At 50.9% G+C, this 57,671-nt stretch carries 47 protein-coding genes and 1 tRNA gene; 35 read left to right on the forward strand and 13 right to left on the reverse strand.

What is annotated here, in order from left to right; all coding sequences use genetic code 11:
* The first annotated feature begins 129 nt into the window (after nt 1-129).
* The 5 genes from AWR27_RS18910 to AWR27_RS18930 all read left to right on the forward strand — a co-directional run bounded on the left by AWR27_RS18910 (nt 130) and on the right by AWR27_RS18930 (nt 8,755).
* On the forward strand, nt 130-567 hold the full coding sequence (locus AWR27_RS18910; protein ID WP_077132634.1) for a nuclear transport factor 2 family protein: 438 nt from the start codon (nt 130-132) through the stop codon (nt 565-567).
* 119 nt (nt 568-686) lie between these two features.
* Entirely contained in the window at nt 687-6,170 is a 5,484-nt protein-coding gene (locus tag AWR27_RS18915) for an alpha-2-macroglobulin family protein (RefSeq protein WP_077132635.1), read from the forward strand.
* Nucleotides 6,171-6,297: 127 nt separating this feature from the next.
* Nucleotides 6,298-7,497: a sll1863 family stress response protein gene (locus AWR27_RS18920; protein ID WP_077132636.1), complete on the forward strand. Its 1,200-nt coding sequence runs from the start codon at nt 6,298-6,300 to the stop codon at nt 7,495-7,497.
* 143 nt (nt 7,498-7,640) lie between these two features.
* Nucleotides 7,641-8,153 (forward strand): gamma carbonic anhydrase family protein, encoded by a 513-nt coding sequence (locus AWR27_RS18925; RefSeq protein ID WP_077134082.1) that lies wholly within the window; start codon nt 7,641-7,643, stop codon nt 8,151-8,153.
* Complete coding sequence (locus AWR27_RS18930; RefSeq protein ID WP_077132637.1) at nt 8,150-8,755, forward strand: HupE/UreJ family protein; 606 nt, start codon at nt 8,150-8,152, stop codon at nt 8,753-8,755. The genes AWR27_RS18925 and AWR27_RS18930 overlap by 4 nt, the downstream gene beginning before the upstream one ends.
* Here the strand turns inward: AWR27_RS18930 and AWR27_RS18935 are convergent.
* Complete coding sequence (locus AWR27_RS18935; protein WP_077132638.1) at nt 8,752-9,603, reverse strand: hypothetical protein; 852 nt, start codon at nt 9,601-9,603, stop codon at nt 8,752-8,754. The two genes, AWR27_RS18930 and AWR27_RS18935, sit on opposite strands and share 4 nt — an antisense overlap.
* A complete protein-coding gene (locus tag AWR27_RS18940) occupies nt 9,603-10,928 on the reverse strand; it encodes an MBOAT family O-acyltransferase (protein ID WP_232325873.1) in 1,326 nt (441 codons plus the stop codon). The genes AWR27_RS18935 and AWR27_RS18940 overlap by 1 nt, the downstream gene beginning before the upstream one ends.
* Nucleotides 10,929-11,260: 332 nt before the next feature.
* On the opposite strand from AWR27_RS18940, the gene AWR27_RS18945 reads away from it, so the two are divergent.
* The 29 genes from AWR27_RS18945 (at nt 11,261) to AWR27_RS19085 (ending at nt 44,462) form a co-directional block, all read left to right on the forward strand.
* Entirely contained in the window at nt 11,261-13,666 is a 2,406-nt protein-coding gene (locus tag AWR27_RS18945; protein ID WP_077132640.1) for a M1 family metallopeptidase, read from the forward strand.
* A gap of 22 nt (nt 13,667-13,688) precedes the next feature.
* Nucleotides 13,689-16,106, forward strand: a complete 2,418-nt coding sequence (locus AWR27_RS18950; RefSeq protein WP_077132641.1) for a M1 family metallopeptidase — start codon at nt 13,689-13,691, stop codon at nt 16,104-16,106.
* 92 nt (nt 16,107-16,198) lie between these two features.
* A tRNA-Pro gene (locus AWR27_RS18955) sits at nt 16,199-16,272 on the forward strand.
* A 524-nt stretch (nt 16,273-16,796) separates the two neighbouring features.
* Nucleotides 16,797-17,630, forward strand: a complete 834-nt coding sequence (locus AWR27_RS18960) for a MotA/TolQ/ExbB proton channel family protein (RefSeq protein ID WP_077132642.1) — start codon at nt 16,797-16,799, stop codon at nt 17,628-17,630.
* A 79-nt stretch (nt 17,631-17,709) separates the two neighbouring features.
* Nucleotides 17,710-18,336, forward strand: a complete 627-nt coding sequence (locus tag AWR27_RS18965) for an ExbD/TolR family protein (protein ID WP_077132643.1) — start codon at nt 17,710-17,712, stop codon at nt 18,334-18,336.
* 20 nt (nt 18,337-18,356) lie between these two features.
* On the forward strand, nt 18,357-18,893 hold the full coding sequence (locus AWR27_RS18970) for an ExbD/TolR family protein (RefSeq protein WP_077132644.1): 537 nt from the start codon (nt 18,357-18,359) through the stop codon (nt 18,891-18,893).
* 4 nt (nt 18,894-18,897) lie between these two features.
* Nucleotides 18,898-19,722, forward strand: a complete 825-nt coding sequence (locus AWR27_RS18975; protein WP_077132645.1) for an energy transducer TonB — start codon at nt 18,898-18,900, stop codon at nt 19,720-19,722.
* Between the two features lie 6 nt (nt 19,723-19,728).
* Entirely contained in the window at nt 19,729-19,950 is a 222-nt protein-coding gene (locus AWR27_RS18980) for a hypothetical protein (RefSeq protein WP_077132646.1), read from the forward strand.
* On the forward strand, nt 19,943-20,872 hold the full coding sequence (locus tag AWR27_RS18985; RefSeq protein WP_077132647.1) for a PstS family phosphate ABC transporter substrate-binding protein: 930 nt from the start codon (nt 19,943-19,945) through the stop codon (nt 20,870-20,872). The genes AWR27_RS18980 and AWR27_RS18985 overlap by 8 nt, the downstream gene beginning before the upstream one ends.
* An 87-nt stretch (nt 20,873-20,959) precedes the next feature.
* Nucleotides 20,960-22,747 carry a tetratricopeptide repeat protein gene (locus AWR27_RS18990; protein WP_077132648.1) on the forward strand — a complete coding sequence of 596 codons (1,788 nt, stop codon included), beginning with the start codon at nt 20,960-20,962 and terminating at the stop codon, nt 22,745-22,747.
* Between the two features lie 176 nt (nt 22,748-22,923).
* A complete protein-coding gene (locus AWR27_RS18995) occupies nt 22,924-23,517 on the forward strand; it encodes an adenylate kinase (protein WP_077132649.1) in 594 nt (197 codons plus the stop codon).
* Between the two features lie 38 nt (nt 23,518-23,555).
* Complete coding sequence (gene obgE / locus AWR27_RS19000) at nt 23,556-24,563, forward strand: GTPase ObgE (RefSeq protein WP_077132650.1); 1,008 nt, start codon at nt 23,556-23,558, stop codon at nt 24,561-24,563.
* Between the two features lie 61 nt (nt 24,564-24,624).
* The gene (locus AWR27_RS19005; RefSeq protein ID WP_077132651.1) at nt 24,625-27,606 is read left to right on the forward strand and encodes a T9SS type A sorting domain-containing protein; all 2,982 of its coding nucleotides are present in this window, start codon (nt 24,625-24,627) and stop codon (nt 27,604-27,606) included.
* Between the two features lie 177 nt (nt 27,607-27,783).
* Nucleotides 27,784-29,955, forward strand: coding sequence for a T9SS type A sorting domain-containing protein (locus tag AWR27_RS19010; RefSeq protein WP_077134083.1), 2,172 nt, complete (start codon nt 27,784-27,786; stop codon nt 29,953-29,955).
* A gap of 142 nt (nt 29,956-30,097) precedes the next feature.
* Nucleotides 30,098-30,469, forward strand: coding sequence for an NADH-quinone oxidoreductase subunit A (locus AWR27_RS19015; RefSeq protein ID WP_077132652.1), 372 nt, complete (start codon nt 30,098-30,100; stop codon nt 30,467-30,469).
* A gap of 64 nt (nt 30,470-30,533) precedes the next feature.
* Nucleotides 30,534-31,097 (forward strand): NADH-quinone oxidoreductase subunit B, encoded by a 564-nt coding sequence (locus AWR27_RS19020; RefSeq protein ID WP_077132653.1) that lies wholly within the window; start codon nt 30,534-30,536, stop codon nt 31,095-31,097.
* Nucleotides 31,098-31,111: 14 nt separating this feature from the next.
* Entirely contained in the window at nt 31,112-31,534 is a 423-nt protein-coding gene (locus tag AWR27_RS19025; protein WP_077132654.1) for a DUF29 family protein, read from the forward strand.
* A gap of 9 nt (nt 31,535-31,543) precedes the next feature.
* Nucleotides 31,544-32,044, forward strand: coding sequence for an NADH-quinone oxidoreductase subunit C (locus tag AWR27_RS19030; protein WP_077132655.1), 501 nt, complete (start codon nt 31,544-31,546; stop codon nt 32,042-32,044).
* 79 nt (nt 32,045-32,123) lie between these two features.
* Complete coding sequence (gene nuoD / locus AWR27_RS19035) at nt 32,124-33,356, forward strand: NADH dehydrogenase (quinone) subunit D (RefSeq protein ID WP_077132656.1); 1,233 nt, start codon at nt 32,124-32,126, stop codon at nt 33,354-33,356.
* Between the two features lie 15 nt (nt 33,357-33,371).
* Nucleotides 33,372-33,872 carry an NADH-quinone oxidoreductase subunit NuoE family protein gene (locus AWR27_RS19040; protein ID WP_077132657.1) on the forward strand — a complete coding sequence of 167 codons (501 nt, stop codon included), beginning with the start codon at nt 33,372-33,374 and terminating at the stop codon, nt 33,870-33,872.
* Nucleotides 33,873-33,879: 7 nt separating this feature from the next.
* A complete protein-coding gene (gene nuoF, locus AWR27_RS19045; RefSeq protein WP_077132658.1) occupies nt 33,880-35,220 on the forward strand; it encodes an NADH-quinone oxidoreductase subunit NuoF in 1,341 nt (446 codons plus the stop codon).
* Nucleotides 35,221-35,342: 122 nt separating this feature from the next.
* Complete coding sequence (locus AWR27_RS19050) at nt 35,343-36,887, forward strand: glycosyltransferase family 39 protein (RefSeq protein ID WP_077132659.1); 1,545 nt, start codon at nt 35,343-35,345, stop codon at nt 36,885-36,887.
* A 26-nt stretch (nt 36,888-36,913) separates the two neighbouring features.
* On the forward strand, nt 36,914-37,990 hold the full coding sequence (locus tag AWR27_RS19055; protein WP_077132660.1) for an NADH-quinone oxidoreductase subunit G: 1,077 nt from the start codon (nt 36,914-36,916) through the stop codon (nt 37,988-37,990).
* 97 nt (nt 37,991-38,087) lie between these two features.
* A complete protein-coding gene (nuoH, locus tag AWR27_RS19060; protein WP_077132661.1) occupies nt 38,088-39,257 on the forward strand; it encodes an NADH-quinone oxidoreductase subunit NuoH in 1,170 nt (389 codons plus the stop codon).
* Between the two features lie 14 nt (nt 39,258-39,271).
* A complete protein-coding gene (locus AWR27_RS19065; protein ID WP_077132662.1) occupies nt 39,272-39,838 on the forward strand; it encodes a NuoI/complex I 23 kDa subunit family protein in 567 nt (188 codons plus the stop codon).
* Nucleotides 39,839-39,874: 36 nt separating this feature from the next.
* On the forward strand, nt 39,875-40,429 hold the full coding sequence (locus AWR27_RS19070; protein ID WP_077132663.1) for an NADH-quinone oxidoreductase subunit J family protein: 555 nt from the start codon (nt 39,875-39,877) through the stop codon (nt 40,427-40,429).
* A 193-nt stretch (nt 40,430-40,622) separates the two neighbouring features.
* Nucleotides 40,623-41,801, forward strand: coding sequence for an acetyl-CoA C-acyltransferase (locus AWR27_RS19075; protein ID WP_077132664.1), 1,179 nt, complete (start codon nt 40,623-40,625; stop codon nt 41,799-41,801).
* A gap of 222 nt (nt 41,802-42,023) precedes the next feature.
* Entirely contained in the window at nt 42,024-43,838 is a 1,815-nt protein-coding gene (locus tag AWR27_RS19080; RefSeq protein WP_077132665.1) for an acyl-CoA dehydrogenase family protein, read from the forward strand.
* A gap of 132 nt (nt 43,839-43,970) precedes the next feature.
* Nucleotides 43,971-44,462: a GyrI-like domain-containing protein gene (locus tag AWR27_RS19085; protein WP_077132666.1), complete on the forward strand. Its 492-nt coding sequence runs from the start codon at nt 43,971-43,973 to the stop codon at nt 44,460-44,462.
* A gap of 188 nt (nt 44,463-44,650) precedes the next feature.
* Here AWR27_RS19085 and AWR27_RS25565 read toward each other — a convergent pair whose 3' ends face one another.
* The 7 genes from AWR27_RS25565 to AWR27_RS19120 all read right to left on the reverse strand — a co-directional run bounded on the left by AWR27_RS25565 (nt 44,651) and on the right by AWR27_RS19120 (nt 51,995).
* Nucleotides 44,651-44,890 carry a hypothetical protein gene (locus tag AWR27_RS25565; protein WP_077132667.1) on the reverse strand — a complete coding sequence of 80 codons (240 nt, stop codon included), beginning with the start codon at nt 44,888-44,890 and terminating at the stop codon, nt 44,651-44,653.
* A 55-nt stretch (nt 44,891-44,945) separates the two neighbouring features.
* Nucleotides 44,946-45,623, reverse strand: coding sequence for a retron system putative HNH endonuclease (locus tag AWR27_RS19095; RefSeq protein WP_077132668.1), 678 nt, complete (start codon nt 45,621-45,623; stop codon nt 44,946-44,948).
* Nucleotides 45,601-47,118, reverse strand: coding sequence for an AAA family ATPase (locus tag AWR27_RS19100; protein ID WP_077132669.1), 1,518 nt, complete (start codon nt 47,116-47,118; stop codon nt 45,601-45,603). Before AWR27_RS19100 ends, AWR27_RS19095 begins: the two co-directional genes overlap by 23 nt.
* Nucleotides 47,115-48,479, reverse strand: a complete 1,365-nt coding sequence (locus AWR27_RS19105; protein ID WP_077132670.1) for a restriction endonuclease subunit S — start codon at nt 48,477-48,479, stop codon at nt 47,115-47,117. Before AWR27_RS19105 ends, AWR27_RS19100 begins: the two co-directional genes overlap by 4 nt.
* Nucleotides 48,479-50,680, reverse strand: a complete 2,202-nt coding sequence (locus AWR27_RS19110; protein ID WP_198045033.1) for an N-6 DNA methylase — start codon at nt 50,678-50,680, stop codon at nt 48,479-48,481. The genes AWR27_RS19105 and AWR27_RS19110 overlap by 1 nt, the downstream gene beginning before the upstream one ends.
* Nucleotides 50,681-50,966: 286 nt before the next feature.
* Complete coding sequence (locus AWR27_RS19115) at nt 50,967-51,437, reverse strand: RES family NAD+ phosphorylase (RefSeq protein ID WP_077132672.1); 471 nt, start codon at nt 51,435-51,437, stop codon at nt 50,967-50,969.
* A gap of 6 nt (nt 51,438-51,443) precedes the next feature.
* Entirely contained in the window at nt 51,444-51,995 is a 552-nt protein-coding gene (locus tag AWR27_RS19120; RefSeq protein WP_077132673.1) for an antitoxin Xre-like helix-turn-helix domain-containing protein, read from the reverse strand.
* 150 nt (nt 51,996-52,145) lie between these two features.
* Here AWR27_RS19120 and AWR27_RS19125 point away from each other — a divergent pair, with 150 nt between their 5' ends.
* Nucleotides 52,146-53,318 carry a Gfo/Idh/MocA family protein gene (locus AWR27_RS19125; protein WP_077132674.1) on the forward strand — a complete coding sequence of 391 codons (1,173 nt, stop codon included), beginning with the start codon at nt 52,146-52,148 and terminating at the stop codon, nt 53,316-53,318.
* A 6-nt stretch (nt 53,319-53,324) separates the two neighbouring features.
* On the opposite strand, the gene AWR27_RS25385 is transcribed toward AWR27_RS19125, so the two are convergent.
* Genes AWR27_RS25385 through AWR27_RS19140 form a run of 4 tightly spaced genes read right to left on the reverse strand, consistent with a single transcriptional unit; the run spans nt 53,325 to nt 57,666 of the window.
* On the reverse strand, nt 53,325-53,678 hold the full coding sequence (locus tag AWR27_RS25385) for a PIN domain-containing protein (protein ID WP_157579268.1): 354 nt from the start codon (nt 53,676-53,678) through the stop codon (nt 53,325-53,327).
* Nucleotides 53,675-53,881: a hypothetical protein gene (locus AWR27_RS19130; RefSeq protein WP_077132675.1), complete on the reverse strand. Its 207-nt coding sequence runs from the start codon at nt 53,879-53,881 to the stop codon at nt 53,675-53,677. Before AWR27_RS19130 ends, AWR27_RS25385 begins: the two co-directional genes overlap by 4 nt.
* Before the next feature lie 52 nt (nt 53,882-53,933).
* A complete protein-coding gene (locus AWR27_RS19135) occupies nt 53,934-54,653 on the reverse strand; it encodes an ABC transporter ATP-binding protein (RefSeq protein WP_077132676.1) in 720 nt (239 codons plus the stop codon).
* A 16-nt stretch (nt 54,654-54,669) separates the two neighbouring features.
* A complete protein-coding gene (locus tag AWR27_RS19140) occupies nt 54,670-57,666 on the reverse strand; it encodes a tetratricopeptide repeat protein (RefSeq protein WP_077132677.1) in 2,997 nt (998 codons plus the stop codon).
* Between the last annotated feature and the right edge of the window lie 5 nt (nt 57,667-57,671).

Below are 57,671 nucleotides of genomic sequence, written 5' to 3' on the forward strand. Positions count from 1 at the left end.
ATACCTTTTCTTCCGGTTATCCTACTTACAGAAATCGGACGAACACAGAAAACTAATGACGAACAGCTTACGATTTGTCATTTTCGCAATTTATCCACATTTTTCCGTTCTAAAAGTAAAAACCAATCTATGAAATCCATTTTATTACTTGTTGCCGGTTTAGTGTTCGCCACCGCTACGTTTGCACAAACCGCGCCCACCGACCCCATGCAGGACCCTACGGCCCTAACCAATGCTTTCTTCAAAGCTATGCTCGATGAAGATGGCACCCTTAACAAATACCTGACGTCAGATTTTAGCATTACCAGTTTCGACGGGCAAACCGTTGATGGCGATTTGCTGGCGCAGGGCGTTGGCGGAGGCTTTGTAATCGTTGAAACGGCTACGATTTCGGACGCACGGACAAGGCAGTACAACAACGATGCCGCCGTAACCACGGGCAACTGGAAAGCCAAAGGCAGCATTCAGGGGCAGGGCTTCGACAGCAACGTGGCCTTCTCGGTAACGAGCGTGAAACAGGGAACTGGCTGGAAAATCGCCAACATTCAGTTTACGGCAGCCAAATGACGGCGCACAACCGTTGACCGTTCCGTAATAACCCTGACAATCAGTAAAAAATAATTGACCCACTCAGCATCTTTGAGTGGGTTTTTTCGTTAGCATTCGGCCCTAATTTCCTACCTATCATGACACGGCGCAGGCTCCTTCACTCCCTCCTTTTCATACCGCTTGTTTTTTTGCTCGCCCATTGCTCCCGGCTGTCGTTCAACGAAGTAAACGTTGTTGGCCGCAACTTCGGTGATGAGGTGCAACAGACGCAGAATCTGACCTTTACATTTAACAAAAACGTTGGACCCGACGAAAAAAACGGCGCACTCGGTGAGTGGGATTCGACTCAGTACGTGCGCTTTAAGCCGGCTGTGCGCGGCAAATTCCGGTGGACGGCCCCCAACGAACTGGTATTCTCGCCCACCGTGGCCTTCGACCCTGCCACCGACTACCGCGCCGAACTGACCGCCGATTTACTGAAACGCGCTCCAGACAAAGATCTGAAAGTATCGGGCGAGGAAATCGACTTTCACACGCCTTATCTCCAACTGACCGGTACTGAAACGTGGTGGGCCAAATCGCGCGAGACGGGGCAACCGGTTGCGAAAGCAAAGCTGAACTTCAACTACCCCGTCAGCGCGGGCGAGGTATCGGGCAAGCTGACAGTAGCAACGGACGAAAAGCCGATTACGGTGCAGTTAGCCCCCGCCGATGGCCCCACGAGCGTGGCCCTGACGCTACTGAATGCGCCCGCTGAAAAGAACGAGCAGCCGCTGACCATGAAGCTCGGCAAGGGGTTGACCGTACCGAAAACGGCTTACGTCAGCAAAGAGGCTATTGAAGAAACCTCCACGCTGCCATCGCGGACGTCGGTAGAGGTGGTGGACGTGCAGACGCGCTTTGAGAACAACACAGGCGTGGTGCGGGTCATCACAACGCAGGAATTGCAGGCAGGGAAGCTGAGCCAGTATTACACCATTCAACCGGAGGTCGAGACGTCGGCGGAACTGACCGAAAATGGCTTCGTCATTCGTGGTAATTTTAATGAAACCGACACCTACGTACTGACCCTGACCGATCAAATTCGCGGTACGCTCGGCACCAAACTGAGCGAGTCGATTACGCGCGATTTATTTTTTGGAAAGATGCCCGCAAGCATCCAGTTTGCGAACAAAAAGGCACTGTATTTATCGTCGAAAGGTGCGCGAAATGTGGGACTGAGCATTGTCAATGTGCCGAAAGTACAGGTTAGAATCGCCAAACTGTATGAAAATAACCTGCTCAATTACTTCCGCTCGAACCGCTACGAACAATATTCAGAAGGTCAGGATGGTATATGGGCACCCAACGGCACGTTCAACTACAACGACGACGAGTCGGGCGACCTGAGCGACGTACTGGTAAACAAGACCGTTGAAACCATTGATTTGCCAAAAGTACGGGGCGTTTCGGCCCTGAACGTATCGTTGCCCGATCAGGACAATAACTTCCGGGGCGTGTATCTGGTATCGGTTGGCTCAAAAGATGAAGCCTATCTGTCGGCCACGCAGTTGGTATCGGTGTCGGACATTGGTCTGGTAGCCCGGCAAACCAACGACGAGGTACTGGTATGGGCCAACTCTATCCGCACTGCCGAACCGCTGCAAAATGTTGAACTGACGCTTGTTAGCTCAAACAACCAATCGGTGTATACGCTCAAAACCGATGGCAGCGGCTTTGCCCGGTTTGAGAAAGTAGGCGAGAAAGCACCCGGTTTTAAAATCGCGCTTATTACGGCCCGCACCGACGGCCCCACGCAAAATGCTGATTTCAATTTTCTGTTTTTACCCGATACGCAGGTCGAAACGTCGCGGTTTGCCGTTGAAGGCAAGCGCGATAACACGTCGGGTTTCGATGCGTTCGTATATGGCGACCGTGATATTTACCGGCCCGGCGAAACCATTCATTTCAACACCGTTATTCGGTCGCAAAGCTGGCAAAGCGTGGGCGAGGTGCCGGTGCTGATTCGGCTCCTGGCCCCCAACGGGCGTGAGGTGCGAGCCTTCCGCAAAACCACCAACAGTCAGGGCGCGATTTCGACCGACGTACCGCTCGACCCGGCAGCCGTAACGGGCACGTACACCATCGAAGTACTGAATGCCAACAACATACAGCTCACAACGGAGTCGGTCAGCGTTGAAGAGTTTATTCCCGACCGCATCAAAGTCGACGTACTAACCGACCGAACAACGTATAAAGCAGGCCAAACCATTACGCTCTCGACCACGGCCACCAATCTCTTCGGTCCGCCTGCTGCCGACCGTTCGTATGAAATGGAGCTGCAACTCAAACGCAAAACCTTCGCCCCGAAAGACTTTGCCGAATACAACTTCGCCATGTCGGAAATGGGCGCATCGGCAGTGGCGTTTCCCAAAGAGGTTCGGCAGGGACGCACCAACGCCAACGGGCAGGCCACCGAGCGGTTCGTTATCCCGGCCACCTATCAGGATATTGGCATTCTGGAAGGCAAGCTATTTGTGTCGGTCTTCGACGAAAACGGACGACCCGTTAACCGGCTCCGGCGATTCGACGTGCAAACGCAGGATGTATTTTTTGGCGTTCGCCTACCCGATTATTACGTAACAACCAACGCGCCCGTAGCCGCTGAAGTGGTTGCGGTCGATGCGTCGGGAACGCTGCGCCCGTCGGCTACTGCAACGGTGGAAGTTGTTCGCTATGATTATCAGACGGTTATCGAAAAAAAGGAGAACGATCAAATCAAGTACACAACCAAACAGCGCGAGAAAGTAGTCTATACCAATACGCTGACGTTCAAAGGTGGCAAAGCGTCGTTCCGGTATGTACCGACGGTATCGGGTGAGTACGAAATCAGAATTCGTCGGGCTGGCGAATCGGCCACAGGCTACGCCACTACCGGTTTTTACGCTTACGGCTGGGGCAGCACGTCGGCTTCATCGTTTGAGGTAAGCCAGGAAGGGCAGGTATTGATGACGCTCGATAAAGAGACGTATGAGACCGGCGACCGGGCCAGAATTCTGTTTAAAGCACCCTTCGATGGCAAGTTGCTCGTAACCATCGAGCGCAACCGTGTTTTAGAGCATAAATGGCTCACAACCAGCAATAAATCGGCAGAGTTTAGTTTTTCGGTCGGGTCTGACCATTTGCCAAATGTGTATGTCACCGCTACACTCATCCGGGCGATGGATGCAACCAACTTACCGCTGACGGTGGCGCATGGATTTGCTCCGGTGCCGGTGCAGGACAAGGACTCAAAGTTGGCCGTAGCCATTACGGCGGCTACGCAGTCACGGTCGAAAACGAAGCAAACGATTCGGGTGAAAACTGCCCGAAACGCGCAAGTCACGGTGGCAGTGGTCGATGAGGGTATTCTGCAACTCAAGAATTTCAAAACGCCCGATCCGCACGGCTTTTTTTACCAGAAACGGGCGTTGGAAGTGAACAGCCACGACCTCTACGCGCTGTTGTACCCTGAATTGTCGCTCCAGTCGCAGTCGAGCGTAGGGGGCGATGGTTACGACCTCGAACGGCGCGTAAATCCACTCAGCAACGGGCGGGTGCGGCTCGTGGCTCTCTGGAGCGGCATTCTCGACACCGGCTTGGATGGTGAAGCTGAATTCACGGTCGACGTGCCGCAGTTTTCGGGCGATTTGCGCGTGATGGCTGTCGCATATAAAGACAACGCTTTCGGATCGGCCAACAGCAACATGAAAGTGGCCGACCCAATTGTGATCAGCGCGGGCGTACCACGTTTTCTCTCGCCCGGCGACCAACTCGATTTACCTGTCAACCTGAGTAACACAACCAAAAAAGCGGCTACCGTTACGGCCCGGCTGAGCCTCACGGGGCCGCTGGCAATCGACAGCCTGAGTTCGCAGCAGTTAAACATTCCGGCAGGACGCGAAGCGCGGGCTACGTTCCGGCTATCGGCCAAACAGGCAATTGGGCCGGGGGGTATCACGTTCACAGTGAATGGGTTAGGCGAAACGTTCACCGAAAAAATCGACGTAACGGTACGTCCGGCGGCTTCATTGCAAAAAACGACGCTTTCGGGCGCGGTGGCGGGCGGCAAAACGCAAACGCTGAACGTAACGGGCGGCTTCCTGCCCGGCACTGCACGGGCCAGCATGACGCTGAGTCGTTCGCCGGTGGCGCAGTATGGCCGGGAGTTATCGTTTCTGCTTGGTTATCCGCACGGTTGTATCGAACAGACCATTTCACGAGCGTTTCCACAACTATATTTTGCTGATTTAACGAAACAGATAGGCGCGTCGAACACCTATTTTGTGCGGAACGGCGACAGCGACCTGAACCCGGCCACCAACGTGCGGCAGGCCATTCAGACTGTCGAAGGGCTGCAAACGGCCAGGGGGGGCTTCTCGATGTGGCCGGGCATGGTGGGTTTGGCGGTTGATCCGTGGGCATCGGCCTACGCGCTCCATTTCCTGACCGAGGCCCAGGAAGCGGGCTACGAAGTACGGGGGTCGGTGCTGAGTTCGGCTATTGACTACCTGACAACGTATACCAACAACCCGGCCACCGAATCCGTAGCGCAGTTTGACGAAGCGGGTGGGCGAACGGTGCGGAACGTAGCCAGCCGCACCAGCATTTATGCCCTCTACGCGCTGGCGACTGCGGGCAAACCCAACCGCCCGATCATGAACTATTACAAACAAAACGCTCAGACACTGACCACCGACAGCCGGTATTTGCTGGCCGCTGCGTTTTTCCGGCTGGGCGATACCCGCAGCTACACGGCCCTGCTACCCAAACGCTATACCGACAACACCACAGCCCGCGAAACGGGTGGCAGCTATGCCTCTCCGCTGCGTAATCTTGCGCTTACCCTCGATGCGCTCGTAGAAACCGACCGTAGCAACCTTCAAATTCCGACGCTGGCACGCCAACTGTCGGGAGCGTTGCGGCAAAATACGTACCTGAACACGCAGGAAGCAGCCTTTGCCTTTCTGGCTCTCGGTAAATTAGCCCGTCAAAACGCCGGAACTACGACTACGGCCACGCTTTCGGCAGGCGGCAAATCGCTCGGCAGTATGACCGATGCCTTTCTCAATGTGAAACGGCTTCTAACAAACCAGCCACTTCTGTTGAGTGCAAAAGGATCGGGCAACGTGTATTATTTCGTACAAAGTGAAGGTGTGCCACAAGCAGGGCAAATTGCCGAAGAAGACAACGGTTTACGCGTCCGGCGGCAATACCTCGACCGCAACGGCCAACCCATCAGCGAGGTTCGTCAGAATGATTTAGTAGTGGTGAAGGTTACGGTAGCCAGCACCAACGGCCTGAATATCGATAACGTAGTAGTAACAGATTTGCTGCCCGCCGGACTCGAAGTCGAAAACCCGCGCCTGACAGAACAGCGCGATATGGACTGGCTAAAAGGCGCAGCTACCCCCGACCATTTCGACCTGCGCGACGACCGAATCAATTTCTACACGTCGGCCACGGGTGCGGAGAAGGTGTTTTATTATCAGGCGCGGGCCGTATCAAAAGGTCGTTTTGTACTTGGCCCGGTATCTGCCGATGCCATGTACAACGGCGAGTACCGCAGTTATCACGGAGCTGGGGTGGTAGTAGTGAGGTGAATAAACTCCACAATATACGTAGAGTAAATGCCCAACATTCCAGGCGTTTTGCTGGTTAATAAGCTGTAAGACGAGGTGGTACGCTTTTTGAACCATATTGTTTATTCTTACTCAACTACAAAACGTTATGAAACGCAGAACTTGGACCGTAGCCGCCCTGTTGGCCGCCACGATGGGGCTTTCTTCCTGTGCCACTGTTGAAGGCTGGCTCTATGGTGATAACCAGGCCAGTCGGCGCGAGATAGTCGCCACGAATAGCCGCGATTCGCGCAGCCGCACTACCGACAATGAGTATGACCGGCGCGATAGTCGCAATAACGACCGTTCTGACCGCAGCGACGAACCCGGTCTGTTCAGTAGTAATCGGGAGCGGAATAACGACCGCGACAACGAAAGAGGCCAGGCTGGTCGTCGTAGCAGCGATGACCGGATGAGTCAGAGCAGAAATTCGGCGTACAATAACCGATACAATACCGGCAACGATTACGATAGTGACCGCCCAAGCCGGATGTCGGGCAGCAGTTCGTATAACAATCGCTACAGAGATGATCGCGATACGCGTATGAACGACGACCGGGAGCGGTATGCGTCTAACGACCGTTTCGACAGCCGTAGCCGTAATTCATCTGATGAGCGTCCATCAAATCGCTATGACGACCGGGACTCATATAACGATAGTCGCAATAACGACCGGGACCGGAATAATGACCGTAACAACCGCGATGACGACCGCGACCGGATGGACAGCCGCGACCGCAATCGCGATGACCGGAACAATGACCGCTACGACGACCGTCGCAGTTCGTATGATGACCGCGACCGCAACCGCGATGACCGTAGGGGCTTGAGTGATCTCGTCAATCGAGATGATAACCGCGATGATCGGAACCGCATGGACGACCGGGATAACGACGACCGCGACAAGCGTGATAACCGCAGTCAACTGCGCGACGACCGCGACAGCCGGGATGATCGCTCAGACCGAATGGATAACCGCAGCGACCGTCGGAACAACCGCGACGCCGACGAGTTTGACAACGACCGCCGTGATTTGGCCGACCGTGTTTCGGAGCAAATAGACAAGGTTGACGAGCGGCTGGACGAAGCGAAGGCTGACGTGAAAGACGAAAGCCGCAAAGCCAAAAAAGAACGCGAAGACCGCATCAGAGATCTTGAAGACAAACGCCGTCAATTAATAGACTCGTACTACAGAGTACAACGCTCTACCGGCAATGACTTCAAAAAAGTAAAGCGCGACACCAACCGCATGGTTGACGACGTGGAAGACGCACTGGAAAAATTAGTCGACAAGGTCGATAAGAAGTGATAAGCAGTACATGGCGCGAGCGTTTGATCGTGCCTTTTATGTAGCCAGCATTCGCTGGCATGACCGGGTAAATACTCGATACATAAAAGGCACAAGCAAACGCTCGCGCCAGTTTGAGCCGTTCGGGCTGTTATCTTTGCGGCATGGCATTGATAAAACCGGTTCGGGGCATTGCACCCCAGTTTGGCGAAAATTGCTGGTTCGCCGAAAACGCGACCATTGTGGGCGAAGTAACGTTTGGACGAGACTGCACCGTCTGGTTCAACGCTGTAGTGCGGGGCGATGTCAACAGCATTACGATTGGCGACCGCACCAACATTCAGGATGGGGCCGTAATTCATTGCACCTACCAGCGGTATAAAACTACTATTGGCAGCTTCGTATCTATTGCACACAATGCTGTAGTTCACGGCTGTACGCTTGCCGATAACGTATTGATTGGTATGGGAGCCATTGTGATGGACGGGGCAGTGGTAGGTGCAGGGAGCATTATTGCCGCCGGAGCCATTGTTACACAAAACACCATTGTGCCACCCGGTTCTATCTATGCAGGTAATCCGGCCCGGTTTCTGAAGGCAGTGTCGCCAGAACAGGCTGAAATCTTCGCCCGCACGGCCAATAACTACGTCATGTACGCCGACTGGTTCAAAGAATGAACGATTTTCTAATTTATCTCCGCTTAGGTTTCGACCACATCACCGACCCCAGTGGCTACGACCATATCCTGTTCGTAGTAGCACTTTGCACGGTTTATACGCTCCGCCAATGGCGCCAGGTGCTTATTCTGGTTACGGCCTTTACGGTTGGGCACTCCATTACGCTGGCGTTGGCAACACTTCAGCTTGTTCGTTATGACACAGCCGTTATCGAACTGCTGATACCGATCACTATCCTGATTACGGCCATTACCAATTTCTTTTTTAAAGAACAGAAATCGCGCTCACTGAGCAAGCCGAAGCCATTTAATCAGGCATGGCGATATGGGCTGGCTTTGGTATTCGGGCTAATTCACGGCTTGGGTTTTTCTAACTATCTGCGCAGTTTACTGGGTCGTGAAGCCAGCATTTTGCAGCCGCTACTGGCATTCAACATCGGCCTTGAACTGGGTCAGTTACTTATTGTTGGGCTTGTACTGGGTATTGCCTACGTAACAATTGAGGTATTACGTCGCAGCCGGCTCCGCTGGACGCTCATTGTGTCGGGCATTGTGGCAGGCATGGCTTTGTCGCTCATTATTAACAACGAATTGTTGAATTAAAGCTTCTGGCAAAGCTGTTGGTACAAATACCGGGAATACCGAATACCTTCGGTTTGGGGTAGATGTACGCCGTCGGTAGTTTGATAAACAGTTACTGGATAGCGAATATACCGGTAGGCGGCTGGAGGAAACGTTTCTTCGATCACGTGTCGGATTCGGCAGGACAATGCTGCATTTCTGACGCGCGGGTCGGTTGGCATCTCAAAAAATACAACCTGCGTTCCTGCTTTCTGAAAATGGCGAATGTGTTCAGCCACCTTCGCTATTTTTTCCCGCAACTCGCCTTCCGATGGAATACGCATCATATCGTGCAGCCGCTCAGCAATCAGTTTCGAGGCAAAAGCCGTATCAATCGATTCTGCGCCCATAGCCTGTGCAGGGGGTGAATACCAGTCGCGAAACAGAGCTTTTGCCACGCCAAGCGGTTGATATTTCAGTCGCGTTAATGGCACGTATTCCCGAACTAAGGCCCAGCCCGGTTCGGTCAGATGCAGAGCGAGCGTGGTATCGGGAAGCCGATCCAGCGAGTTCATCTCTACCAGCAATAGCCGGGGGTGCTGTCTCATGTGAGCAATCAGCCCTAAGCCATCTATCGAGGCCATACCTTCCATCGACAGATTACAATAGCTGCTCTGCATCCCATCAAACAATAGCCGGTTGCTCATAGACGACCCCACAATAATAGTATCGGCCTGATGGTCAGTTTCATACGCAAACTCTTCGGCCTTAATTGTGTTGGTCTGCTGTGTGGTAAGGCCCGTTCGCCGAATGTGACTTTGGCATACATGGATAAACGTGCTGTATAACAGCAATAGCAGCACCGTTGTCAGAATGGCTTTTCGGATCATCAGAATTGAAAATAAATGAACGTTCCGGCAGAGCCACTATTGGTAATTATAAAGAACAGCAGGATGCCGCAGCCCACAAACTCCCAGGTCGATGGTTCGTAGTGGCTTTCGGACGAGCGCATCAAATAATGAACATGGTAGCCGACCACGCCCAGCGAGTAGAGCAGAATCAGGCTTAGTACCCGACTATCGTGAGGTTTGCCAACATTATTAACTATGGCCCGGCAGTAGGCGACAACGTGGTTAAAATCAGGCAGTTTGAACAGGAGCCACAACAGTGTTACATAACTAAACACGACGCTGCTGCGAATAACCTGCGTGATGCGGGTTGACTTTAACGGTATGTGCTGATCAACGAATCGTTCTAACGCCAGAGCCAGACCGTGTCCAAATCCCCATACCGCGTAACTCCAGGCCGCGCCGTGCCAGAGTCCACCCAATACCATGGTTAGCATCAGATTCAGGTATGTGCGCCAGACACCGTGCCGATTGCCTCCAAGCGGAATGTATAGGTATTCGCGCAGAAAACTCGATAATGAGATGTGCCAGCGTCGCCAGAAATCGGCAAAAGAGACAGCTACGTAAGGGAAATTGAAATTTGCAGGAAACGTATATCCAAATAAACCCGCCAGCCCTAACGCAATGAGCGAGTAACCAGCAAAATCGGCGAAAATCTGCATGGAATAGCCAAACAACAGGCCCAGCAGAGTTAGCGACGAATAGCCCTCAAAATAGGGGTACGTAATAAGCATAGTGTGGTCCTTCAGATTGTCGGCCACTACCATCTTCAGAAAATACCCTACTACCAAGGTACGAAAGCAGTTTTCCCATTGAATGTCGGCCCAGTATTTCCGGCTGATTTGGGGCAGAAAAAAATGCGCTTTCACGATAGGGCCGGAAATCAATTGCGGGAAGAATGCTTTGAAAAAAAACACCGTCTGCGCGTGTTGTGCCAGATTACGCGCTATAAGCGACCGAAACCGGGGAACGTCCCGGTTGCGGTAGGTGTCAACTACCAGACTAATCCCCTGAAACGTAAAAAACGAGATACCAACTGGCAAAGGCAGGGCTGAAAGAGTTTCACCGAGCGTGCTGTTGGCTGGCAAAAACGTTTGGCTTAGTAATGGGCCATATTTGAAAAAGCACAAAATACCCAGATTAACCACCACACCCCAGGTTGCGTGAAACAGGCGCAGGTCGGTACGCCCATACACCACAAGGTAGCTGGCAACTATATTAACCGATATAGACAGTAGTAGCAACCAGAGCAAATCGGCCTGGTTAACCATGTAAAACACCAGACTGGCAGCAATCAAGATCGGCACCTGCCAACGGTGGAGCGGAGGCAGGTAGTAAAAACAAAACGTGACGGCAACCAAAACAACAAAGCTAAAACTGGTAAAGAGCATTAGAAAACGGCGGGAGATTGGGTGTGAACAGATTATATCAGAATCAATACACGTTTGATGAACTTGTGGCGGCCAATATAGAAAAAATAAGGTAACACATAAGTAAGTTGTTCGTTAGCGGATAGTTGTAAACTGCCAACATCCTTAGCCAGTATTTACCGCTTAATTAGGTTGTCGCACAGAACGCTCCGCTCAGCTATTACTTTTTTCTTAATTTTACCCCTCTTATCAATGACTAAAAACTACGAATGCAAAAGATAATTCTGCTGATTGTGGCCCTGACTACATTAGCACAAACAGCCTCGGCGCAGTCAGGTCAGGTCCCTACCCAGAACGCCAACTCGCGCTTCGAGCAGCTCGGCTCCCTCTTGCCCACGCCCAACACCTTCCGTACTGCGTCGGGCGCACCCGGCAAAGACTATTTCCAGAACCGGGCCGACTACGACATCAAGGTTGAACTCGATGACCAGAAACAGCGCATTATTGCCTCAGAAACTATTACTTACCTCAATAACTCGACCGACGCGCTTCGGTATATCTGGCTACAGCTCGATCAGAACCTGTTCCGACCCGACGCCGATGGTAACACCGCCCGCACCAATAGCATCAATGCCGAACGGGGAGCATCGCCCGCACAACTCGACCCAGGTGCCAACCTGCGCGGCAAAAATTATGGGCATAGCATTACCTCCATACGCGATGCTGCTGGCAAGTCGCTGCCCTATCGTATCAATCAGACCATGATGCGTATCGACTTGCCCACGCCTGTTCAGCCCGGCAAGTCGGTTACGTTTTCTATTGACTGGAATTTTACTATTGTTGATGCCGATGCAACCAACGCCCGGTCGGGTTATGAGTATTTTCCGAAAGATGGTAATTACGTGTATGAGATGGCTCAGTGGTTTCCACGCTTGTGTGCCTACAATGATGTAACGGGCTGGCAGAACAAGCAATTTCTGGGACAGGGTGAGTTCACGCTCATCTTTGGCAACTACAAAGTAGCCATTACTGCCCCGAACGACCATGTTGTGGGAGCCACCGGCGAATTACAAAACCCGGCGCAGGTGCTGACGGCCACGCAGATTGCCCGCTGGAACAGTGCCAAAGGCCGGGGCAACAAACCGGGCGAAAACCCGATAGCCATTGTTACGCAGGCCGAGGCTGAAGCCGCCGAAAAAGGTAAGCCTACTGGCAAAAAAACCTGGATTTACAAGGCCAGCAACGTGCGCGACTTTGCTTTTGCCAGCAGCCGCAAATTTATCTGGGACGCCCTACAGCCAACCGTTGAAGGTAAACCCGTTTGGGCGATGTCGCTCTACCCAAAAGAAGCCAACCCGCTCTGGGGGCAATATTCGACCCGGCTCGTGGCCCACACGCTACGGTCCTACTCGCGCCGGACGTTTGCCTATCCATACCCCGTAGCCTACTCCGTACATGGCCCGGTGGGCGGCATGGAATACCCGATGATGAGTTTCAACGGTGCCCGCCCCGAACCCGATGGCACCTATTCTGTAAACACCAAAAACTTTTTGATTCAGGTAGTCATCCACGAAGTAGGCCACAATTTCTTCCCCATGATCGTTAACTCCGACGAACGACAGTGGTCGTGGATGGACGAGGGGCTGAACAGCTTTCTGGAAGGTTTGGCGTGTTTAGAATGGGACCCCAACTTTCCGGCGCGGGGTATCGAACCGCAATACATTGTGCCATATATGCAGCTCGATGCGGCTTCGCAAGTTCCCATCATGAGCAGTTCAGACAATATTCTGCCCAATACGTTTGGACCAAACGCCTACAGCAAACCGGCCACGGCGTTGAACATTCTGCGCGAGACCGTCATGGGCCGCGACCTCTTCGACTACGCCTTCAAAGAATACGCCCGCCGGTGGGCCTTCAAAAGCCCCGAACCCGCCGACTTCTTCCGCACCCTCGAAGACGCGTCGGGCGTCGATCTGGACTGGTTCTGGAAAGGCTGGTTCTACGGCACCGAAGCCGTCGATCAGGAACTGCTCGACGTCGACTGGTTTCAGCCCAGCAGCCAGAACCCCGAAGTCGCCAAAGCCGAGGCCCGCACCGCAGCCCAGCGCAGGCTCAACACCATCAGCCGCCAGCGCGATGCGGCCACCAAAGACCAGACCGTCGTCGCCCAGGACAGCACCATGACCGACTTCTACAACCGCTACGACCCCTACGCCGTGACCGAGGCCGACAAAAAACGCTATCAGGACTATCTGGCAACGCTGAGCGAGGAGGAGCGCAAGACGCTGGCGAGCAGCAGCCAGACCCACTACTACACGCTCTCGGTGAAGAACAAGGGGGGTCTGCCCATGCCGGTCATTATTCGGATGCAGTTTGAAGATGGCACGGATTCGGTGGCGCGGTTTCCGGCGGAGATCTGGCGGTTCAACGATGTGTCGGTCAAGAAGGTGATCGCCACCAGCAAGAAAGTCACCCAGTGGACGCTCGACCCCTATCGCGAAATTGCTGATATTCACCCGGAGAACAACAATTTCCCCGTCATTGCCGAACCCACACGTTTCCAGTTGTTCAAGCAGCGCGGTAATGCCGGTACGCAGACGCCTAACCCGATGCAACAGCAACGACAGAACCAACCCGCCAACCGACCCGCCGTGCAGGGCAGTGGCCGAAATTAACCAATACAACCCACAACGACGTATGAAGAATCGTTTGCTAATTGCCTGTGCTGTTTTTCTGACAGGCACCGCTGCCCTGGCACAGCCGGGTCAGGCTCCCACCCAAAACGCCAACTCGCGCTTCGAGCAGCTTGGCTCCGTCTTGCCCACGCCCAACACCTTCCGTACTGCGTCGGGCGCACCCGGCAAAGACTATTTCCAGAACCGGGCCGACTACGACATCAAGGTTGAACTCGACGATGCCCAGCAGAAAATCATTGGTTCTGAAACCGTTACGTATTATAACAACTCGACCGATGTTTTGCCGTACATCTGGCTGCAACTCGATCAGAATCTATTCGCCAAGGGTTCAACGGGCAGCGTAACGCGCACGGGTGGCGTCAATGAAAACGGTATGAGTTTTTCGCAGTTGCAGAATCTTACCTCCGTGCGGGAGCGTAGTCAGCAACAGGCGTCTGACAAGTACGGATACACCATTACTGCCGTCACGGATGGCAAAACACGCAGTCCGCTCAAGTATACAATCAACCAAACCATGATGCGGATTGACCTGCCAGCACCCCTGCGGCCCGGAGGCAGTTACTCGTTTAACATTGACTGGAACTACTTTGTGACAGAGTATTATGGTCGTTCGGGTATGGAGTTCTTCCCGACAGATGGCAACTATAATTATTTCATCGCCCACTGGTTTCCGCGCTTATGCGCCTACAACGACGTAACGGGCTGGCAGAATAAGCAATTTCTGGGACAGGGCGAATTCACGCTTATCTTCGGTAATTACAAAGCGGCCATCACTGTTCCTGCCGACTTTGTGGTTGGGGCAACCGGCGAGTGTCAGAACTACAAACAGGTCTTGAATGCTACGCAGCAAAAGCGTCTGGCGCAGGCGGCCAACTCGAAAACACCGGTTGTAATTGTTACGCAGGACGAGGCTGTTGCTGCCGAAAAAACAAAAGCGGGCGGCACTACTGCAAAAAAGACCTGGGTTTATAAAGCCGACAATGTGCGCGATTTTGCCTTTACAGCCAGCCGCAGATTTATCTGGGACGCCATGCAGACCGATGTATATGGCGATGGGCGAAAAATCTGGAGCATGTCTTTTTATTCGAAAGAAGGAAATCCGCTCTGGGGGCAATATTCGACCCGCGTTGTTGAACATACGTTGAAATCGTACGGCAATCGGACGATCAAATACCCCTACCCTGTTGCTATCTCATGCCACGCCACACCGGGTGGTGGTATGGAGTATCCGATGATTTCTTTCAACGGTGGTCGGCCCGAACCCGATGGCACCTACTCGGAGCAGGTTAAGTACGGCATGATCGGCGTAATCATCCACGAAGTGGGCCACAATTTCTTCCCCATGATCGTTAACTCCGACGAACGGCAGTGGACCTGGATGGACGAGGGGCTGAACACGTTCTGTCAGTATCTGGCCGAAAAAGAGTGGGATTACAACTATCCTACCCGACGCGGTGAGCCGCAACAGATTGTCGATTACATGAAATCTGACAAGGCGGTGCTTTCACCGATAATGACTTCGTCTGACAATGTCATCAGTCTTGGCCCGAATGCCTACGCCAAACCGGCCACGGCGTTGAACATTCTGCGCGAGACCGTCATGGGCCGCGACCTCTTCGACTACGCCTTCAAAGAATACGCCCGCCGGTGGGCCTTCAAAAGCCCCGAACCCGCCGACTTCTTCCGCACCCTCGAAGACGCGTCGGGCGTCGATCTGGACTGGTTCTGGAAAGGCTGGTTCTACGGCACCGAAGCCGTCGATCAGGAACTGCTCGACGTCGACTGGTTTCAGCCCAGCAGCCAGAACCCCGAAGTCGCCAAAGCCGAGGCCCGCACCGCAGCCCAGCGCAGGCTCAACACCATCAGCCGCCAGCGCGATGCGGCCACCAAAGACCAGACCGTCATCGCCCAGGACAGCACCATGACCGACTTCTACAACCGCTACGACCCCTACGCCGTGACCGAGGCCGACAAAAAACGCTATCAGGACTATCTGGCAACGCTGAGCGAGGAGGAGCGTAAGACGCTGGCGAGCAGCAGCCAGACCCACTACTACACGCTCTCGGTGAAGAACAAGGGGGGTCTGCCCATGCCGGTCATCATTCGGATGCAGTTTGAGGACGGCACGGATTCGGTGGCGCGGTTTCCGGCGGAGATCTGGCGGTTCAACGATGTGTCGGTCAAGAAGGTGATCGCCACCAGCAAGAAAGTCACCCAGTGGACGCTCGACCCCTATCAGGAGATTGCCGACATCGATACGGAAAACAATGCGTTCCCGCGTGTTTCGCAACCCACTCGTTTCCAGTTGTTCAAGCAGCGCAGCAACCCCTTTGCGCCACAAGGACCTAACCCGATGCAACAGCAGCGGCAGGCTACTGGCGCAACGCCACCAGCAAGGCAGGGCAGCGGACGGAATTAGCGAAAAGTGCAGAATGAAAAGTGAAAAAAGTGATTTAATCTATCTTTTTTCACTTTTCATTCTGCACTTTTCATTATGTTTGCACCCGCATTCGGGATGTAGCGCAGCCTGGTAGCGTGCTTGCATGGGGTGCAAGAGGTCGTGGGTTCGAATCCCGCCATCCCGACACAGCCGATCTGTCAATGACAGATCGGCTTTTTTATTTCTACGAGCATCCTATCCTGACCCACATGCTAAATCACTGAAAAATTCACTGGGCAAATGTGGAAATTTTGGCTCTCCCGCATCTATCAGTCAATGAAGCCTTTGGTGTGCTTAGGCTGATGAAAGTTGAACCTTAACAATAATTTTATGAGCTACACCCCACCCTAAACATCGATGAAGTTGCGAAACAAACAGGGAGACAATGATCGTAGGACGCTTGACTTACAAGGTTTTACCTGTAATGGCTGGGTATATTAAGTAACTCTACAGGGCCGGATATATCCAAGTAAATGTTGGTGGATTACTAAAAAAGAGAAATTTTTGAACGGGTCACTTGTATTGTTTTCATCGGAAAACACATAGTTTTGTGGAGGTTTGATGGGCATTTTGTCAAATTTATAGTGTCGCAAACCTGATTTGTTTAAAATTTTCACTTTTTTTACCGGGCAAACCAACTTTTACATTTAACCCTACAGTCCAGTTCCAATGAAAACACAAACTCCCTCTCCAGCACCAGCCAAAGCAGCGGCACCCAAAAAGAAGTCGGGCGGTCTGAACCCAGCACTGGTTATTCCCATCCTGCTACTGATCGGGATTCTGGTGTACATGTTCGTCTTCGGCGATGGTAGCCACTTCCAGGAAGGCGACAACACCAAAGAGCCTCTGCCCGGCGATTACTTCGGTACCGTTTACAAGGGAGGGTTCATCGTACCCATCCTGTTCACCTGCTTTCTGACGGTGCTGGTGTTCTCGATTGAGCGGTTCATCACCATCGGTCGTGCAAACGGTACGGGTTCGATTGACGATTTTGTTCGCAAAATCAAAAGCCTGCTCGACCGTAACGAAGTAGCGGCTGCTATTGCCGAGTGCGACAAGCAGAAAGGCTCGATTGGCAATGTGGTAAAAACAGCTCTGCTGAAATATCAGCAACTGGCTACCGACACGCAGTTGGACAAAGAACAGAAGTTAGCGGCTCTGCAAAAAGAGGTTGAAGAAGCTACTACGCTCGAACTGCCGATGCTGGAAAAGAACCTGACCATCATCGCAACACTGGCGTCGGTATCGACTCTTATCGCGCTGCTCGGTACGGTACTTGGTATGATCCGGGCCTTCGCAGCCATGGGTGCTACGGGCCAGCCTGACACAGCCGCTCTGTCGACGGGTATCTCAGAAGCCCTTGTAAACACGGCTTTGGGTATCGGTACGGCGGCTATCGCAACGATCATGTACTCGTACTTTACAACCCGGATCGACGTGTTGACCTACAACATTGACGAAATCGGTTTGAGTATCCAGCAGAACTTCGCGGCTCACTACTAAGCCGTACCTGTAATTCTCTGGTGTCACTAACGTCTGACCCAGCCAGAACTGGCTGGGTCGGCTGAACCAAACTTAACTTATGCCAGCAGTTAAAGTAAAACGTGCCAGTTCGGCGGTCGATATGACGGCGATGTGCGACGTGGCGTTCCTGTTGTTGACGTTCTTTATTCTGACAGCTCAATTTCGGGCGCAGGATGCCGCCACCATCGAAACCCCCTCGTCTATTTCCGGTATCAAAGTTCCCGACAAGGACATTATGACCATTGGCCTGGACAGAGACGGAAAAGTATACTTTGGTATCGATAACCAGCAATACCGTATGGCTATGCTGGACAACATCGCTACCGCAAAAGGTATCTCGTTCTCCGACAAGGAAAAGAAAGAGTTCGCGCTGATGTCGAACTTCGGTATGCCCATCAATCAGTTAAAGTCGTTCCTTAGTCTCAGCCATGAGCAGATGGGGAAAATTAAGCAGCCTGGTATCCCAACCGATTCAACGGGTGCCGCTGCATCGAACGAGCTGAAAGACTGGGTATTTAACGCACGCAAAGCCAATAATAACCTGCGGATTGCTTTAAAAGGTGACAACCTTGCTAAGTTTCCTGCATTCAAAAACGTGTTGGCTACGCTTCAGGCTCAGAACATCAACAAGTTCAACCTGATTACGGGAACAGAGGCTCCACCAGCGGGCTGGAAAGCAGACTAATATTAAAACATCCCTAAGCTATGGCAGAAATTAACACTGGCGGTGGTGGTGGTAAGCATGATGGTGGTAAGGTACGGTCAAAGAAAGCGTCAACCCGCGTCGATATGACGCCTATGGTAGACTTGGGCTTTCTCCTTATCACATTCTTCATTCTGGCTACCACCCTGAGCAAGCCATCTTCGATGACGCTCAACGTGCCAGATAAAACAAAAGAAGTTGAAACTGAGCCTATTAAGGCGTCAAACGTAATGACGGTTTTTCTGGGTAAAGACAACAAGGCGCATTATATTTTTGGCAAGGCCGCCACTGAGGATCCCGAAGTGAAAACCGTTGGCTATGGGTATGAATTTCGGCAGGCAATTCTTGAGAATACCCGCAAGGTGGGGAGCGACAAGTTTGTTGTTGTAATCAAGCCTACTAAAGAGTCGAGCTATAGAAATATGGTTGATGTTCTTGATGAAATGGCGATTACCAAAACCAAACGTTATGCGTTGGTTGACCTGCTAACGCCGGATGAGAAGACTCTTCTCAAAGACAAAGTTAAATTAGACACATAACACCATGGCAGAAAATCCAAACACCGCAACACTCGATGATATTGTGTTTGCGAACCGGAACAAGGCGTATGGTGCCTATGATCTTCGGAAAGGCTACTCCAGAACTGTTACGCGTGCCCTGATTATAGGCGGTGTAGTGTTTACACTGGGTGTACTGGCTCCGACGATTATTACCGCGTTGACGCCTGAGCCGGAAGAACAGGCAATGGTTGAAGTAGACTTAATGAAGCTTCCACCGCCACCTATCGATCCGAACGAACCACCGCCACCACCACCACCGCCGGTTGAGTTGCCGAAAGTGAACACGGTGAAGTTCTTGCCGCCCGAAGTGAAACCCGACGAGGAAGTGCCGGAAGAAACACCGCCACCAGCCGTTGAAGAACTGAAAGAGGCCGTTGCCGCTGAGAAAACGCAGGAAGGTGATCCAAACGCTGAAGAAGTAATTGCCGCCCCTGAAGCCAGTGCAGCGCCTACCAAGGTTGAGGTTGCCGTTGAAGCCGCTCCGAAAGAAGAGGAAATCTTCACCGTAGTAGAACAGCAGCCTGAATTTCCGGGTGGCATGGCTGCTTTAGGCCAGTTCTTAGGTAAAAACCTGCGGTATCCGGCAGCCGCTCAGCGGGCCAACGTATCGGGTCGGGTATTTGTAAGCTTCGTTGTTAACACCGACGGTAGTATTCAGGATGTGCAGGTACTGAAAGGGCTTGGCTTCGGAACGGATGAAGAAGCTCAGCGCGTAGTGAAAAGTATGCCGAAATGGCGTCCGGGTAAACAGTCGGGACGTCCGGTTCGGGTGAAATACAACCTGCCGATTAACTTCACGCTGGAATAATAACACATGCGCGGACAAAATCGAGGCTCGGCGCAGCTAACGCTCTATCTCGCTGCGTTAGCATCGCTGGCTTACATGGGAGGAGGCATCGCACTGATAGCCTCCTCTCAGTCTTTCGGAATGCTTCCTGAACCGGGCCTGCTACGGTACGGAATGGGCGTTCTGTTGCTGGTTTACGGAGCTTTCAGAGCCTATCGGGCCTACCAACGCTTTCAGGGTTATGATTAGAAATACGTTAGTCTCCGTTTGCCTGCTCACTGGGCTGCTCGCCTGCTCAAACGAGAAAGCATTAGACAACCCCTCGCGGGGGTCGATAGTAGTGACTGCAGATGAATCACTGCGACCGCTGGTGACTCAACTGACTTCGGCTTATTCTGGCATTTACCCTGATGCTCATTTCACGGTAGTGTTTAAACCTGAACAGGAGGCTATCAATCAAATGCTCAAAGACAGTGCCCGCATTGTTTTTGCAAGCCGACCCCTTCGTCCGAACGAACAGGCTGTATTGAATCAAAAGAAAATAAAAGGGGCTACTACCAAGATTGCCACCGATGGTGTAGCACTGATTATCAATCGGGCCAACACCGACAGTCTGATCACGATGAGTCAGTTGCAGGGCATTTTTGCCGGGCAAATCAGCCAGTGGTCGCAGCTTAAAGGTGGTAATCAGCCAGGGCCGATTACGCTTGTGTTCGACAATGACAATTCCAGTAATCTGGACTTTGTGTTGACCAAGTTTAACGTGAAAGACGTGAAAGGCTTGCGAATTTTTACGACCCGGTCGAATCGGGAAGTCATTGAGTTTGTGCGGAAAAACCCGTCGGCACTGGGTTTTATTGGTGTAAACTGGATCAGTGATGGCGACGAGCCGCTTACGGCAGAGCTATCGCGCGATTTGCGGGTTATGGGCGTATCAGACAAGCCAAATCCTGAAAAACGTGCTGATTATTATCAGCCTTTTCAGGAAGATTTAGGCATGATGCGTTATCCGCTGCGCCGTCCGGTCTATGTACTGAGTCGTGAAACGCACCCTGGTTTAGGAGGAGGTCTTGTTAATTATGTGGTTCGCGATGCGGGTTCGCTCATAATCTATAAATTAGGTTTATGGCCCACGATACCATATAATCGAGAAGTAAACCTAACTAAATAAGGAAGTTTTTATGTTTAATTGCAATTTTTTAGATTTGTAGTCTGTTTACTTATCATTAAGCATTTTCCAATTTCCAACCTGAAATACATGATGAACAATCAGAAGAAATCGCTGTTGACCATCTTGTTCGTTGGGGCCACATTGTCGGCCCCTGTAGTAGCCCAGGATGTTCCTACGGCTCTCAAGGACATTGAAGCTGCGCGATTCACCAAAGCTGGTCAATACTTAACCCAATTGGCGAGCAGTTCCCCAACCGCTGAAAATCAGTTTTATCTCGGTTACTACTATTTGCGCAGTGGTCAGCCTGATCAGGCGAAAGCAGCATTTGAAAAAGGGGCTGCTGCCGATGCCAAAAACCAGTTGAACAACGTAGGTCTGGCGGGGGTAGCCCTGATGAAAAAAGACCGTGCCACAGCTAAAACGTTGATTGACAATGCGGTGGCACAAACGAAAAGCAAGAACATAGACGTGCTGACACGGGCAGGCGAAATGTACACGCTGTCGGAGGAAACCAATGACCCCGCCAGAGCACTGGAGTTGTTGACACTTGCGGACGAAAAACACAAGAAAGACAAGAAAGGCGCGGGCAACGCTGACATCGAAATGCTCATGGGTGATGCGTACTTCCTCAAGAATGATGGCGGTAATGCAATCACCAGGTATGAAAATGCGCTGTCGCTGAACCCATCACTGGCAGAAGCCAATTACAAAATTGGACGGCTTTATCTGCGTGGTAAGAACTACCAGAAGGCTCAGGAGTTTTTCAAGTTAGCGATTCAGAATGATCCTGAATTTTCGCCAACATACTTAGCCTACGCCGATGCATTGGCTAATTCACGGGCCTACAAATCTGCCGCTACTAATTACGAACTCTATGTGCAGAAGAGCGGAACGCAAGACCCTGAAACGCTGCTCGACGTAGCTCGTTATCGCTTCCTTGCCGAAGATTATAAAGGAGCTACCGAATACCTCGACCAACTGAAAGGTAAAATAAACAACCCAATTGCCGACCGGATGTACGGCTGGGCAAACCTGGGCCTTAACAAACCGCAGGAAGCCGTAGAATCGCTCAACCGGTTTATTTCGACAGCACCCGCTAAAGTGATTTCTGACGACTATAAATACCTTGGTCGGGCCTATGGGCAACTGGGTACGCCTGAAGGTGATTCGCTTGGCATCGCTAATCTGGAAAAGGCAGCCCCACAGGACACTGTCGAAAACCTCTATCGCGAGATCGGTGAGAAGTATTACAAGATGAAGCGATACGACCGGGCAGCAGCATATTACTCAAAGGCAATTGCCAATGATAAGAAGCCGCAAAATAATGACTATTTGTGGTTAGGTCTCGCCAGTTACCAGTACGCACCACGGATAGGTCGGGACAGCACGGCAGCCCCAATGGATACGGCGCAGATTCGGCAGGCAAAGCAGATGTATTATTTGAAGTCTGATTCGGCTTTTGCCCAGATGGCGCAGAGAATCGAAGCTGATGGTAAAAAATACCCGCTGGCTTATTACTACAGGGCTGGTGCCAATTATTACGCTTATTCGAATGATAGAGCAAAAGGAGCAGAATTAGCCACTCCTTTTTATGAGAAATTCATTGAGCAGGCAACCAATCCCGACTCGACGGATAAGGCAGATTATAAGCGCTACCTCATAACATCATACAAATCATTGGCAGGTTTTGCCCTATTGAGGAAGGATGATGCGAAAGCGAAAGAGTACTTTAATAAAGTTTTGGAGCTTGATCCGAACGATGAAAGTGTGAAGAAAGCACTTGAAGAGCCAAAGCCTGTTGCTACACCTGCTACTAAACCGGCAGCAAAACCAGCCGCTAAAGCTCCGGCAAAGAAAGCTTCGGCAAGCAAATAAGCTGCTCCTATTAACTTGATAGAAAAAGCACAGGCTACATGCTCTGTGCTTTTTTCTTTGTTTCCAGTTAATAAAATACAGTAATACCCTGCATACGTGGCTATTATTTTCAAAAGTGCCAACGTAACTTTGCAGGCTAATTTTCGATTGAACGACACTACCCCACGGAAGACCGTATGCTTAACCTTGTACTGTTTGGCCCACCTGGTGCCGGTAAAGGCACACAAAGTGAGAAACTGATTCAGAAATATAACCTGGTTCACCTGTCGACTGGCGATTTGCTGCGGTCACAAATTGCGGCTGGCACGGAGTTAGGCATCCGGGCTAAGCAGCTTATGGATCAGGGGCTGCTCGTACCCGATGAAGTGGTTATTGGTATGATTGAACACAAGTTGCAGGAAAACCAATCGGCAGCCGGGTTTATTTTCGATGGTTTCCCCCGAACAGTTCCGCAGGCAGAGGCACTGGATCAGTTGTTGGCTCAACATGGTACAGACATCACTACAATGATTGCGCTGGTCGTGGAAGACGAAGAACTGATTCGACGATTGTTGAAGCGGGGCGAAACATCGGGCCGAGCCGACGACCGCGACGAAACAACAGCCCGCCGTCGGGTAAGCGTTTATAATAGTGAGACTATGCCTGTTGCTAACTACTACAGTGAGCAGGGTAAATATAAATCCATTGATGGTATTGGCGAAATCGAAGCTATTTTTGAGACGATTTGCCGGGAAATTGAGAAATCAATGGCAAAAGCCAAAGTCGATTGATGCGTTTGCATCCGCTGGCATGGCATTAACTAACTTGTATGGCTTCGTCCAACTTCATTGATTACGTCAAAATTAACTGCCGGTCAGGAGCAGGGGGAGCTGGGTCTGTCCATTTTCGTCGGGAAAAACACGTACCTAAGGGTGGCCCCGACGGGGGCGATGGTGGCCGGGGTGGTCATATCATACTGAAAGGTAATGCACAACTCTGGACGCTTCTTCATCTGAAGTATCGCAAACACGTAAAAGCCGAAAATGGCAAAGCAGGCGAAGGAGGCCGGCGTACCGGGCAGCAGGGAGCCGATGTTATTCTGGAAGTACCGCTGGGCACCATCGCCAAAAATCCAGATACTGCCGAGAAACTCGTCGAAATCACTGAAGACGGTCAGGAGGTAATTCTGTTAGCCGGTGGTCGGGGTGGTTTAGGTAATGACCACTTCAAAACGGCAACCCTTCAGGCTCCACAATACGCACAGCCGGGCGAACCAGGCCGTGAAGATTGGGTGGTTTTGGAATTAAAATTACTCGCCGACGTAGGTCTGGTTGGTTTTCCAAACGCTGGTAAATCAACGCTTTTATCGGTGGTTTCAGCGGCTCGGCCTGAAATTGCCGATTATCCGTTTACAACCCTTGTGCCTAATTTGGGAGTCGTTGCGTATCGAGACCACAAGTCATTTGTAATGGCCGACATTCCGGGCATCATTGAGGGAGCTTCGCAGGGTAAGGGTCTGGGACTTCGGTTCCTCCGGCACATTGAACGCAATTCAGTATTGCTGTTCCTTATTCCCGCAACCAGCGACGACATTCGGCAGGAATTTAATACGCTGCTGAACGAGTTGCGGGCCTATAACCCGGAGCTGATGGACAAGACGCGGTTGCTGGCTATTTCCAAGATGGATTTAGTAGACAACGACGCCTTAAAAAAAATAAAAGGCAATTTACCGAAGAATGTACCCGTTACATTTATCTCTTCGGTTAGCCAACAAGGTCTGAGTGAACTCAAAGACGCGATTTGGCAGAGCCTGACTGTACCGTCAGACCCTGTTTGATCAGTTTCCTATATGTATAAGTCGCCACTGACTTTATTGAGCAGTTGGCAGAAAGCTATCTATGAAACACTTTTCCTTAGCCTCCGTGCTGGTGGCTGCACTTTTGTTGCCCCTACTGACACTGGCGCAGATTCAGGTGTCGTTTCCAACTACCCGAGCTGTTTTCCAACGCGACAATGCCAATCAGGCTACGTTTCGCGTAATGGGTTATTACACCTCCCCCATTACCCGCGTGGAGGCCCGATTGCAGGCCCGCGACGGGCGGGGCACTTCGTTCGACTGGCGTACTATTCAAAGTAACCCAACTGGTGGCGTATATGCCGGCGACTTGCAGGGGCAGGGCGGCTGGTATAACCTACAGGTGCGGGGTATGAATGGCGATCAGCAGGTAGGTGAAATCTTTACTGTCGAACGCGTTGGTGTTGGCGAAGTGTTTATCATTGCAGGTCAGTCGAACGCGCAGGGTATTCATTACGACGCTCCCAATCCAGGAAACGATCTTGTTAACTGTGTTAATTACAAATACCCAAACGAAGCGTTTCCGAATGACCCGCCCAAACCGGAGTTTACCAAACTCGATAACACGCCTGGTTTCACCATAGCCCCCCGTGGCGTAGGTAGCTGGTGCTGGGGTATGCTGGGTGATCTGTTGGTGAAACGACTGAATGTGCCGGTTATGTTTTTCAATGGTGCTTTTCAGGGAACGCCTGTACGCAACTGGCGCGAAAGCGCACCCGAAGGCGGAACAGCTATCAGTATATACAATGGAGACCCGTTTCCGCCACGGCAACCCTACATTAATTTAAAACTTTCGCTTCAGTTCTATGCCAGTGCACTGGGGGCAAGAGCTGTTTTATGGCATCAGGGAGAAGCTGATAACCTGATCTTTACATCAACTAACCGGTATGTCAACGAGTTGCAGTTCGTTATTAATCAAAGTCGGCAGGACTTTGGCCGTCCTGTACCCTGGGTAGTGGCCCGTGCCTCTTATGGCGACTTGATCTCGAATGATGGACAGGCTGTAATTGCCGGTCAGAATCAGGTAATAGCCACAACGCCTAACGTGTTTGCCGGGCCAAGTACTGATAACATCCAGATTCCGCGCCGACGTCCTCCGCTTAATGATCCTGATGCCGTTCACTTCGACATGGCCGGGCTTATGGAACTGGCTAACGCCTGGAATGCCAGTTTAGACGATGCGTTTTTTCAACGGTCCGTACCTGTTGCTGGGATTACTCCTCCAACGGTTTCGGTAGCGTGTGCGGCTAACAACAACCTGACGTTTACCATTAATGGCCAGTATTCGTCTGTACAATGGGAATCGGGCGAAACTACGGCGGCTATTACAAAAGGGGCTGGTGGCTTGTATAGAGCAAAAGTCAAAGATGCGTTAGGTAACACCTTTTTTACACCGCAGGTGCGCGTTTCTGACGCGCCCGCAGCCAGTGTTGTTGGCAACCGCCCGCCCTCAATCTGTGTGGGCAACAGTTTGGCCTTAACGTCGAACTACGATAATGCCACCTGGCTTAATCAACAAACGGGTGCCACTGTTACTACGGGCCGAAGTTATACGGCCACAACCGCAGGAGCTTACTTTGTGCGGGTACGTGATGTAAGCGGCTGCGATTTCAACTCGAACGTAATAAATCTGGCAGTAAATCCGCTACCGGCAACGCCCGTTGTTGCCAACGAACGGCCAACCACCTTCTGCCAGGGCGATAATACGGTGCTGCGAGCCAGTGCTGACAACGTTCAGTACAACTGGAATGCTGGCGGCCAGCAGAGCAAGAGCATTACCATCAATACCAGCGGATCGTTTTTCCTGACTGTCACTGACCAGAACGGCTGTACGTCAGCCTCATCGAACACAGTAGTTGTTACGGCCAATCCTGTACCGGCCAAGCCTACTATCAGCGCGAGTGGCCCAACAACCTTCTGTGCCGACCGCAACGTAACGCTAACAGCCCCGCAAGAGGCCGCTTACGTTTGGACCAACGGGGCATCGACACGGGCAATTACCGTAAACCAGACGAACGACTACTCGGTGCGCCTGCGCAATCAGTTCAATTGCGTATCGGAGCCGTCCGATGCTATTCGGGTTCTGGTCAATCCTTTACCGCCAACCCCAACAATTACTGCCGGTGGGCCAACTACGTTCTGTGAAGGAAATAGAGTAACACTTACGGCAAACAGTGCGAATGACGTTGTTTGGGCCAGCGGGCAAATAACACGAAACATTATAGTGTCGACAGCGGGCATCTATGCCGTACAGGCTCGTGATCAGAATGGCTGTCTGTCGACTTTCTCGCCGGTTGTTGCTGTTCGGGTGAATGCGTTGCCCGCAGCACCCACTATTCTAACCAATCGTCCGCCTACTATTTGTGAAGGCGATCAGATCAGGCTACGGATTGATGGGCCGTTTACTGTATTCTGGAGCACAGGCGACTCTACCCAATCGATTACAACGGGCCGGGCGGGTAATTACAGTGCCCGCGTTCGCGATGTTAATGGTTGTATTTCGCCCCAATCTGCCCCAACTGCTGTTGAATTGCGCCCTTTACCACCCGCTCCAACCGTTAACATCGTAGGTACGTATACGCTTGAAGCCATTAGTTCGACCAACGGTACAGAATTCCGGTGGCGACGGGGCACTGACTCGCTGGCAACCTCATCGGCAGTGATCAAAGCAAATCAGTCGGGTTCGTACACGGCGCGGTCGTCCATTGTTTATTCGCCGACGTTAACCTGCTTCTCATTACCGTCTGCTCCGCTGGTCTTTACGGTTGATCTAACAAACAACGGCTTGAGTGTTTACCCGAACCCCAACCCCGACAAGATTGTACGGGTTGAGTTACGGGAAAACCTAACAGACGTAACGCTAACCTTGTATTCACTCCGGGGCGAAGTGTTGCGAACGTTCAATGTGCCTATCTTCGACGAGCGTAAGGCTCTTGAGCTAACATACCTTCCCGCAGGCAGTTACGTACTACGTGTTCAGGCGCGTGATTTCGACGCGTCAAAACGAATCGTGATCGGATTGTAATATAAGTAATTAACAGACCGTTTAATCATAGAAATTACTCTTAGTTTTGCACTTTACCGGGACTTGCTTTTTTATCGTAATTTACGTGTAGAAAAGGCCCGATTTTTGCGGTCGGTTCATTTTGCAAAATGACTTCGGCGGGAAATTGGGAAGAAATCGGTCATTGTGATGCGAAATATGAACAATTATCTATTATTAACACGTCTGTTTGTTATTGGATTAACAGTCGTCAGCCTCCAGGTTTCGGCTCAGGTGAACGGGCAACTTATCAAAATTACCTACCCGTCGAGCCGGGCCGTATTCCAGCGCGAAACCGATAATACCAGTACAATCTACCTGTCGGGTAGCTATTATCAGCCCGTCGACAGCGTACAGGCCCGCGTTCAGGCCGAAATAACAGGTCAGGGCATCGGCACCAACTGGGTTACTATTCAGCGGAACCCACGGGGTAGTATTTTTCAGGGTAGTCTTCGCGCACAGGGCGGTTGGTACAGGCTCGAAGTACAGGCTTTTGCCGGAGGAACAGTCATAGCCCGCGACGAAGTGCGTAAGATTGGCATTGGTGAGGTATTTATTATTACGGGGCAGTCAAACGCACAGGGTTTTCAGAATTTCGGTGCCGTAGGTGCCAGCGACGACCGGGTCAACTGCGTTGTTTACGATAATACGACTGCCAACTCGCTGGCTGATCCACCAGCTCCTACGTTTCAACAGCTAAGTGCCAATGCAATCATTGGTCCGCGCGGTCAGAGTGCATGGTGCTGGGGTGTTCTGGGCGACCTGATTGCCCAACGGTTCAACGTACCGGTTTTGTTTATCAACACTGCCTGGGCAGCTACGGGTAGTCAAAACTGGGCAGAAAGCGCGCAAGGGCTTCCAACGAAAAATATTTATGCTATTGGAACGCCCAACGAGCTTTACCCTCCAGGCATGCCGTATGCTAATCTGGTGATTGCGCTTCGCTACTACTGCTCATTGCAGGGATTGCGGGCCATTCTCTGGCAACAGGGAGAGAACGATACCTTTCCGCTCAAAACGCCCCGTTCGACATACGCGCAACGGCTTCAGTATTTAGTAAATAAAACCCGCGCCGATACAGACCGTTATCCTGCATGGGTGTTAGCCCGCTCGTCGTATACGATTGGTTTAACCAGTCAGGATGTGCTTCAGGGCCAGAACGACGTTATCAACACGTACAACAACAACGTGTTTGCGGGGCCGTTTACTGACAATATTCAGATTCCGCGTTTCGATGATGTTCATTTTGGCAACCGAACTACCAATAATCCGGGCGATAAAGGGTTGAATGATTTAGGCCGGGCCTGGTTTGAAAGCCTGAACTCCATCTTCTTTGCCAGTTCGCGGCCTCTGCCACCGCTGCCAACGCCATCGATTACAGTGGCCTGTAATACCGCTAACAATGCCCTTACTATGACGCTGCCGAACCTGTACCAGTCTTATGTGTGGGATTCGGGACAGAGGACGCAATCAATCACAGTAACCCAACCGAGAGTATATCAGGCTAAATTGAAAGATCGGTTTGGGAATACCTTTCTGGCACCCGCCGTTGACGTGCAGGCTCCTATCCAGCCCACAACACCTACAGTTTCGTTAGCCAGCCAGCCCGACCAGCCCGCCAGCGCACAACAGCAGATATGTGCCGATTCAACGCTGTCGCTGATTGCCAACACCTCGGCAAATAGTACGGCTATATGGAGCAACAGTGCTGTCGGCAGAGCTATTTCTCTGAACCAACCCGGTAATTACGCATTGCAGGCCGTTAATGTCTATGGTTGCCGGTCGCCACAGGTTTCGGGTATCAGTTTAACGGTTCGACCTAAAGTGCCGACGCCAACTATCGAACAGGTGGGTACATACTCGCTCCAGGCGGTTGTACCACCCGGCACCGACGGACAGACGGACCAGTTTGACTGGCTACGTAATGGTGAACTGATTCCGCAGAATGGCGTTGTGGCGAAAGTCACGGTAACGGCCAACTACGCGGCCCGTACCAAACGTACTTTCCGCCTGTCAAACGGAAACAACCTAATGTGTTTGTCAGACTATAGTCCGCTAAAATCTTTTGTCTTCAATCAGGCTGATGGGGGCTTGAGCGTATACCCAAATCCTTCAGCCGACGGACGCGTAACGGTTGAAACAGTTGAGAATTTACCGGATGCCGAAATCGACGTATTCTCGCTTCAGGGACAGAAACTATTTTCGGGTCAGGTACCTGTTCTCAACGAGCGGAAGTCCGTCGATTTATCCGGGCTTTCCCAGGGCGTTTACATTGTGCGGGTTCGGGCCTCGGGCTTCAACGTATCCCGGCGCATTGTTATCAATCGATAACCATTTCGTCAGACAACGTGTTACAAATCCCGGTGGCCCGCGTCAAAACGGTTGCCGGGATTGTCTGTTTTTGTGCAGCGAAAGTGGGTTGGTTATCCAAAACCACTGTTGTACCTTTACACCGTCATTCACAGCTATAACTATGAACGCAACGTACTTACCTGCCGATTATGTGCCGGTATTGATTCAACTTGGTCTGGCATTGGGTTTCATTGTCACCACCATGATTGTTACGCACTCCATTGGGCCGAAACGCAATAGTCAGAAAAAAGATGACCCATTCGAGTGCGGCATTCCTGTTCAGGGCGACGCCCGCACCCCAATCTCGATCAAGTATTTCCTGATTGCTATTCTGTTCGTACTGTTTGACGTAGAAGTGATTTTCTTATACCCCTGGGCTGTGAATTTTAAAGGACTTGGCGTGGATGGATTCATCCAGATGGTACTCTTCATGGGTTTGCTGCTGGCCGGCTTTTATTACGTTATTCGGAAAGGCGTATTGAAGTGGGAGTAGCCCCGAAACATGAATTTTTAATCATATTTATTCGTTGTTTCAGTAACCAACTACAACGTAATTTATGGCAAGCGACATTCAGTTAGCTGGTGATATAAAGGTTGCAAAAGCACCGGCCAGTTATGATGGCCCCGGTTTTTCGGCGACCTCTTTCGACAAGGTAATCGGGTTGGCACGGGCTAACTCGCTTTGGCCGCTTCCTTTCGCCACCTCGTGCTGTGGCATCGAATTTATGTCGACAATGGCGTCGCACTACGATCTGGCCCGATTCGGCTCAGAGCGTCCGAGCTTTTCCCCGCGCCAGGCCGACATGTTGCTCGTGGCGGGTACGATTGCCAAGAAAATGGCACCGGTTGTGAAGCAGGTGTATCTGCAAATGGCCGAACCGCGTTGGGTGATTGCTATTGGTGCCTGCGCGTCGAGTGGTGGCATTTTTGATACCTACAGCGTTTTACAGGGTATCGACCGGATTATTCCCGTTGACGTTTACGTGCCGGGTTGCCCTCCTCGCCCTGAGCAGATTCTGGAAGGCGTGATGCAAGTTCAGGAACTCGCTAAGAATGAATCGTTGCGTCGGCGAAACACCGAAGAGTATCAAAAGCTGCTGAACTCGTATAATATTCAGTAAAGTTAACCAAGGCCATGGATGAATTACTTGAGCTTCGCCAGGCAATTACTGAAGGACGATATGCCGATGCGTTGCATATTGTTGATGAGTTAGACGAGATGGCTCGGGATGATAAAACCAATAAAATTTTCAGCTTTATGGAAATTTTATTAATTCATTTGATTAAAAAGTCAGCCGAACAGCGAACTACCCGCTCATGGGAAAACTCAATCAACCATGCAGTGGCACAAATTCAGCGTACTAACAAACGCCGGAAGTCGGGAGGTTTCTACCAGACTAACGCGGAGTTGCTGGAAACACTTCACGAAGCATTCGTACTGGCCTTGCCTCAGGCAGCAATAGAGGCATTTGAGGGTACTCTATCTGATGATGAGTTGCTGGCGAAGATAGACCGCAATCAGATAATAGGTGAAGCCATGCGATTCATTGAACATTAACCATTCATTATGCTGACTAACGAACAGGTTGCTCAGGAAATCATAAATCAATTTGGTGGGGCCGTCAGCGATTTTGACGACCCATTCGACCTGTTGACGTTCTCCACCACGCGTGAACAGATTGTGTCGCTTGTTCAGTATCTGAAGAACAGTAAAACCCTACAAGTTGGCTTTCTGACCGACCTCACGGCGGTCCATTACCCCGATTCGCCAGGTCGGGAGTTTTGCGTGGTGTATCATTTGCACAGTCTGATCCACAATTTCAGGCTTCGCATCAAAGTGTACCTGTCCGAAGATGATATTCATATTCCTACTCTGATACCTCTCTTTGCCAGTGCGAACTGGATGGAGCGCGAAACCTTCGACCTGTTCGGGGTTATCTTCGACGGCCACCCTGACCTGCGCCGGATTCTGAACATGGAGGAAATGGATTACCACCCCATGCGGAAACAGTATCCGCTTGAGGATGGTACCCGCGAAGACAAAATAGACGCATTGTTTGGACGATAAAGATTGAATGGTTGACTTATCGAATGACTGAAGTAGCCTATTCAACAAGTCAATCACTAAATCATTCAATCATTAAGATATGGTTTCCGAAGAACTGGATATAGCCCAACAGAACCTGCCCGCCGAGCAAGGCCCCGTTCAGTACGTAAACGAACTGACAACGCTGAATCTCGGTCCTACACACCCTGCCACGCACGGCATTTTTCAGAACGTGCTGCAAATGGATGGTGAGAAGATTGTTTCGGGCGAACAAACCATTGGTTACATTCACCGGGCGTTCGAGAAAATCGCCGAACGGCGGCCTTTTTACCAGATCACGACCCTTACCGACCGCATGAACTATTGCTCAAGTCCTATCAACAATATGGGCTGGCACATGACGGTCGAAAAACTACTGGGCATCGAGGTACCGAAGCGGGCGCAATACATTCGGGTCATCATGATGGAACTGGCCCGGTTGGCCGATCACCTGATTTGTAATGGCATTCTGGGCGTTGACACAGGGGCGTTTACAGGCTTCCTGTACATCTACCAAGAGCGCGAAAATATCTACGAAATCTACGAAGAAGTCTGCGGAGCACGCCTGACCACCAACATGGGCCGCATCGGTGGTATGGAGCGCGACCTTTCGCCAACGGCTATTCGGAAAATCAGAGAATTGCTCCCGCGTTTCCGCAAAGTACTGGCTGAGTTTGAGAGTTTGTTCAATCGCAACCGTATTTTCATGGACCGTATCATTGGCGTGGGTGGCATTACGGCTGAGCGGGCGTTGAGCTACGGCTTTACCGGACCAAACCTCAGAGCGGCTGGTGTCGATTATGATGTTCGGGTCATGAACCCCTACTCGTCTTATCAGGACTTTGAGTTTGATATTCCGGTTGGGCAGAGTGGCGATACGTATGATCGTTTCATGGTTCGTAACGCCGAAATGTGGGAGAGTCTGCGCATTATTGAGCAGGCCATCAACAACCTGCCCGAAGGCCCGTATTATGCCGATGCTCCTCAGTATTACCTGCCGCCAAAGTCTGAAGTGTATAAAAACATGGAAGCCCTCATTTATCACTTCAAAATTGTGATGGGCGAAATCGACGCGCCCATAGGCGAAGTATACCATGCCGTTGAAGGTGGTAATGGCGAGCTGGGTTTCTACCTGATCAGCGACGGAGGCCGTGCTCCTTACCGGCTTCACTTCCGGCGTCCGTGCTTTATCTATTATCAGGCATATCCGGAAATGTGCAAAGGACTAACGTTATCGGATGCCATCGTAATCATGAGTAGCATGAATGTGATTGCGGGCGAGTTAGATGCGTAACACCTGGTGTAAATTATGACAACCGAGACCAAATCCACCATACAGTTTACCCCGGAGCGGCTGGCAAAGGCGCAGGAAATCATTGCCCGATATCCTGAAGGAAAGCAGAAATCGGCCCTATTGCCGCTATTACATTTGTTGCAGGAACAGGAAGGCTGGACACCTGCTGAGGGCATGGACTACGTGGCCGGGCTGCTCGACATCGAACCCATCGAGGTTTATGAGGTAGCTTCGTTCTACACCATGTATCACCTCAACCCCGTTGGCAAGCACGTCATTGAATACTGTCGTACTGGCCCATGCTGCCTGATGGGGGGTGAAGAGGTGTACGCTCATCTAAAGCAACGACTCGGTATCGATACCGGTCAAACCACCGTCGACGGGCAGTTTACGCTCAAAGAGGTAGAATGTCTGGCCGCTTGTGGTATGGGGCCGGTGTTTCAGATTCGCGAGAAATATTACATGAACCTGACCAACGAGCGCGTAGACGAAATCATTGACGAACTGTCGAAATAGAACGTACATGGGCAAGAAAATCTTAACCGAACATATCAACGTTCCGGGCATCGAAACCTTCGATGTGTACCGGAAACAGGGTGGTTATACCGCTGTTGAAAAGGCGTTGAAAACCATGACGCCCGACGCCATTGTTGACGAAGTAAAGAAGGCAGGCGTTCGGGGCCGGGGTGGCGCAGGCTTCCCGATGGGCATGAAATGGAGTTTTCTGGCAAAGCCAGAGGGCGTTCCCCGCTACCTCGTCTGCAATGCCGACGAATCGGAGCCGGGTACGTTTAAGGATCACTACCTGATGAAAAACATCCCGCACCTGCTGATAGAAGGGATGATTGTTTCCTCGTTTGCGCTGGGTGCCAACAAGTCGTTCATTTATGTGCGGGGTGAGTTGATGTATGTGATTCACATTCTCGAAAAAGCCATTGCCGAAGCAACGGCGAAGGGTTTTCTGGGAAAAAATATTCTTGGCAGCGGCTACGATCTCGAATTGGTAGTGCAGCCGGGCGGGGGTGCTTATATCTGCGGTGAAGAAACGGCTCTGCTCGAATCGTTGGAAGGTAAACGCGGAAATCCGCGCAATAAACCACCGTTTCCAGCAGTAAAAGGGCTGTATCAGTGCCCAACTGTAGTGAACAACGTGGAGTCAATTGCTACGACTCCCTGGATTATCAACAACGGCGGTGAAGCTTATGCGAGTGTGGGCATTGGGCGCAGTACTGGCACAAAACTGATTTCAGCATCGGGGCATATTAACAAACCGGGGGTGTATGAAATTGAACTGGGTGTTTCGGTCGAAGACTTTATCTATGCCGACGAGTGGTGTGGCGGTGTTCGTCCGGGTCATAAATTCAAAGCACTCGTAGCAGGTGGCTCGTCGGTCCCTATTCTACCGGCCAACCTCGCACTAACGCTGGCAAACGGCGAAAAACGGCTGATGACCTACGAATCGTTGTCAGACGGTGGCTTTGCAACCGGCACTATGCTGGGTTCGGGCGGTTTCATTCTTTTCGACGAAACGGCCTGCATTGTGCGTAACACGTGGAATTTCTCGCGGTTCTACCACCACGAGTCGTGTGGGCAGTGTAGCCCCTGTCGGGAAGGCACTGGCTGGATGGAAAAAGTTTTACACCGGATTGAACACGGCCACGGCAACGAACGCGATATTGACCTGCTGGTAGATGTTGCAAAGAAAATAGAGGGTAACACCATTTGCCCACTGGGCGATGCGGCTGCGTGGCCCGTAGCCAGTGCCATTCGTCACTTCCGCGACGAATTCATGTGGCACATTACTAATCCGCAGGAAGCTACACAACCAGGTGCAGTATATCGGGGTGAGATGGCCTTAGTATAGCTAACCGGTAGATACCAGTTAGTTTACTATAGCAATGGGGTCTTAATTTCGTCGTTTTTAAGCTATAAGATTAAAACGGCGAGATTAAGACCTGTTTCATTTCCACTCGTAACAATAAGACTATGTTCGGGCTACTTAAGTGGATCTACCAATTCGTCAAAAATAACGTATATCCTTTAACAGGATTCTTTTGCGCCATATGCACGTTCGCCATTTTACTCGTTAAGGTAAAATTTCTGCGTAGTTTTCACCCAGATATATCGGGCAGCGAACGTAGCACCACGTATGGTATCCAACTCGTTGCCGACTATCAGCAACTCTACACTGATCCTGAGCAACCGCCGTTCTGGATTACGCACTACTCACCCCTTTATTACTACGCTGTTGGCTTGCCCTACCGACTGATGGGCTGGGACCCAGCCGATATTTACCGTATTCAGCTTGCCAGCCGTTTTGCGTCATTTGGTTTTGTCCTGCTCGCCCTTGTGGTAATTTACTTTACCGGGAAACACATTCTGCGGCTTCGATTCTGGCAAAATGCGCTTTTGGTGATGGCTATTTTTGCCCTCCTCCAACATTGGCACTTAACCAATTCGCGCATCGATAGTCTGCTTTTCCTGTTTTCTACTCTATTTCTGTATTGCGGACTACGTGCATTTCAAGAGCCGGCAGATACGCTTAATAAGTATCTCGTTGCCGCAGGTATAGCAGCTATATTGGCTTTTTTCTCGAAACAGAGTGGTCTGGTGCACATAATTTGCATACTTAGTTTCCTACTGATAAATGCACGCTGGAAAACCTTATTCAAACTGGCAGGTATAATGTTTGGCTTTGGGCTGGCATTGACATTACTATTTTCAGGAGGAAACATATGGCTCTTTTTCCTGAACATTTTCGGGAGTCTGGCCTCACCCATTTTGCCAGCATGGTTCTACTACTACACGTTTGAGCCACTTCTACCGGTTGCCAGTGAGTTAATCACAGTATGCTTCCTGATTGGTTTCAAGTGGTACTTCGCCGGAAAGAACATTCAACGACATTTTTTGGTATTTGCCGGGCTGCTTTTCTTTGGATTCGCGACAGGCACCGCGTTCAAATACGGGGCCGCCGTAGGTTATTATCATGAATTTGCATACGCAGGAATATTGACAGTCTTTTGGTATTTTTGTGAGCAGTTTGAGCGACGGCCTTACCCGTTATCATACTACTTGCTTCCGGCCATGTTGGCTATAACGATGCTGTTTTTCTCAACGTATCAGGTAGAACGCTACCTCACAGCTAATTTGGGCCAGTATGAGCAGGCGTATCGTGAACAGAAGCAGGTAAGTGAGTATATGGTTGCCCAACTCGGTGAGCAGGATGAAGTGGTAACTGTGCTGGGCGATGGCTTCAGAGGATACATGCTGCAACAACTGTTGTTTCGGCATCAGTTAGCGTACCAGGACGATGTAATTCACTTCCTGAACAAGAATAAAACGTTGAATTACAGTCGCTTTTTTGATATGGCTAACCGGGGCGGTGTCAAATACATTATTTTGCCAAAACCCCAGCCATTGTATTTTACTGCATTTGATTACACGTTTGACCAGCGGCAGTACACGTTGCAAAAAGTTCTTAACGGGTATCACATTTACCAAAGCAAAGAACTGACACCAACCGTAAACTGACCGCGTTTATCGTAACAACAAAGATTATGACTTCAGACGGAGCCGTATCACAACTGCTTAAAGTTACCATCGACGGTATTGAGGTCGAGGTAGAACCGGGTACTACTATTTTGCAGGCTGCCCGCAAAATCGGTCCTGAAGTAGCCCCCCCGGCCATGTGCTATTATCAGCCATTGAAAGGATCGGGCGGAAAATGCCGGGCCTGTTTGGTTCGGGTAGCAGCGGGGTCGGCCAAAGACCCACGCCCGATGCCCAAGTTAGTAGCTTCGTGCCTGACTGCCGTGCAGGATGGTATGGTGGTAGAGAACAAAAACAATCCGCAGGTCATCGACGCGCGGAACGGCGTAGTCGAGTTTTTGCTGCTGAATCATCCGCTCGACTGCCCCGTCTGCGATCAGGCTGGCGAATGCGACCTGCAAAACTTTGCCTTCGATCACGGCAAAGCCACTACGCGCTACGAAGAAGACCGCCGGACGTTTGAAAAGAACGACCTCGGCCCATATATACAGTTGCACATGACGCGATGCATTTTGTGTTACCGCTGTGTATATACCGCCGACCAGATCACTAACAAACGCGTTCATGGCGTACTGAACCGGGGCGACGCGTCGGAAATCAGCACGTACATTGAAAAAGCCATCGACAATGACTTTTCGGGCAACGTAATCGATGTATGCCCGGTAGGTGCGCTGACCGATAAAACGTACCGATTCAAAAATCGGGTGTGGTTTACCAAGCCTGTCGATGCACACCGCGACTGCCCTACCTGTTCGGGCAACGTGACGCTCTGGTATCGGGGCGAGGAGGTGATTCGGGTAACGGGCCGCAAGAACGAATGGGGCGAAGTGACGGAGTTTATCTGTAACACCTGCCGCTTTGAGACAAAGAAAACCAGCGACTGGATGATTGAAGGCCCAACCAAAATCTCGCGGGCATCGGTCATATCGGCCAACAAATACCGCGCTGACACCATCAAGCCAAGTTTCGGCCAACGGCTGGCTGCGGCTGAGTACAAACCCATCGATGATAGCCGCGATACATCGCAACTGGACATTCAGCAATTACCAGCCGAACGGTTCGCCAAATTGCCGTCGGCAGAGTAAAAAGTTAGATCGTTATAAAGTTATAAGGTTGTAGCGTTTTGGTTCTTATCAGCTCAACTTTACAACTTTATAGCCCTACAACCTTACAACTTTAGAAATGGATTTAACCGTATTAGCAGTAAAAGGGCTGATTATTCTGGCAATTTTCGGGATAACGCTGCTCATTGCTACCTACTCGACATATGCCGAGCGAAAGGTAGCCGCGTTTTTGCAAGACCGTATCGGGCCAAACCGGGCGGGGCCGTGGGGGCTGCTGCAACCCATTGCCGACGCTGGCAAGATGTTCTTCAAAGAAGATTTCATTCCGGCGCAGGCCAGCAAATGGTTGTTCATTCTTGGCCCTTGCTTAGCCATGCTTACCGCCCTGATGTCGAGCGCGGTTATTCCGTTTGGCGACAGCATTCGGTTTAGCTGGGATGGCGTGGCCTACGATGTTCCGGTGCAGGGCATCGAAATCAACATCGGCGTCCTGTATATTTTCGGCGTCGTGTCGCTGGGTGTCTATGGTATCATGATTGGCGGCTGGGCCTCGAACAACAAATTTTCGCTGCTGGGAGCTATCCGGGCAGCGTCGCAGAACATCAGCTATGAAATTGCGCTGGGCCTGTCGCTGATTGCGATTCTGATGATGACGGGTTCGCTCTCGTTGCGGGCTATCGTTAATGAGCAGGCTACGTTTTTCGAGTGGAATGTATTTACGCAACCGCTTGGGTTCATTATCTTCCTGACCTGTGCCTTCGCCGAGTGTAACCGAACCCCGTTCGATCTGCCCGAGTGCGAAACTGAACTCGTGGGCGGTTATCACACAGAATACAGTTCGATGAAACTCGGTTTTTACCTGTTCTCCGAGTACATCAACATGTTCGTATCATCGGCGTTTATTTCGGCTCTGTATTTCGGCGGGTTCCACTATCCGTTCATGAACGAAGTGAGCGCGGCTCTCGAGGGTTCGCTGGGGGCGGTGGCTGGGCATAATGTAGCTACAGCGATTACAGTGGTTGTGTTCTTTGCCAAGATCTTCTTCTTTATCTTCTTCTTCATGTGGGTTCGGTGGACGCTGCCGCGTTTCCGCTACGACCAACTGATGAACCTCGGCTGGAAAACGTTTATCCCCCTATCGATTTTAAACGTAGTCATTACCGGTGCCGGGCTGCTCTATAACATCAAATATACGTCCTGGCTCATTGTCGTAGTGATGGTAGGCATGGCCGTATTTTCGTCGGCCCGTGCCCCTAAGCAAGCCCCTGTACGTCAGCAGACGGCCTGAGTAAACTGAACATTATGCAACTCACCAATCGCTCCAAACAGGTCAGCCATAAAGAAATGACGCTGGCCGAGAAGATGTACCTGCCCGCTGTAGTAGGCGGTTTGGCAACAACGCTCAAACACTTCTTCCGAAAAAAAGTAACGATTCAGTACCCGGAAGTAAAACGGTATCTGGGGCCGGTTTTTCGGGGTCATCACGTCCTGAAACGCGACGAGCAGGGCCGCGAACGCTGCACTGCCTGCGGGCTGTGTGCCGTTGCCTGCCCGGCAGAAGCGATCTCAATGGTGGCCGCCGAACGCAAAAAAGGCGAAGAAAACCTCTATCGGGAAGAGAAATACGCGGCTGTTTACGAAATCAACATGCTGCGTTGTATTTTTTGCGGCTTGTGCGAAGAAGCCTGCCCCAAACAAGCCGTCTATCTCCGCCACGACCGCATGGTGCCGGTTTTTCTGGAACGCGACGACGTTGTATATGGCAAAGACCGGCTGGTTGAAAAATCAGACGACCGCTACGTGCGCATCGCCAACTCAGAAGTACAAGCCACTCCAACCGAACCCAGCCTGACACGGGCGGCAACGTAGAACGTTTGTCATTCGTCTTTTAATGACCACAAGAAAATGACCGAGACACTTAATTTTTTCAAAACGCTCACGCCCACCGGCTATCTATTTCTGGCGTTAACTATACTGACACTTTTCAGTGCTATCAGCGTAGTAACAGCCAAAAACCCGATCTATAGCGTATTGGGTCTGATTGGCACGTTCTTCTGCCTGTCAGGACATTATATTTTGCTGAATGCGCAGTTCCTCGCGGCTGTAAACATCATCGTTTACGCCGGTGCCATCATGGTTCTATTTCTGTTCACGATTATGTTTCTGAACCTGCGGAAAGAGGACGACGACTCGAAGACCAACCTTACTAAGATGGCCTCGGTCGTTATCGGCGGCCTGCTGATGGTGATGCTGATCCAGATTTTCCGGGCGAAAGATGCGCAGGTGCCATCGGCCAATCCGGCTACGTTTGACGCTAAAACCGGATTAGTCGAAAATCTTGGGAATCTGCTTTATACAGATTACATTCTTCCTTTTGAACTGGCGTCGGTGCTGTTCCTGGTTGCCATGGTAGGTGCTGTGATGCTCGGTAAACGCGAAGCTGGCGACCGGCATTTTTAGCGATAAATACTTTTGCCCGAATTTAATTGACCCACTCTCTGAAACAGGCCGCTCCCATAAGAGCGGCTTTTTGCTTATCATACCAACAAAAATCCGTATGCTTGCATAACAATTTTATGTAGGTTTGTAATTATATCAGCATTGGCACTGTTTACTAAATAAGGTTCCTGCCTGACCAGAAATCAAATTAACTATGGATGCATACATTGTTGCCGGATACCGCACTGCCGTAGGTAAAGCCCCACGCGGTGGTCTCCGCCTGACCCGCCCCGATGATATGGCGGCTGAAGTCATCAAACATTTGCTCAGTCAAGTGCCTAACCTCGACCCCGCCCGCGTCGAAGACCTGATTGTAGGTAACGCCGTGCCTGAGGCCGAGCAGGGAATGCAAATTGCCCGATACATTGCGCTACTGTCGCTGCCGCAAAGCGTACCGGGTTTTACCATCAACCGCTACTGTGGTTCCGGTCTCGAAGCCATTGCCATTGCCTCGGCCAAAATCCATTCGGGGCTGGCCGACTGCATTATCGCAGGCGGCACGGAATCGATGTCGCTGGTGCCGGTCATGGGTTGGAAAACGGCTCTGAACTACGAAATCGCGAAGAAAAACCCTGATTACTATATCGGTATGGGACTGACTGCCGAACAGGTTGCCCAGCAATTTAACATCAGCCGCGACGCCCAGGACGAGTTCGCTTTCGAGTCACACCAGAAAGCTCTGGCGGCTCAGGCGGCAGGTAAGTTCACGGACGAAATTGTGCCGATCAATGTCAAAGAAACTTACTTCGACGCTGAAAGTGGTAAGAAAAAAACCCGCGAGTGGACTGTGGCACAGGACGAAGGCCCGCGCAAAGACACAAGTGCCGCAGGGTTGGCAAAGTTGAAGCCCGTATTCGCGGCTGGCGGTTCGGTTACGGCGGGTAACTCGTCGCAGACGTCAGACGGGGCCGCGTTCGTACTGGTGATGTCGGAGCGATTGGTGAATGAACTGAATCTGAAACCCGTAGCCCGAATGATGTCCTATGCATCGGCGGGTGTTGAGCCGAAAATTATGGGTATTGGTCCTGTAGCGGCTATTCCTATCGCGCTGCAAAAAGCTGGTATGAAGCAGGACGATATTGAGTTAATCGAACTGAATGAAGCGTTTGCAGCACAATCGCTGGCGGTAATTCAGGAACTCGGCCTCGACCGGAGTACAATTAACCCCAACGGCGGGGCTATTGCACTTGGTCATGCCCTCGGCTCAACCGGGGCGCGGCTATCGGTGCACTTGCTGAACGAAATGCGCCGTCAGGATAAAAAATATGGCATGGTCTCGGCCTGCGTTGGCGGTGGTCAGGGCGTTGCCGGTATTTTCGAGCGGCTGAACTGATAACCAATCTGACGTTATATTGATGTATGGCTGACGCGGGTGAGACGCAACCCTTTGCGTCTCCTTCGCGCCAGCCATACACCGCATCTGATTCTTGTAAAAACCACTGAATAAGTTAGACAAAACACGCAAAAATTTTGTTATTAGTATGCTTGCATACTATTTATTGACGTAGTTTCTTTGCATAAGAATTGGTATGCACGCATAATAAAACCGATCAAGATGATTGCTACAGAACCCAAAGCCTCCATCAAGGGTGGCGAATTCCTGATTAAAGAGACAGAGGCTGCCAACGTTTTTATCCCTGAAGAATTTACTGAAGAGCAGCAGATGATTGCGGCTACCTGCCGCGAGTTTCTGGAGCGCGAAATATGGCCCCGTTTAAACGAAATTGACTCGGCAAAATCGCCCGAACTGATTTCGTCGCTGATGGACAAAGCTGGTGAACTGGGGCTGTTGGGTACGGGCGTACCAGAAGAATACGGCGGTTTTGGCATGAACTTCAACACGTCGATGCTGGTAGCCGAAGCCACTGGCGCGGGGCATTCGTTCTCGGTGGCTCTATCGGCACATACAGGTATCGGTACGCTGCCGATTGTGTACTACGGCAACGAAGAGCAAAAATCCAAATACCTGCCCCTGCTGGCTTCGGGCGAGTGGAAAGCCGCTTACTGCCTTACCGAACCCGATTCCGGTTCAGACGCCAACTCCGGCAAAACCAAAGCCGTTTTGAGCGAAGACGGTAAGCATTACGTGCTAACTGGTCAGAAAATGTGGATCACCAATGGCGGTTTCGCTGACCTGTTCATTGTGTTCGCCAAAATTGCCGATGCCAATGGGCAATTGGATAAGAACCTTTCGGCCTTTATTGTCGAGAAGTCTTACGAAGGCATTACCATGAACGAGCCGGAACACAAGATGGGGATCAAAGGCTCAGATACGCGTCAGGTGTTTTTCACCGATTGTAAAGTGCCGGTCGAGAACCTGTTGTCGGAGCGTGGCAATGGTTTCAAAATTGCCGTAAACATCCTGAACATTGGCCGTATTAAGCTGGGTGCTGCCACTATTGGCGGCTCGAAAGAAGTAATTAATCACGCTATTCGATACGCCAACGAGCGTAAGCAGTTTAAAACGCCTATTTCGGAATTTGGTGCCATCAAGCACAAACTCGCCGAAATGGCAATTAAGGTATATGCGTCGGAAACGGCGTCGTACCGCGCGGGTCAGAATATCGACGACCTGATCGAAGATTTCAAAGAGCAGGGCATGGACGATGCATCGGCCAAACTGAAAGCTCTGGAACAGTTTGCCATTGAATGCGCCGTCATGAAAGTACACGGCTCCGAAGTACTCGACTACGTGACCGACGAAGGTGTGCAGGTGTATGGCGGTATGGGCTACTCTGCCGATGCACCGATGGACCGCAGCTACCGCGATGCGCGTATCAATCGAATCTTTGAAGGTACGAACGAGATCAACCGGATGCTGATTGTTGACATGCTGCTGAAGCGGGCCATGAAAGGCGAACTCGACCTGATGGGTCCGGCAATGGCAGTGGCGAAAGAAATCATGTCGATTCCTGATTTCAATACGGAAGAGGAAGAAGGCTTGTTCGTAGCCGAGAAGAACGTGTTGCGGAACCTGAAAAAAGCCGCGCTGATGGTGGCCGGTGCTGCCGTACAGAAGTTCATGACGAATCTCTCGAACGAGCAGGAGATTCTGATGAACGTGGCCGATATGGCGATTGAAATCTACGTGGCCGAGTCTGTATTGCTGCGTGTGGAGAAGTTGATTGGCATCAAAGGCGAAGCTGCCGTTTCGCTGCAAAAGCAAATGGCATTGGTGTACCTGCACGAAGCCGTTGAGAAAGTCAACAGCGCGGGCCGGGCAGCCATCACATCGTTTGCCGAAGGCGACGAACTGCGCGGTATGCTGATGGGCCTGAAACGGTTCACCAAAATTGAGCCGATGAACCTGAAAAATCCCCGTCGGCAAATTGCCGATGCCATGATTGCCGAAAACAAGTATATTTTCTAAAAACGGCCTATTTGGGCGTTGGGAGCCGTTTCCGAGTTCGGAAACGGCTTTTTTTGTAGACCCTACTGACATAGGGTTGTCACTGGTTTGGTCGATCTTTGATATGGTCATTCACCCAAATCCTGATTAACCATGACAACACAAACAACAGCCCTAATGATCGCTCCTGAAAGCCTGTCCGTTGCTACAACCGTGCCCTTTATGGCCCTGACGTTCAGCACCCGCGCCACGCTCCTGACGCTCAACCAGCACAACCACGTACCGGGCGAACTCTACACCGAAGCCGAACAACTCGGCCTGACGCCCACCGGCCCGATTCAGTACATCTACGCGGGCGTGAGTGGCGACGAGACCAACGAATTTGGCCTGGAGATTGTGTTGCCGGTTGCACACACGCAGGCGAAACCGTTTGGTTTTTCGCTGAAAACATTTGCCCCGTTCCGTTGCGTCAGTTACGAATATACCGGGCCGTGGGACGAACTACCGGCTGTATACGACGCGCTGTTTCCTGCCTTCTACCAGGCCGGGCACAAGTACAACGGTCACATTCGGGAGGTGTACACAGCCACTGATTTCGACAACCCCAACAACCACGTAACCGAAATTCAAGTCGGTTTGGTGTAGGTTTTGAATGGGACACTGATTATACAGATGGTACGGATTTTCACGGATGGTTTCGCCTTCGTGAAAATCTGTACCTTTTGTTTTGCTGACGACGATTCGCCAACCTGTTTAACAGCCGTTAGGATATTGATCGGGCGATAAGTACTTCTTATCCTCGGTCATGTCGCGGTAAGCAGCCATCCGCTCAGCTACGAGCATAGGCGTGTGGCCCTGGCCCTACCGTACTGAACCGTCGCCACCCCACTGGCCAAAACGACTTCAAATACAAACGCCAGTAGCAGCACGTTGGCCTTCCGGTCCTTCGTCGTCACCGCAAACGGCGACCGGATGTGCACCCGCTTCTTCAGCACATACAGGTCGCCCTCCTTTATTTCCCTTGCCCCCGTCAACAGCAGGTTAGTCTTGGCTTCGGGGTAACGTAAAAACATCCTCGGCGACTAGACCGGTATTTATGTTTATTTTTAATATGTGCTTAAATTTGGGCTATTTATACTGTCTCAACTTATTTTCCAGATAATACACAGCCAAAGGATAAAACTCTTTGAAATTACCAGTGGCATCCCTGCTCTTGTAACTTTCAATTAGCGTTCGGATAACTTTCTCGGTTACTTTACCCTTTGTGTTTAATTGACGTAACCTATTTGATATGGCGTCTCTTAATCCCTCTCTGCGGCTACGTAATGACTGGTCATTGAGATTTAGGATTTTGTTAAGTTCATGATCTAAGTCGGCTCTTTTGGACTGCATCGTCCCGTCACGTAGATATCTAATCTCAGCTTCTAAATTGGTAGTGAGAAGGCTGAACGATGTAATGTCTTCGTTATTACTGCTTCTAAACGTATCACAGGTTTGAGACTGCGAACCGTTAGTTAACCTGCCTTGCACATTACCCCAGCAAGCTCCAAACAAATTCTTATAAACTAACTGCTCAGATGGATATTTCGACTGGCTTTTGAAGTGCTCAATCTTCATTCCCGGATACTTACCACCCACTTCTGGTATACGGCACATACAGTAGCAACACAAGCCACCCTGTTCTTTGACGAGTGATTGTCTGAGTGCTTTTTTGCCATCTTCAGGTAAATTGCTGTAAGTTGCTCCTTGTTTTCTTCTATAAGCGGCAAACTCACTGGGTTCTCTACTCTTCGTTATTCGTTTCATCCAACTGTTCAAGAAAGTCAATCTCGGCTTGGGCTTTCGTCAGATCCCTGTCATCGTGGCCAATAATAGCGGCTATTTCGGCAAACAGGGCACGAGCATCTACAGTATTTTCGTCTTCTATTAATGAGAACAATTTTGTAAGTTGTGTGCGAACTCCTTCGGGGCGTTCTTCCACACCCATGAGCTCATAAAGCACGGTTGCTATGTCACGACCAGCATAGCGCGGCATGTAATCAACCGCCTGACCGTCGACAAGCTGTTGGACATGCACGTGCCTACGATCAGCATAGTTCAAGAGTAACGGGGAGTGGGTCGCCATGATATACTGGTTAAAAGGATTTACCTCAGTCTGGATTGCTCTTATAAATTTTACCTGCCATCTCGGATGGAAGTAAGCGTCTGGCTCGTCCAAAAGAAACAAATTGTTTTCCTCATTACTCTGATTGAATAAATGAGCTAAAGCCAAAATAGTATAACGGTGCCGCTCGCCCTCGCTGAGCCGATAATAATCAAGTCGCTCGTGCCCCCGTTTAAAAACTAAGTCAACTTTTGCCAGATAACCCTCGTAAAATAGGCTTTCTAACAAGTGAAATAGAACGACAGCGAATTCGTAGTTGGACAAATTATTTTGATATTGAATGTCTCGCAAACCAATCAAGCCGGTGTAAGACAACGTGAGTTCATCCAGTTTTTCTTGTTGCCCATAAGGTAAATCGGGTCGGCCCAAGTCTGTGTTAAGAGACAAGATTTGCATCAAGTTAGCTAAAGCCCCTTCTGCCCCCCAAAATCGCTCATAGCTTTCTGACGATTTAAACTTAGTAGTCTTTTGTATGACAATTTTAACTTCATTTAATTCATACTCCGCTTTTACTTCCTTCCCAGTAAGGGTTGTAGGGTTTCCATCTTCATCAGCTAATAATTGGCACAATAGGGTGATAGCGTGATGTAATGGTGAAATATAGTATAGCAGTCTTTCTTTAGGATATATGTATTCGCCAATATTCAATTTTTGGCTGCGCAATTCTTTAGAGTAAAGCCCATTACGTCCTGTAGCCAAATTCTCTAAATAGGTTGACAAGCCTGAATAATATAGAAAAATTTTTGAGGGTATCAGACTACGAAAAAGGTGCTGCCTCTTAAATTCAGGTTGACTAATAGGCTGTTTGTTGATCAAAAACTTATAACCCGTTTCGTAAGAATATTCTAACTGTACAAGAATCTGTTTTATCTCCTCACTACCTTTTGGTGCATTAAGAATAGGAGAGCGATTCCATATAACGTATACTACAGAATATTCTATTAAGGGCTGTTCTTTCAGTTTGCCGTCAAGGTCAAGAGAAAGTTCGTTAAAAATGATCGCAATAGCTTCTAAGACGGTACTTTTACCCGACCCGTTCTCACCAATCAGTACCGTAATCGCTGACTGCTCATCGAACCGTATCGTGAAGTCCTTAAGCACTTTATAATCCTTAATATAAAGTTCCTGCAATCTCATGACGAAAATAGTTCTGATTCAAAGTCTTCAATAGCTTGTTGATGTTCTTTGCGGCTGAACACCCTGAGTTTTTTCAATTCGGATTTGTAATAAGTTATCCGAGTCTCAATCTCTATTTGCTTTTCCAACGGTGGATGAGGTACTATAAGACCTTCCAAGTAAAACTTGGGAACACGTTGCTGCCCAGCCGTTCCGCTAAAATAGTTGACAGCATCCTTTCGAATTGCTTTTGCTCTTAAGAGGTGATAGAGAAAAGAGATTCTAAAAGAAGGACTTTGGCTACGAATAACATGATACTCTGTCGACCCATAGCCATATCCATTTAGAAGGTTATTTGCTAATGCGGACTTGCCATTCTCCATACAAGGAGTAATTTTGGCCCATAACAAATCACCTTCTTGAAATTTGGTGTAGCCTTTAGAATGTGCTTTAATGCCTGTTCTAAACTCTTCTATTTCGCCATATTCATCAGAAATACATTCCATCGGCAAGAAACTTATTGGAAAGTTATCTAACAAACTTTTAAAATCTGTGTGAGGGTTAATATGTGCTAATTCGGCCAATCTTCTGTTCGGAAAAAGATTAGAGCGTAAAATGTCTTTATTTCCACCCCTCAGCAGTTTATCAACTCCCCACGTATTAACTGTTCGCCAGTTTACAAAAGCAAGTCGTCCACTATTAGGAACCAATGAAACTTCAACAATTCCTAATTCATTAAACAAATACTCTTCGATTTTTCTTTCTAATTGCTTAGCCTGCTCTTCCAGCCGCTCAGCTTCCGCAATGCGGGCGTTATAAGCCGCTACAATCCGGTTCTGTTCTGAAAGTGAAGGCAACGGAATCTTTATGTTCAGAAACTGCGTTTCGTCCACGCGCTGCCGACCCGTGGTGCCGCTGCTGCTGCTTTGACAGATGGCCAGAAACTCCTTTGTAGAGGATACCAGCGTCAGAAACGCCGGGTTGATGCGGCTCGTATCTACGTCGTAGCTCAGGAAGTCGGCGGTTGTTACGGCCCCGTCGAGTTCAGGCGGCACCAACCCAAACGCGCCGTTTCGGGCGTCGATTTTGGACATGATGAACTGCCCCGGCGCCACTATGAACTGGCGCTTGGTGCCGATGTTACGTCCCCATTCTTCGTCGCGTTTGAGTACACCCTTTGTGTACAGCCGGATGGTTACGCGGGTGTACAGTATGTCGTCCTGAATCTCAATGATATTCCGGTTACGCGTCAGGAAGTCGCCGATACGGACTAACGAAAACGTGTTCTTATAACGGGAACGGTTCTCGCGCAGATACCGAACGCTCCAGTTGACCAAGTCATTAAATGAAACAAAGTCAATACGGGAAGTAATTGTAGTCATCAGGCTTTGGGTTGTCCGTACAAAACAGTAGGTTCGTTACCAATCCAGCGCATAATACTACCGTCGCCTTTGTCTTCATAGCGAATTTTCAGGTAATGATCGGCCCAAAGTTGCGCTTTTTGCCGGTACTCTTTAAACTCGATAGCTAATGGCTCCAAATCGTTTTCGCAGGGCGCACCTGTAGAGCTAATTCCTGCTTTTTCTACCTCGGCGATGGGAATCTGGTAATCAAACGCCTTCTTCACTTCAAGCCGTACTTCGGTGTCAATGGCCTGCTGAATTTCAGTCAGGCGGGCGCGAAGTTCTTTCTTCTCATCGGCGGGAACAGCGTCTTTTCCGCGTCGGGCCAAATTTTGCTGAATGTTATTCCACTCAACCGCATACTTTTGAAATGCCCGGTCTTTAGCATCACTTTTCAACCCATACCAGCGGTCGGTTTCCTCATCGGTAAATTTCCGCAGAAACACTACGCTGGGCTTTACCGTCGCCCCTGATGCAACAAACACATCCTGCGGAATAGACGTAATAAAAATGATCTTCGCTTTGCTCTCGAAGAAATCGCGCACCTTTTGCAACATCGGGTTATTCAACACGCCTTCGGGCAATACAACGCCCATCCGACCGCCGGGCCGTAACAGGTTCAGGCAACGTTCAATGAAAAGCACCTCCGTCAAGGATGATAGCTTACCCGTTTCGTACAAATCAAGCACCGACTCGCCAATGTTGTCATTGATCTGCCTTAAAGCCTTATCGTAGTCGGCTCCATAACGTGCCTGATACTGTGCAATACGTTTCTGGTCGGTATACTTATCGGCTTCGGTAATTTTTAGTGATTTTTCGACGCGGGCACCAAAGGGCGGATTAGTCAGGATAACGTCAAACCGACCTTCAAAAATACCGTTGACATTCAGCAAGCCATCATTGTGATGCACTCCACCGTGTCCGTCGCCGTGCATAATCATGTTCATTTTGGCCGTGCGGGCCATACGCGGATTGGCGTCGGTGCCGTATATGCAGTCATACGAGAGCTTACGAAGGCGGCTGTTTTCGTTGTCGATACTCAGTTCATGGTTTAGTCTGGCGAACAAATCATTCACTAACTCATCAATGGCTTGCTTTTTCTTGGGAGACGCATTGTCGTAAGCGTCTGTGTAATAGCGGCCTTTAATTTCTTCTTTTGCTTTGTGAATGTCGTTTTCAATTTTAGCTCGTACATATTCAAAGGCTTTGATTAGAAAACCGCCACTACCGCAACAAGGGTCACAAATGACTTCGCCCTCCTGCGGGTCGAGCACATCAACCATAAAATCCACAACCGTCCTGGGTGTAAAAAACTGTCCGAGTTCACCCCGGAACGTGCGGCCTAAGAACTGCTCGAAAGCAATACCCTTTACGTCGTCCGACGTAGTAGAGAGGTTATACTTCTGTAATTCACGAACGATAGCTTCAAAACTGTTCTCCCGAATCCGAAGCGTTTCGTTTGGGTCGAACAGGTCGTCGTTTTTAAAATCTTCTTTAGTACTCTCAAAGAGTTGTTGATAAAAAGGGACGCTGTTAGCCGAACGATAGCCATCATACGTGGCTTTATCTTGCTTGAACTGTTCTTCAGAGAAAATTTGTCCCTGCGTGTTTTTCCGTTCGTAGCGAATCTTGATGAATAGAATCTTTGATATTTCGTCAAATGCTGCTTCCGGAGAAAGCTTATCGTTATTGCGAATGATGTTATGACATTTGAATAGCAGCTTGGAAAATTCGTCTCGCGTGAAGGCTTTAGTCTGGCTAAGCAGTTCCTTTATCTTCCGCTCGTTGTTAACTTCTTTCGCTGCCGGGATGTCAATAATTTCAATAAGCCGCTTTGGAATCTTGCCCTTTACAACCTGGAAAATGCGAGTTTCCTTCAGATTAGTCGTAACGAAAAAATCAGCACCAGCCCACGAAGCATAGTTATAGCCCTGGAAATAATCTTCTTCCTGAATGGTGATGTATTCAGCTTTACACTCAACTACTATAATCGGACTATTCTCTTCAATTTTATCTTCTTTCGTTTTCCAAATTACGATATCGGCGCGTGCCTGCCCCTGTCCCCGTTGCGAGTTATTAACTTGTATCTCCTGCCCCATTTGTTCCCGACTGTAGCCATAGTGGTCAATCAGACGGGTAATGTACTCTTGCCGTACACGCTCTTCTGGCGTGGCAACCAATTCTTTACCTTTTAAAGGGGCATATATTTTTGTGGATCGCGATTTGTTATCTGTCACCATATTACGTTCATTAGCATCATTTAGTCGGCAAGTTACGTAGATTCTGATAGTAACTTGACGCGTCTAACCGCCGAACCGTTTCAGGATTAGAAAATGTCTGCTTTGCCAGCAACAAAAACTCGCGGAGTCGTTGTGGGTCAACGGTTGGCCGGGCCGTTGCTTCGGTCTATGTTGATAATGCTGGCCTACATGATTAACTTGGTCTTGTTACCAAAGTTACGCATTTCTACCGCATCAGCCGCCCATCCAGCGGCAGTACGCGCTGGGCCACTACGGCCACCTGAGCAAAGGCGGGGTGCTGGGGGTGTAGCAGTAGGTTGTACGACGTGTCGATGATGGCCGAGGGAACGGCAACAGCTAAGCAAAACGGGTCGAGCAGCCAGTCGGTAAGGATGGGTTGGGTCTCGACCAGGGTGCCGGTTTGCCAGTAGGGCGGCAAGAGGGCGGGGTCGAGCCAGAAGATAGTATCGGCGAGGGTATCAGGCAGGCGGATGGTACTCAGCCAGCGTTGCGGCAGTTCGGGCAGTGTCAGCGGGGGCAGGTGAACGAGCGTTTCGAGCAGGGCCAGTTCAGGCGTTCGGCTGGTGTACAGAATGCCAATACCTTTGGGATTCCAGCGTCCGCCGTGGCGGTGGCTACCCACCACCGACAACGGGTCGATGTGGTACGGTGTTTTATTGATTCGGTAAACGTCCATCCGTATTTATCCCACAATGCCCCATTCGATGCGCCCCAGCACGTCGTCTACCACCGAAAAGCCTGATACCGTATCCAGCACGGCTAACGGCGACTGCGGCACAACCTCGCCGAGCGGTTCCTGGGGCGTTGGTACAGCCGGGCGGTCGTAGGTGGGTGTGGGTTCCTGAAAACTGCCCAACGCCCGCACGGGTGCCGGTTGCCCGGTTTCAAAGGGCGTTTCGCGGTAGCTCAACTCCGGCAGGGGCGTATGCAGCCATCGGTTTACCAAATCGGCCCGCCCGCCAAACACCATCAGGCCATGCTGTAGCAGTCGCTCGAGCAACAACAAACGCTCACTCGCCGAAAGCGACAACGAATCCGTTTCGGCTTTTCCGTGTAGGTTCCGCACCGACATATTCAAAATATGAGCCATTTCTTTGTCGGTCAGGCCAATTAAACGAGCCACCTCATCGACCCGCCGACGCAGTACACCCTGATGCGCCTGATGAATCAAATCTGTAGCAGGTCGCTGATAGGGCCGGGTTATTACCAGATTTGTTCTGCCTGAAGTAGCCATGATTGTTTTGCTATATAGTGCAAATATGCACAAAATAATTGGCAATCTTGCACTCCTATAAGTAAACCGCATAACTCCCTGCGGGCCGTTGCCTTGTTGACTTGGGTATAGCCTGCTCGATGCGTTCTTTACCCACTAAACCTTACCCGCATGGCAACTCAATCGAACCTTCCGCGTCGAAGCTTTCTTCAACGATTATCGGCACTTGGTGCCGGACTGTCGTCCATACCGCTCGTTGGTAGTGCAGGAATCGACTGGTATCAGGCCGAACATAGCCGCATTTATACGCTGATGACCAATCCATCGGGTTTGGAGCAGCCTACCCGTAAACTCGGCGTTGCATTGGTGGGCCTGGGGGGCTACAGCAAAACCCGGCTGGCTCCGGCGTTGCAGCAAACGCAGCACTGCCGCCTGTCGGGTATCGTGACCGGCACACCCGCTAAGGCCACCGAATGGATGCAGCAATACAATATTCCGAGGACCAACGTCTATGATTACAAGACCTTCGACCGCATCGCCGATAACAAAGACATCGACGTAGTTTATGTAGTGCTGCCCAATTCCATGCACGCCGAGTACGTGATTCGGGCGGCTCAGGCGGGTAAACACGTCATTTGTGAGAAGCCAATGGCGATTACTGAAAAAGAATGTCAGCAAATGATCGATGCCTGCAAAAAGGCGAACGTGCAACTGGCTATCGGCTATCGGCTTCACTATGAGCCGTTTACTCGCGAGGTTATGCGATTTGGTCAGGAAAAAGTATTTGGGCCGGTTAAGTTTATCGAAAGCAGCGATGCATTCCGCATTGGCGACCCAACTCAATGGCGGATGAAAAAAGAGTTAGCCGGGGGCGGGCCACTTATGGACGTGGGCATTTACGCCGTGCAGGGCACCCGCTACGTGACGGGCGAGGAACCCATGTCGGTCACGGCGCAGTTTGGCCCCAAAACCGAGCCGGAGAAATTCAAAGACGTAGAAGAGACGCTGTTCTGGCAGTTTCAGTTTCCGAGTGGAGCCGTCAGCAACTCCACCACGAGCTACACGGCGGGTGTAGAGCGGCTCTATGCTTCCTGCGAGAAAGGCTGGTTCGAGTTGTCGCCCGCCTTTGGCTACGGCCCGCTAAAAGGCCGCACCAGCAAAGGGCCTATCGACTTGCCCCACACCAACCATCAGGCGCTGCACATGGACGGCGTCTGCAAAGACCTGCTCGATGGCAAAAAGCTTCCCGACCACATCACTGGCGAAGAAGGCAAACGCGACGTGCGGCTTTTGCAAGCCATTTATCGGGCGGCAGAAACGGGGAATAAGGTTAAGCTGGCGTAATGCACATCACACGCCTGCATCAGCACGTTGGCTTTGCGGATGTGTTGGTTGATGCGGGGGATCACAACGATTTATCGTTCGATTAAGCTTTTGAATTGCTGCAACGTAACGACAGTTACCGACGGGAAAGAGGGAGGCTCGGCAGCGCGAAGATGTCTGTCGTTCGAGACGAGATAATCCACATTCATGCAGATAGCCAAGTCCAAAGAACTCGCCTAACTTTTCGGCGTATTCGTTAAGTATCTCTGTACTCACGTACCAGGTAAAACGCTCGTTAACGAAGGCATCGTAGAGCCACTTATGTTCGCTGTTAGCAGGCACGGCAACTAACAGGCAATTCGTATCGATAACAACGTTCATTTAGTACGTTGTTGCTGATTCAATAAAGCGTCGTAATCGGCTTGTGTGTAGCCCCGCTCTTCGGCAACCTTCGTAGCGGCTTCTCTCGCCTTCTGCGCGTAATGCCGAGTTAGTAATCGCTTCAGCTCTAATGTTTCTTCCTGACTCATAGGCCGGTCAAACATCCGAAGCAAGCCTATCTGAATATCATTCAACCGGTTCATCTGTGTGCTGATTTATTGGCTCAACAAATAAACTGCTTTTTCCCGTTCAGCATCACACGCCCTGCATCAGCACGTTGGCTTTGCGGATGTGTTGGTTGATGCGGTCGGTTTCAACTAAGCCGTCACGCAGCCGAACGATGCGGTGGGCGTATTCGGCGATGTCTTCTTCGTGCGTCACCATAATCACGGTATTGCCCTTGCTGTGAATCTGGTCGAAGAGGTCCATGATTTCGTAAGAGGTCTTCGAGTCGAGGTTACCCGTCGGTTCGTCGGCAAGGAGGATACTGGGGTCGTTGACGAGTGCCCGCGCTACGGCCACGCGCTGTCGCTGACCGCCCGATAGCTCGTTGGGGCGGTGTCCGGCGCGGTTTTCCAAACCCACGTTTTTCAGGGCCAGCATGGCTTTCTCGGTGCGGTCGGCTTTGCTAAAACCGGCGTAGATGAGCGGCAGAGCCACATTTTCGAGCGAGGTCTGGCGGGGCAACAGGTTGAACGTCTGGAATACGAAACCGATTTCCTTGTTTCGCACTTCGGCCAGTTCGTTCTCGCCCATACCGCTAACGTCCTGCCCATTCAGAATGTATTGCCCCGAGGTGGGCGAGTCGAGACACCCCACAATGTTCATCAGCGTGGACTTGCCCGACCCCGACGGACCCATAAACGCGACGTATTCGCCCTTGCGAACCGAAATTGTGATCGATTTGAGGGCGTCGATTACTTCGCTGCCCATTACGTACCGTTTGGCGATGTCGTGCGTTTCAATGATGTTCATGATTCTCAAAACTACATTATTCCGAAAATTTCTTTCTACTCTTTTCGACAGCCGCTAATTTTTCCTGATAAGTTGTCTGAAACGCCTGATAATCGGCGGGCTGACTAACGCCCTGTAACTTCGCTAAACCCTCGCGGGCATAGTCGAACAGGCTTTGGTCGAGACAGAGCGACACGTAGGTTTTCAGCAGGTCGGGGCTGTCTTCGTTGAACGGTAATGCCCGAAGCACAAGGTCGTAAGCCGGTTTGATACGCCCCCGCTGCCGCTCGAACTGCGCGGCTGTTGCCACAATACTGGCATTCAACGGAGCTAATCGCAGTGCGCTGGCAAAAGCCTGCCATGCTTTGGCGGGCTGTTTGTTTTGAGCATAGATACGCCCCAGCAGAAACAATCGCTCGGCCTGGTGTTGGGGTAGAAAATACGCTTTGCTCATCGAGTCGGCAGCGGCCAGTTTATTTCGATACACGGCAATTCGTAATGCACTCAGGTTTTCGAGCGAACGGGCGTAGGGCGTTAGCTGTTCGGGCTTACCCATCTGACTCAGAATCATTTGCGCGTAAAACGGTTGTCGCGTGGCAAGGTACTCATCAATCAGGCGCGTTCCCGACACGGTTCGCAGGCTGGCGTCGCGGATGGTTTCCCAGTGGCGGCCCCGGTTGGGGTCGTCGGGGCGATAGGTGACGTAAAACGCTTTTTCCAGATCGGTTTGGGGTGGGCGTTCGTCATACAGCACCTGTTTCAGAGCCGCTACACTGACATCGCCTTTGGCCGCCGTTTCCCAGAGCGACTGCGCCAGCACGGGGTCTCCGGCTTTGGTCAGGGCAATGGCGGGGTAATAGGCCGACGTGGTATCCGTGTTCTCGCCAAACTGTTCGGCGGCTTTGCGGTAGAGGCCCTGTTCAAGCAACAGTAACCCCGTTGTAGTGCGAATGGCCGGTCCATTTTGCGGGTTGCCCTCGGCTAACTGACTCAGCAGGCCAAATGCCGTTGGCTGATCGTAAGCGCGATAGGCGGTCAGGGCGCGGGCCAGCAACAGATCATCGGCGAAATCCTGATTGATGGGGTTTTCTGCCCAACGCTGAAGCGTACTGAGCAGCACGGTATCAGGTCGTTGATTCACTACGGCGTAATTGTACAAACTCGCAAACCGCCCCACGCTTAACCCCTCATTAGCCTGTTTGCCCGATAGCCAGACTGGCTGTGCAGGTTGCGTCGTGTCAGAAGCAGTGATCAGCCTCAGTGCCAGCGCATTGGCCTGATACGACTCATAATCCGAACGATTCGTTTCCTGCACCAGGGTCGAATCTGCCGTCAGCACGACGGGGTTACGGGCATATAGAGCCAGCAAATTGGCTTCGGCCACCTCGGCGCGGGTTGCCTGGTTTGTAGCGGCTTTCAGGTAGTAATACGCGGAGTCGGCCACGCTCGTGCGGGCATATAGAAAACCCAGATTATTCTGCAACTCGCCACTATCCGGAAACTTGCGAAGGCCACGCTGGAGGGCTTTTATGGCCTCGAAGAAAAGGCTTGTTTGCAGGTAGGTTTGAGCGATACCAGCGTAATCGTGTGGTTGCGGCTGCTTCAGCGTAGCACGTTCGTAGTAAAAAGCCGCCGTAGCCTGATCGTTGCGGGTCATTGCCAGCGACGCCAGCGCGTAGTTCGATTTGTGGTTCTGGAACTCCTGTTCGAGCGCTTTTTCATAAAACGCCCCCGCCGACTCAAGTTCGCTATTGGCAATGTACAAATCGCCCAGACCGTTGTAGTAAGCCGCTAAACTTTGCCGCAGAACGATGTTATTACCCATCGACACCAGGACTACCACGCCGAAAACACCCATCAGCCGGAATAGGCTCAGCTCCAGCCGTTTCGGGTTATAAACAATCTTATGAACGGCCCGGCCCTGTTTAAAAATGGGCCAGAAGTTGATAAGCACGTAGCTTATAAACGCCAGTCCCATGGCGAGGTGGGCATACACAATCATGTCTTCAAAAACCTCAATCAATGGATCGTTGGCGGTGGCAAATGCGTAGGCTATGGTCAGCGTAGCAAGCAGGGCCAAACCTGCATATAAGAACGCGCCCCCATCGCGAAACGATACCACGTTCTGCTGATCGATTAGCCGCCGAAACCCCCAGACGCCAATAATGACCGACACGATATAGACCCCAAACGGGCTGATCGCCAGCACGTCCCAGTCTACAATTTTCGTATTTTTCAGCCAGATCAGAATCAGATTGACCAGATACAGACCACTGATAAACAGAAAGTTACCTATACCCAGCGGCTGCCCACCTGCCCGACCGACCGACGTAATCCAGACTAAGCCGGCAATGATTTCGGCGGCAATAAAAAAAATGAATCCCGCGCTTAGCACCACCAGCACGGGCATACCGTAGCTAATAATCGTCAGGGCCGGGTGCGGCACGGGTGTAAAGGCCGTCAGCACTGCAGCCACCATACCCGTTAACGTGCCAAACACAGCCAGCCGAACCCCTATCGGGTAATCGGAGCGAAAGGCATGGAAGTAGTAACTGACCGAGCCATATAGAAACGTCAGCAGCAGGAATAGGTAGTTTTGTCCCAGCCCCGGCAGTTCGAGCATTTCCCAGCGGAAAAACGCCAATCCGATAATTAAAACGCCCATCGCAACTAAATACCGCAGCCGGTCGAAGCGCGTGATGGCACTGACTATCAGCACAAACGCCACACCAATGCCCACCAGCAGTGCCGTTGCCAAACCCGGTGGCGTTTGCATGGCAGACGCCACGAACTGCTCAGAAACGACATACACGTTGCCGGTAACAGGATAATCGAGCAGGCCGTCTGTGAACCTGTAAATGGTAGTCTGTAATGGGTTGAGTTCGCTCAGCACGTTCCAGCGTACTACGTTAGCAAGACCACGCGCCCACGCAACCGCCAACAACACAAGACTTATACCGAACAAAATCAGACAGGTAAGATAAGCAAGCCGGTAGGAGCGGCTCCAGGCATTCCAGAAAAACAATGATGACATGCTTG

The sequence above is a fragment of the Spirosoma montaniterrae genome (assembly GCF_001988955.1).
In the GTDB taxonomy this organism is placed as follows: domain Bacteria; phylum Bacteroidota; class Bacteroidia; order Cytophagales; family Spirosomataceae; genus Spirosoma; species Spirosoma montaniterrae.

Excerpts from the sequence above, each read along its gene's own strand:
- AWR27_RS18960 (WP_077132642.1), top strand. The coding sequence starts at position 16,797 with ATGAAAACACAAACTCCCTCTCCAGCACCAGCCAAAGCAGCGGCACCC.
- AWR27_RS18915 (WP_077132635.1), top strand. The coding sequence starts at position 687 with ATGACACGGCGCAGGCTCCTTCACTCCCTCCTTTTCATACCGCTTGTT.
- AWR27_RS19040 (WP_077132657.1), top strand. The coding sequence starts at position 33,372 with ATGACAACCGAGACCAAATCCACCATACAGTTTACCCCGGAGCGGCTG.
- AWR27_RS19095 (WP_077132668.1), bottom strand. The coding sequence starts at position 45,623 with ATGAAACGAATAACGAAGAGTAGAGAACCCAGTGAGTTTGCCGCTTAT.
- AWR27_RS18925 (WP_077134082.1), top strand. The coding sequence starts at position 7,641 with ATGGCATTGATAAAACCGGTTCGGGGCATTGCACCCCAGTTTGGCGAA.
- AWR27_RS18995 (WP_077132649.1), top strand. The coding sequence starts at position 22,924 with ATGCTTAACCTTGTACTGTTTGGCCCACCTGGTGCCGGTAAAGGCACA.
- AWR27_RS19050 (WP_077132659.1), top strand. The coding sequence starts at position 35,343 with ATGTTCGGGCTACTTAAGTGGATCTACCAATTCGTCAAAAATAACGTA.
- AWR27_RS18990 (WP_077132648.1), top strand. The coding sequence starts at position 20,960 with ATGATGAACAATCAGAAGAAATCGCTGTTGACCATCTTGTTCGTTGGG.
- AWR27_RS18980 (WP_077132646.1), top strand. The coding sequence starts at position 19,729 with ATGCGCGGACAAAATCGAGGCTCGGCGCAGCTAACGCTCTATCTCGCT.
- AWR27_RS25565 (WP_077132667.1), bottom strand. The coding sequence starts at position 44,890 with ATGTTTTTACGTTACCCCGAAGCCAAGACTAACCTGCTGTTGACGGGG.
- AWR27_RS19135 (WP_077132676.1), bottom strand. The coding sequence starts at position 54,653 with ATGAACATCATTGAAACGCACGACATCGCCAAACGGTACGTAATGGGC.
- AWR27_RS19100 (WP_077132669.1), bottom strand. The coding sequence starts at position 47,118 with ATGAGATTGCAGGAACTTTATATTAAGGATTATAAAGTGCTTAAGGAC.
- AWR27_RS19115 (WP_077132672.1), bottom strand. The coding sequence starts at position 51,437 with ATGGACGTTTACCGAATCAATAAAACACCGTACCACATCGACCCGTTG.
- AWR27_RS19005 (WP_077132651.1), top strand. The coding sequence starts at position 24,625 with ATGAAACACTTTTCCTTAGCCTCCGTGCTGGTGGCTGCACTTTTGTTG.
- AWR27_RS19120 (WP_077132673.1), bottom strand. The coding sequence starts at position 51,995 with ATGGCTACTTCAGGCAGAACAAATCTGGTAATAACCCGGCCCTATCAG.
- AWR27_RS18920 (WP_077132636.1), top strand. The coding sequence starts at position 6,298 with ATGAAACGCAGAACTTGGACCGTAGCCGCCCTGTTGGCCGCCACGATG.
- obgE (WP_077132650.1), top strand. The coding sequence starts at position 23,556 with ATGGCTTCGTCCAACTTCATTGATTACGTCAAAATTAACTGCCGGTCA.
- AWR27_RS18910 (WP_077132634.1), top strand. The coding sequence starts at position 130 with ATGAAATCCATTTTATTACTTGTTGCCGGTTTAGTGTTCGCCACCGCT.
- nuoF (WP_077132658.1), top strand. The coding sequence starts at position 33,880 with ATGGGCAAGAAAATCTTAACCGAACATATCAACGTTCCGGGCATCGAA.
- AWR27_RS18975 (WP_077132645.1), top strand. The coding sequence starts at position 18,898 with ATGGCAGAAAATCCAAACACCGCAACACTCGATGATATTGTGTTTGCG.
- AWR27_RS18935 (WP_077132638.1), bottom strand. The coding sequence starts at position 9,603 with ATGATCCGAAAAGCCATTCTGACAACGGTGCTGCTATTGCTGTTATAC.
- AWR27_RS18970 (WP_077132644.1), top strand. The coding sequence starts at position 18,357 with ATGGCAGAAATTAACACTGGCGGTGGTGGTGGTAAGCATGATGGTGGT.
- AWR27_RS19020 (WP_077132653.1), top strand. The coding sequence starts at position 30,534 with ATGGCAAGCGACATTCAGTTAGCTGGTGATATAAAGGTTGCAAAAGCA.
- AWR27_RS19130 (WP_077132675.1), bottom strand. The coding sequence starts at position 53,881 with ATGAACCGGTTGAATGATATTCAGATAGGCTTGCTTCGGATGTTTGAC.
- nuoD (WP_077132656.1), top strand. The coding sequence starts at position 32,124 with ATGGTTTCCGAAGAACTGGATATAGCCCAACAGAACCTGCCCGCCGAG.
- AWR27_RS19075 (WP_077132664.1), top strand. The coding sequence starts at position 40,623 with ATGGATGCATACATTGTTGCCGGATACCGCACTGCCGTAGGTAAAGCC.
- AWR27_RS18985 (WP_077132647.1), top strand. The coding sequence starts at position 19,943 with ATGATTAGAAATACGTTAGTCTCCGTTTGCCTGCTCACTGGGCTGCTC.
- AWR27_RS18950 (WP_077132641.1), top strand. The coding sequence starts at position 13,689 with ATGAAGAATCGTTTGCTAATTGCCTGTGCTGTTTTTCTGACAGGCACC.
- AWR27_RS19085 (WP_077132666.1), top strand. The coding sequence starts at position 43,971 with ATGACAACACAAACAACAGCCCTAATGATCGCTCCTGAAAGCCTGTCC.
- AWR27_RS18965 (WP_077132643.1), top strand. The coding sequence starts at position 17,710 with ATGCCAGCAGTTAAAGTAAAACGTGCCAGTTCGGCGGTCGATATGACG.
- AWR27_RS19070 (WP_077132663.1), top strand. The coding sequence starts at position 39,875 with ATGACCGAGACACTTAATTTTTTCAAAACGCTCACGCCCACCGGCTAT.
- AWR27_RS19015 (WP_077132652.1), top strand. The coding sequence starts at position 30,098 with ATGAACGCAACGTACTTACCTGCCGATTATGTGCCGGTATTGATTCAA.
- AWR27_RS19080 (WP_077132665.1), top strand. The coding sequence starts at position 42,024 with ATGATTGCTACAGAACCCAAAGCCTCCATCAAGGGTGGCGAATTCCTG.
- AWR27_RS18930 (WP_077132637.1), top strand. The coding sequence starts at position 8,150 with ATGAACGATTTTCTAATTTATCTCCGCTTAGGTTTCGACCACATCACC.
- AWR27_RS19140 (WP_077132677.1), bottom strand. The coding sequence starts at position 57,666 with ATGTCATCATTGTTTTTCTGGAATGCCTGGAGCCGCTCCTACCGGCTT.
- AWR27_RS19030 (WP_077132655.1), top strand. The coding sequence starts at position 31,544 with ATGCTGACTAACGAACAGGTTGCTCAGGAAATCATAAATCAATTTGGT.
- AWR27_RS19125 (WP_077132674.1), top strand. The coding sequence starts at position 52,146 with ATGGCAACTCAATCGAACCTTCCGCGTCGAAGCTTTCTTCAACGATTA.
- AWR27_RS19010 (WP_077134083.1), top strand. The coding sequence starts at position 27,784 with ATGAACAATTATCTATTATTAACACGTCTGTTTGTTATTGGATTAACA.
- nuoH (WP_077132661.1), top strand. The coding sequence starts at position 38,088 with ATGGATTTAACCGTATTAGCAGTAAAAGGGCTGATTATTCTGGCAATT.
- AWR27_RS25385 (WP_157579268.1), bottom strand. The coding sequence starts at position 53,678 with ATGAACGTTGTTATCGATACGAATTGCCTGTTAGTTGCCGTGCCTGCT.
- AWR27_RS19055 (WP_077132660.1), top strand. The coding sequence starts at position 36,914 with ATGACTTCAGACGGAGCCGTATCACAACTGCTTAAAGTTACCATCGAC.
- AWR27_RS18945 (WP_077132640.1), top strand. The coding sequence starts at position 11,261 with ATGCAAAAGATAATTCTGCTGATTGTGGCCCTGACTACATTAGCACAA.
- AWR27_RS19065 (WP_077132662.1), top strand. The coding sequence starts at position 39,272 with ATGCAACTCACCAATCGCTCCAAACAGGTCAGCCATAAAGAAATGACG.
- AWR27_RS19105 (WP_077132670.1), bottom strand. The coding sequence starts at position 48,479 with ATGACTACAATTACTTCCCGTATTGACTTTGTTTCATTTAATGACTTG.
- AWR27_RS19025 (WP_077132654.1), top strand. The coding sequence starts at position 31,112 with ATGGATGAATTACTTGAGCTTCGCCAGGCAATTACTGAAGGACGATAT.